Annotated in this window: 55 protein-coding genes and 1 pseudogene (1 of these 56 running past the window's edge); 21 read left to right on the top strand and 35 right to left on the bottom strand. The window is 38.3% G+C overall.

Annotation, left to right across the window (positions count from 1 at the left end):
- Positions 1-69 precede the first annotated feature (69 nt).
- The 3 genes from V7122_RS12215 to V7122_RS12225 form a co-directional block, all read right to left on the bottom strand.
- Positions 70-396 (bottom strand): SCP2 sterol-binding domain-containing protein, encoded by a 327-nt coding sequence (locus V7122_RS12215; RefSeq protein ID WP_335354079.1) that lies wholly within the window; start codon positions 394-396, stop codon positions 70-72.
- Positions 397-544: 148 nt separating this feature from the next.
- Entirely contained in the window at positions 545-2314 is a 1770-nt protein-coding gene (gene ggt / locus V7122_RS12220) for a gamma-glutamyltransferase (protein WP_335354088.1), read from the bottom strand.
- A gap of 184 nt (positions 2315-2498) precedes the next feature.
- Positions 2499-3479 (bottom strand): alpha/beta hydrolase family protein, encoded by a 981-nt coding sequence (locus V7122_RS12225; protein ID WP_335354080.1) that lies wholly within the window; start codon positions 3477-3479, stop codon positions 2499-2501.
- Between the two features lie 271 nt (positions 3480-3750).
- Between V7122_RS12225 and V7122_RS12230 the strand changes: the two genes are divergently transcribed.
- Positions 3751-4260: an acyl-CoA thioesterase gene (locus V7122_RS12230; protein ID WP_335354081.1), complete on the top strand. Its 510-nt coding sequence runs from the start codon at positions 3751-3753 to the stop codon at positions 4258-4260.
- A 43-nt stretch (positions 4261-4303) separates the two neighbouring features.
- Here the strand turns inward: V7122_RS12230 and V7122_RS12235 are convergent, their stop codons facing one another.
- Both V7122_RS12235 and V7122_RS12240 read right to left on the bottom strand, forming a co-directional pair.
- Entirely contained in the window at positions 4304-5626 is a 1323-nt protein-coding gene (locus tag V7122_RS12235; protein ID WP_335526971.1) for a polysaccharide biosynthesis protein, read from the bottom strand.
- 287 nt (positions 5627-5913) lie between these two features.
- Complete coding sequence (locus tag V7122_RS12240; protein ID WP_335354083.1) at positions 5914-7188, bottom strand: L-cysteine desulfidase family protein; 1275 nt, start codon at positions 7186-7188, stop codon at positions 5914-5916.
- 382 nt (positions 7189-7570) lie between these two features.
- On the opposite strand from V7122_RS12240, the gene V7122_RS12245 reads away from it, so the two are divergent.
- A complete protein-coding gene (locus tag V7122_RS12245; protein WP_438824713.1) occupies positions 7571-7696 on the top strand; it encodes a hypothetical protein in 126 nt (41 codons plus the stop codon).
- Between the two features lie 102 nt (positions 7697-7798).
- Here V7122_RS12245 and V7122_RS12250 read toward each other — a convergent pair whose 3' ends face one another.
- The 5 genes from V7122_RS12250 to V7122_RS12270 all read right to left on the bottom strand — a co-directional run bounded on the left by V7122_RS12250 (position 7799) and on the right by V7122_RS12270 (position 11339).
- Positions 7799-8431: a response regulator transcription factor gene (locus V7122_RS12250; RefSeq protein WP_335346749.1), complete on the bottom strand. Its 633-nt coding sequence runs from the start codon at positions 8429-8431 to the stop codon at positions 7799-7801.
- Positions 8424-9470 (bottom strand): sensor histidine kinase, encoded by a 1047-nt coding sequence (locus V7122_RS12255; protein ID WP_335354084.1) that lies wholly within the window; start codon positions 9468-9470, stop codon positions 8424-8426. Before V7122_RS12255 ends, V7122_RS12250 begins: the two co-directional genes overlap by 8 nt.
- Positions 9467-10201 (bottom strand): cell wall-active antibiotics response protein LiaF, encoded by a 735-nt coding sequence (gene liaF / locus V7122_RS12260; RefSeq protein ID WP_335354085.1) that lies wholly within the window; start codon positions 10199-10201, stop codon positions 9467-9469. Before liaF ends, V7122_RS12255 begins: the two co-directional genes overlap by 4 nt.
- Before the next feature lie 124 nt (positions 10202-10325).
- On the bottom strand, positions 10326-10973 hold the full coding sequence (locus V7122_RS12265) for a PspA/IM30 family protein (RefSeq protein WP_335346746.1): 648 nt from the start codon (positions 10971-10973) through the stop codon (positions 10326-10328).
- Between the two features lie 21 nt (positions 10974-10994).
- Positions 10995-11339 carry a flagellar basal body rod protein gene (locus V7122_RS12270; protein WP_335346745.1) on the bottom strand — a complete coding sequence of 115 codons (345 nt, stop codon included), beginning with the start codon at positions 11337-11339 and terminating at the stop codon, positions 10995-10997.
- Positions 11340-11577: 238 nt separating this feature from the next.
- On the opposite strand from V7122_RS12270, the gene V7122_RS12275 reads away from it, so the two are divergent.
- Positions 11578-12498, top strand: coding sequence for a VanW family protein (locus V7122_RS12275; RefSeq protein ID WP_335354086.1), 921 nt, complete (start codon positions 11578-11580; stop codon positions 12496-12498).
- Positions 12499-12589: 91 nt separating this feature from the next.
- On the opposite strand, the gene V7122_RS12280 is transcribed toward V7122_RS12275, so the two are convergent.
- Entirely contained in the window at positions 12590-13753 is a 1164-nt protein-coding gene (locus tag V7122_RS12280; protein WP_335354087.1) for a M20 family metallopeptidase, read from the bottom strand.
- A 438-nt stretch (positions 13754-14191) separates the two neighbouring features.
- Here V7122_RS12280 and V7122_RS12285 point away from each other — a divergent pair, with 438 nt between their 5' ends.
- A complete protein-coding gene (locus tag V7122_RS12285; RefSeq protein WP_335526974.1) occupies positions 14192-15664 on the top strand; it encodes an alanine/glycine:cation symporter family protein in 1473 nt (490 codons plus the stop codon).
- Positions 15665-16582: 918 nt separating this feature from the next.
- On the opposite strand, the pseudogene V7122_RS25755 reads toward V7122_RS12285, so the two are convergent.
- Positions 16583-16682, bottom strand: a pseudogene (locus tag V7122_RS25755) (group II intron maturase-specific domain-containing protein); the annotation flags it as partial.
- Positions 16683-16778: 96 nt separating this feature from the next.
- A complete protein-coding gene (rraA, locus tag V7122_RS12290; RefSeq protein WP_335346662.1) occupies positions 16779-17258 on the bottom strand; it encodes a ribonuclease E activity regulator RraA in 480 nt (159 codons plus the stop codon).
- A 191-nt stretch (positions 17259-17449) separates the two neighbouring features.
- Here rraA and V7122_RS12295 point away from each other — a divergent pair, with 191 nt between their 5' ends.
- Together V7122_RS12295 and V7122_RS12300 are read left to right on the top strand one after the other, a co-directional pair.
- Complete coding sequence (locus tag V7122_RS12295; protein ID WP_335526977.1) at positions 17450-17605, top strand: hypothetical protein; 156 nt, start codon at positions 17450-17452, stop codon at positions 17603-17605.
- Between the two features lie 164 nt (positions 17606-17769).
- On the top strand, positions 17770-19296 hold the full coding sequence (locus tag V7122_RS12300) for an FAD-dependent oxidoreductase (RefSeq protein WP_335353365.1): 1527 nt from the start codon (positions 17770-17772) through the stop codon (positions 19294-19296).
- 211 nt (positions 19297-19507) lie between these two features.
- On the opposite strand, the gene V7122_RS12305 is transcribed toward V7122_RS12300, so the two are convergent.
- Together V7122_RS12305 and V7122_RS12310 are read right to left on the bottom strand one after the other, a co-directional pair.
- The gene (locus V7122_RS12305; RefSeq protein WP_335346665.1) at positions 19508-19642 is read right to left on the bottom strand and encodes a hypothetical protein; all 135 of its coding nucleotides are present in this window, start codon (positions 19640-19642) and stop codon (positions 19508-19510) included.
- Positions 19643-19711: 69 nt separating this feature from the next.
- Complete coding sequence (locus V7122_RS12310) at positions 19712-20854, bottom strand: DEAD/DEAH box helicase (RefSeq protein ID WP_335346666.1); 1143 nt, start codon at positions 20852-20854, stop codon at positions 19712-19714.
- Positions 20855-21007: 153 nt separating this feature from the next.
- Between V7122_RS12310 and V7122_RS12315 the strand changes: the two genes are divergently transcribed.
- Both V7122_RS12315 and V7122_RS12320 read left to right on the top strand, forming a co-directional pair.
- Complete coding sequence (locus V7122_RS12315) at positions 21008-21448, top strand: hypothetical protein (protein WP_335346667.1); 441 nt, start codon at positions 21008-21010, stop codon at positions 21446-21448.
- 158 nt (positions 21449-21606) lie between these two features.
- A complete protein-coding gene (locus tag V7122_RS12320; RefSeq protein WP_335346668.1) occupies positions 21607-22836 on the top strand; it encodes an MFS transporter in 1230 nt (409 codons plus the stop codon).
- A gap of 20 nt (positions 22837-22856) precedes the next feature.
- Here the strand turns inward: V7122_RS12320 and V7122_RS12325 are convergent, their stop codons facing one another.
- The 4 genes from V7122_RS12325 to V7122_RS12340 form a co-directional block, all read right to left on the bottom strand.
- Positions 22857-23888, bottom strand: a complete 1032-nt coding sequence (locus tag V7122_RS12325) for a hypothetical protein (protein ID WP_335346669.1) — start codon at positions 23886-23888, stop codon at positions 22857-22859.
- Complete coding sequence (locus tag V7122_RS12330) at positions 23869-24414, bottom strand: sigma-70 family RNA polymerase sigma factor (RefSeq protein ID WP_438824784.1); 546 nt, start codon at positions 24412-24414, stop codon at positions 23869-23871. The genes V7122_RS12325 and V7122_RS12330 overlap by 20 nt, the downstream gene beginning before the upstream one ends.
- Positions 24415-25029: 615 nt before the next feature.
- Positions 25030-25773, bottom strand: coding sequence for a type I methionyl aminopeptidase (gene map, locus V7122_RS12335; protein ID WP_335346671.1), 744 nt, complete (start codon positions 25771-25773; stop codon positions 25030-25032).
- A 103-nt stretch (positions 25774-25876) separates the two neighbouring features.
- Positions 25877-26869 (bottom strand): zinc-binding dehydrogenase, encoded by a 993-nt coding sequence (locus V7122_RS12340; RefSeq protein ID WP_335526980.1) that lies wholly within the window; start codon positions 26867-26869, stop codon positions 25877-25879.
- Positions 26870-27190: 321 nt separating this feature from the next.
- Between V7122_RS12340 and V7122_RS12345 the strand changes: the two genes are divergently transcribed.
- From V7122_RS12345 to V7122_RS12355, 3 genes are all read left to right on the top strand, one after another.
- On the top strand, positions 27191-27811 hold the full coding sequence (locus tag V7122_RS12345) for a hypothetical protein (protein ID WP_335526982.1): 621 nt from the start codon (positions 27191-27193) through the stop codon (positions 27809-27811).
- A 155-nt stretch (positions 27812-27966) separates the two neighbouring features.
- On the top strand, positions 27967-28734 hold the full coding sequence (gene yunB, locus V7122_RS12350) for a sporulation protein YunB (protein ID WP_335353367.1): 768 nt from the start codon (positions 27967-27969) through the stop codon (positions 28732-28734).
- Between the two features lie 98 nt (positions 28735-28832).
- Complete coding sequence (locus V7122_RS12355) at positions 28833-29747, top strand: ketopantoate reductase family protein (protein ID WP_335526984.1); 915 nt, start codon at positions 28833-28835, stop codon at positions 29745-29747.
- An 81-nt stretch (positions 29748-29828) separates the two neighbouring features.
- Here V7122_RS12355 and V7122_RS12360 read toward each other — a convergent pair whose 3' ends face one another.
- Positions 29829-29969, bottom strand: coding sequence for a hypothetical protein (locus V7122_RS12360; RefSeq protein WP_335526986.1), 141 nt, complete (start codon positions 29967-29969; stop codon positions 29829-29831).
- 269 nt (positions 29970-30238) lie between these two features.
- On the bottom strand, positions 30239-32074 hold the full coding sequence (locus V7122_RS12365; RefSeq protein WP_335526988.1) for a M6 family metalloprotease domain-containing protein: 1836 nt from the start codon (positions 32072-32074) through the stop codon (positions 30239-30241).
- Positions 32075-32283: 209 nt separating this feature from the next.
- On the opposite strand from V7122_RS12365, the gene V7122_RS12370 reads away from it, so the two are divergent.
- Positions 32284-33015: a DUF3784 domain-containing protein gene (locus V7122_RS12370; RefSeq protein WP_335344237.1), complete on the top strand. Its 732-nt coding sequence runs from the start codon at positions 32284-32286 to the stop codon at positions 33013-33015.
- Positions 33016-33127: 112 nt separating this feature from the next.
- On the opposite strand, the gene V7122_RS12375 is transcribed toward V7122_RS12370, so the two are convergent.
- Positions 33128-35557, bottom strand: coding sequence for a S8 family peptidase (locus V7122_RS12375; protein WP_335344238.1), 2430 nt, complete (start codon positions 35555-35557; stop codon positions 33128-33130).
- 307 nt (positions 35558-35864) lie between these two features.
- Between V7122_RS12375 and V7122_RS12380 the strand changes: the two genes are divergently transcribed.
- Complete coding sequence (locus V7122_RS12380) at positions 35865-36314, top strand: CoxG family protein (protein ID WP_335344239.1); 450 nt, start codon at positions 35865-35867, stop codon at positions 36312-36314.
- A 78-nt stretch (positions 36315-36392) separates the two neighbouring features.
- Here V7122_RS12380 and V7122_RS12385 read toward each other — a convergent pair whose 3' ends face one another.
- The 4 genes from V7122_RS12385 to V7122_RS12400 all read right to left on the bottom strand — a co-directional run bounded on the left by V7122_RS12385 (position 36393) and on the right by V7122_RS12400 (position 39823).
- A complete protein-coding gene (locus tag V7122_RS12385) occupies positions 36393-37709 on the bottom strand; it encodes an alpha/beta hydrolase (protein WP_335344240.1) in 1317 nt (438 codons plus the stop codon).
- A 24-nt stretch (positions 37710-37733) separates the two neighbouring features.
- Positions 37734-38828 (bottom strand): DUF1648 domain-containing protein, encoded by a 1095-nt coding sequence (locus V7122_RS12390; protein ID WP_335344241.1) that lies wholly within the window; start codon positions 38826-38828, stop codon positions 37734-37736.
- Between the two features lie 29 nt (positions 38829-38857).
- Positions 38858-39235, bottom strand: coding sequence for a GntR family transcriptional regulator (locus V7122_RS12395; protein ID WP_335344242.1), 378 nt, complete (start codon positions 39233-39235; stop codon positions 38858-38860).
- A gap of 117 nt (positions 39236-39352) precedes the next feature.
- On the bottom strand, positions 39353-39823 hold the full coding sequence (locus V7122_RS12400; protein WP_335344246.1) for a ribonuclease H-like YkuK family protein: 471 nt from the start codon (positions 39821-39823) through the stop codon (positions 39353-39355).
- Positions 39824-40152: 329 nt separating this feature from the next.
- Between V7122_RS12400 and V7122_RS12405 the strand changes: the two genes are divergently transcribed.
- The gene (locus tag V7122_RS12405) at positions 40153-40884 is read left to right on the top strand and encodes a DsbA family oxidoreductase (RefSeq protein ID WP_335344243.1); all 732 of its coding nucleotides are present in this window, start codon (positions 40153-40155) and stop codon (positions 40882-40884) included.
- A gap of 287 nt (positions 40885-41171) precedes the next feature.
- On the opposite strand, the gene V7122_RS12410 is transcribed toward V7122_RS12405, so the two are convergent.
- Positions 41172-42446 carry an MFS transporter gene (locus tag V7122_RS12410; RefSeq protein WP_335344244.1) on the bottom strand — a complete coding sequence of 425 codons (1275 nt, stop codon included), beginning with the start codon at positions 42444-42446 and terminating at the stop codon, positions 41172-41174.
- Positions 42447-42923: an ArsR/SmtB family transcription factor gene (locus V7122_RS12415; protein WP_335344245.1), complete on the bottom strand. Its 477-nt coding sequence runs from the start codon at positions 42921-42923 to the stop codon at positions 42447-42449.
- Positions 42924-43356: 433 nt separating this feature from the next.
- On the opposite strand from V7122_RS12415, the gene V7122_RS12420 reads away from it, so the two are divergent.
- Positions 43357-43959 (top strand): AAA family ATPase, encoded by a 603-nt coding sequence (locus V7122_RS12420; protein ID WP_335346280.1) that lies wholly within the window; start codon positions 43357-43359, stop codon positions 43957-43959.
- A 61-nt stretch (positions 43960-44020) separates the two neighbouring features.
- Here V7122_RS12420 and V7122_RS12425 read toward each other — a convergent pair whose 3' ends face one another.
- The 4 genes from V7122_RS12425 to V7122_RS12440 form a co-directional block, all read right to left on the bottom strand.
- Entirely contained in the window at positions 44021-44938 is a 918-nt protein-coding gene (locus tag V7122_RS12425) for a hypothetical protein (RefSeq protein WP_335526992.1), read from the bottom strand.
- A complete protein-coding gene (locus tag V7122_RS12430; RefSeq protein WP_335346282.1) occupies positions 44922-45449 on the bottom strand; it encodes an RNA polymerase sigma factor in 528 nt (175 codons plus the stop codon). The genes V7122_RS12425 and V7122_RS12430 overlap by 17 nt, the downstream gene beginning before the upstream one ends.
- Positions 45450-46149: 700 nt before the next feature.
- On the bottom strand, positions 46150-46797 hold the full coding sequence (locus V7122_RS12435) for a hypothetical protein (RefSeq protein ID WP_335346283.1): 648 nt from the start codon (positions 46795-46797) through the stop codon (positions 46150-46152).
- Positions 46781-47314, bottom strand: a complete 534-nt coding sequence (locus tag V7122_RS12440) for an RNA polymerase sigma factor (protein WP_335346284.1) — start codon at positions 47312-47314, stop codon at positions 46781-46783. Before V7122_RS12440 ends, V7122_RS12435 begins: the two co-directional genes overlap by 17 nt.
- Positions 47315-47576: 262 nt before the next feature.
- On the opposite strand from V7122_RS12440, the gene V7122_RS12445 reads away from it, so the two are divergent.
- The gene (locus V7122_RS12445; RefSeq protein WP_335346285.1) at positions 47577-49250 is read left to right on the top strand and encodes a hypothetical protein; all 1674 of its coding nucleotides are present in this window, start codon (positions 47577-47579) and stop codon (positions 49248-49250) included.
- A 64-nt stretch (positions 49251-49314) separates the two neighbouring features.
- On the opposite strand, the gene V7122_RS12450 is transcribed toward V7122_RS12445, so the two are convergent.
- Complete coding sequence (locus tag V7122_RS12450) at positions 49315-49851, bottom strand: DinB family protein (protein WP_335346286.1); 537 nt, start codon at positions 49849-49851, stop codon at positions 49315-49317.
- A 21-nt stretch (positions 49852-49872) separates the two neighbouring features.
- Positions 49873-50775, bottom strand: coding sequence for a LysR family transcriptional regulator (locus tag V7122_RS12455; protein WP_335353916.1), 903 nt, complete (start codon positions 50773-50775; stop codon positions 49873-49875).
- 188 nt (positions 50776-50963) lie between these two features.
- Between V7122_RS12455 and gdhA the strand changes: the two genes are divergently transcribed.
- The 4 genes from gdhA (at position 50964) to gltP (ending at position 56145) form a co-directional block, all read left to right on the top strand.
- Entirely contained in the window at positions 50964-52346 is a 1383-nt protein-coding gene (gene gdhA / locus V7122_RS12460; protein WP_335346287.1) for an NADP-specific glutamate dehydrogenase, read from the top strand.
- A 137-nt stretch (positions 52347-52483) separates the two neighbouring features.
- On the top strand, positions 52484-53767 hold the full coding sequence (locus tag V7122_RS12465; RefSeq protein WP_335346288.1) for a sensor histidine kinase: 1284 nt from the start codon (positions 52484-52486) through the stop codon (positions 53765-53767).
- Positions 53764-54657, top strand: a complete 894-nt coding sequence (locus V7122_RS12470) for a response regulator (RefSeq protein WP_335527068.1) — start codon at positions 53764-53766, stop codon at positions 54655-54657. Before V7122_RS12465 ends, V7122_RS12470 begins: the two co-directional genes overlap by 4 nt.
- A gap of 210 nt (positions 54658-54867) precedes the next feature.
- On the top strand, positions 54868-56145 hold the full coding sequence (gltP, locus tag V7122_RS12475) for a glutamate/aspartate:proton symporter GltP (RefSeq protein ID WP_335526994.1): 1278 nt from the start codon (positions 54868-54870) through the stop codon (positions 56143-56145).
- A 47-nt stretch (positions 56146-56192) separates the two neighbouring features.
- On the opposite strand, the gene V7122_RS12480 is transcribed toward gltP, so the two are convergent.
- A complete protein-coding gene (locus tag V7122_RS12480) occupies positions 56193-57389 on the bottom strand; it encodes a class I SAM-dependent rRNA methyltransferase (protein ID WP_335353918.1) in 1197 nt (398 codons plus the stop codon).
- A 192-nt stretch (positions 57390-57581) separates the two neighbouring features.
- On the opposite strand from V7122_RS12480, the gene putP reads away from it, so the two are divergent.
- Positions 57582-57671, top strand: the 5' end (the start) of a protein-coding gene (putP, locus tag V7122_RS12485; protein WP_335526996.1) for a sodium/proline symporter PutP. 1389 nt of this gene lie beyond the right edge of the window; 90 of the gene's 1479 nt are visible here — the first part of the coding sequence; it begins with the start codon at positions 57582-57584; the stop codon falls past the right edge of the window.

The raw sequence follows: 57671 nt of genomic DNA on the forward strand, positions 1-57671 counted from the left end.
CGGGAACCAGATGCAGTGACTGATGACCACTTGTTCCTTATAAAATTTAAATGGCAGCTGCCCATCTTCTCATTTATATTTCTTCACGATTTCCTGCAGCTTTAAAGCCAATCCAAGACTTCCTTCGATCTTTAAGCCGCCCGTCATAAAGGCAACTGCCGTGTTTAAATTATCCTTTAAAAGCTTAGAAAAATTTTTATCGCTCATACTCAATGCCACCTCAGGCTCCAGAGGGGCTCCATCAACGACCTCTACCTTCCCGCCCATTAAAATAATCTGTACAGTTCCGCTTTCATCAAGATTAACTTGAAAAACCCGACCCTTCTCATTCTCAATATGTATTGGATTTGCATTCATTTTTTCTGCTAGTTGAAATAGCTCTGTTTTAACTGACAAACTCTTTCACCTCTTATTGTCATCTTTTCTTATATAATTCTATCTAACTTGCTTATTTCCTTTCACAAAATGAATAATCATTCATTTTTTTTACAAAGCCGCCTAAAACAAACAACGCCCCACTTATAGAGGCGCTGCGTGTTTCGTATTATTTTTTCTTTCCTTTTTCATTTATTCCAATCGCTGCGCCGTTCCTGCTGGAATCAGCAACACCTTTGAACGTACCATTTTTATGATCAATATAGATGCTTTGGACATTTCCGATCGTGACAGGCTCAGAACTAAATTTATGTCCCATACTATTTATGCGATTTAGGATATCCGCAGAAATCCCAGATTCATAACGATATGAATTCAGGTTATTTGTGTAAATTCTTGGCTCCTCCACTGCTGCCTTTAGCTCCATATCATACTCAATGGCATGAAGAATTGTTTGAAGCACAGAGGTAATAATGGTCGGACCACCTGGAGAACCAACTGTTAGCACTGGCTTTCCATCTTTAAATACTATCGTAGGAGTCATGCTGCTTAATGGACGCTTATTAGGCTGCACTTCATTGGCACCGCCAGGAATGGCATCAAAGTCTGTTAGTTCATTATTTAAAAGAATCCCATAACCCGGAACCATAATCCCAGTTCCAAACAGCTGCTCAATGGTCGTAGTATAGGTGACAACATTCCCCCATTTATCTGTTACGGAGAAATGAGTCGTCTCTCCGTATTTACGATCATTTGGCTGCTTTTTCAGCTTATAATTTGCTGCAGTTGTCTCGTATTTCCATGGGTTTCCTGCCGCTGGATTTTGGTTTACCTGATTAAGGTTAATAAGCTTCTGACGCTCCTTAATGTATTCCGGATGCAGGAGCCCTTTTAATGGTACATTTACAAATTCAGGATCTCCAGCGTATGCAGCTCGATCAGCATAAGCGAGATGCATCGTTTCCGCAAGCAAGTGGTATTTCTGCCATGACCTGACATCATATTGGGAAAGATTAAAGCCATCCAAAATTTTTAACATTTGCAGCAGGAACACTCCACCTGAGCTTGGCGGAGGCATGCTCGCAATCTGATACCCCTGGTAGTCTCCCCATATTGGTTTGTCGATTGTTACCTTGTATTTATATAAATCTTCTGATGTCATGGAGCCGCCAAAATCTTGTACCGTTTTAGCTATTGCCTGGGCAACAGGACCTTTATAAAAACCATCGGCGCCCTTTGAACGAATTAGCTTAAAGGTTTGAGCTAAATCCTTTTGAACAAGGACTTCTCCTTCACTCAATGGTTTTCCGTTTGGAAGGAATACACCTTTTGCAGCTGTTTTTGCGAGCATTTCCTTATTATCTTGAATGGCTTCAGCTAAAACGGAATCAATAGGGAAGCCTTTATCCGCTAGGTTAATTGCAGGGTTAATAAGCTGTGGTAATGGGCGAGTCCCCCATATCTCCAATGCTTTTTCTAATCCTTTTAAAGTTCCTGGAACTCCAACAGCTGTACCTCCAGTGGAACGTTCAGCAAAGGGAATAGGGTTGCCGTTTTTATCTAGGAACATATTAGGCGTTGCACCTTGTGGAACTCTTTCCCTGCTATTAATAATCGTTGTTTCCTTCGTTTTGCCATCGTACACCATCATGAAACCGCCGCCGCCAATCCCCGACATCATGGGCTCAACAACATTTAAAGCAAATTGGATGGCCACAGCAGCATCAATGGCATTTCCCCCTTTTTTTAGGATCTCTGCACCAATTTCTGATGCTAAAGGATGAGCAGTAGTCACCATTCCATCCTTCCCTGACGCTACCTGACTATATGTACCATAGTCGACCTTTTTTGCCTTCGCCTGAACATTAAAAGGCAGTGTTCCGATGATTAATAGAACACTGAATAAAAAGACGAAACCTGTTTTCAAAATTCTCCCCATCATTTCTCCCCCTCACATAGACTTGTTCATATCTACTTTATGGAGAAAAGGCAGTAATATGAAGAAATACATGACCCTATTAAATTTTTGAATATAAATTCCTATATGAAGGAGTAAGAAAGACTTAGTTAATAAAATAACGTGAATTTCAATGTTTCCTATTAAATTTAAAGTTGGAAATATATTATTTTTCCACCATTTCAAAATGGGAGGTTTGTGCCTCTCTACTCTTCCAATTTCTTAACCAATCAATCACTTTATCTTTTAATTCAACGTCTACAGGTTGTCTAATTGATTTCTTATTATTATTCATAATCTTGCTCATACTGTATTCAACATCGGTTTTACGGAGCATATGAGTCATGTCTTGAATAATATGTGTTTCGCATTCTCCTTGAACGAGTGCTTTAATTTTTTCTAAATCGCCTACCTTCACATTGACATCCTTTGATCCGGTGATGGCAAGGACAGGACAGGTTACCTTTTGTAACGGTTTGGATACATCAAATTGTACTGTCTCACGATTCCATTTAGCGTTCACTTTTTTTCCTTTATACTTTATGACCGGTTCATCCGAGGCTTGAAGGACTTTTACTAAGTCATCATTCATTTTATTAATTTTCTCATCTACTTTTAGTAATCTAGTTAGCCAACCTTGAAATCCTTTTAAAGATCGAATATTATTCATGATTTCCTGCCTCTGCCATGCCATCGTTTCTGCCAAAGGTTCAGCTGTGCCGGCAAGCAGGATCATTCCGTCTGCTGGTACCCTTTCATTCACAAATGGTGCGATTATAGTCCCTTCACTATGACCGAGTAAAATCACTTTATCGGCTCCAATTTTTGGATGACCTTTAGCAAATTCCATCACAGCCTGTGCGTCATCAATTAAATCGTACACGCCTGTTTCATAATAGTCACCTTTACTCGCGCCAACTCCTCTTTTATCATAACGAATACTTGCAAACCCTTCAGATGAAGCTACATCACTTAATTCTTTAAAAATATTCATAGGCATTCCTTCAGCATTCGAATCGCGATCAATGGGGCCGCTTCCGTGTACCATAACAATTAAAGGGTATTTTTCAAGATTTCCTTCTGGAATGGATAATGTCGCTGCTAACGGATACTGTCCTTTAATCATTACTTCAAACTCTTTACTCATTATTTGCATCCGCCCTTTTTTATTAATTTTCGTATTTACCTTTTATTAAGACGTCCGAGGAAAAAAATCGTTCAAATATTTTTTTCCACCAAACGAACTTTACATTGATAATATGGTGAAAGTAATCAAAATAATGAGCAGCAAAAACGTGCATACTTATATATAAAACAAATTGTATTAACATTTTAAAAAGATAAACTTAAAACAGTATCAAAATTTTGTTGTTATGATTAATCTTGTATATATCAGTTCAGATTTATAGGAGGACAATATGGAAGCGTCAAAAAAATGTAAAGATTCATATGTAGTCAAAACTAGTATCGTTTTGCCGCCTGATACAAATGCTTACGGGACGTTATTTGGGGGAAAATTAATGGCTTACATAGACGATGCAGCCGCGATTTCAGGTATGCGGCATGCAAGGAGAAATGTTGTAACAGCCTCAACGGATTCGGTTGATTTCCTCCATCCCATTCATCAAGGTGATGCAGTTTGCTTAGAAGCCTTTGTAACATATACTGGAAGATCCTCTATGGAAGTATTTGTAAAAGTTATAGCGGAAGATTTATTAACAGGGGAAAGTAATGTTTGTGCCATGTCTTTCTTAACCATGGTGGCGGTTGATAAAAACGGAAAGCCTACACCGGTTCCTGCAGTCATCCCCGAATCAGATGAGGAAAAAAGCTTATTTGAATCAGCAAAAGAACGTGCAGAAATTCGAAAGAAGCGAAAACAAGATAGTGTGGAGAGGGTAAAATCATACAAGATTGACCTTCCCTAAAGAATTTTTTTAGAGCAGCCACAACTAGGCTGCTCTTGCTTTTTCATCTAAATCTGACTGGAGATAGCAGTACACTAACACCAATTTTCTTGCAAATGGTCAGGTAATGCATAAGAAATAACAGAACAGCCCCTGCATTCATCCCGATGATTATGCCATCCATCTGGAAGCTGTGCATGGAACCGAGTACGTACATCACTGAAAAGGATACAATCGTTGACCAAACAAAATGGTAAAAAGCCTCTTTCATAAGTCCCAAGCCTATTAGGAAGGCCTGCATGGGGATGATGAAATAATGCAGCAGGAAAAACGGCCATAGCATTTGTAAATAAATAGCAGCATCAGAGGAATGGAAAAAGTTTAGTGTGATCGGTTCAGCAAAAAAGTAGAAGAAAATAACAGCTGGGATCCCGTAAAGAAATGTGATTATACATACTTGTTGCAGAAGGCTTTGGAGCTTGTCAGTATTTTTTTCAGCATAAGCTTCAGAAACGGTTGGAATGAGCATTATGAGGAAGGAATGGGCAATAAATGCCGGAAAAAAACCTACCGTCATCGCGATTCCAGCCAGCATACCAAAATGCTCAGTTGCTACAATCCCGCTCACTCCGGCTTGTAGTAAAGCTGCCTTAATGAGGAAGGGCTCTACCGCATGTGTCAAGGCATGGAATACTCTCAATGCGGTTGTCGGAATGGAAACTGCCATCAAGCTTCTCCATACTGTCCCCCCGCTCATTCTTTCAATTGGCTCCCTTTTCACGTGCTGAAATTGCAGGATAAACATATGAAGCAAGTAAAAGAAAACAACAATCTCGCTCCCTATAAAAGTACAAAAGGCAATTAAAACAGCCGTTTGTGTATCAAATTGAAATATTTGATATAGGAAGACGAGTAATATCAGCTGTATAAGCTTTCTCATAAAATTATAAGTGGCAATTTTACCCATTTGCTGCTTTCCCATAAAAAACCCTCTTGTAATGGAAGAGAAAGAAACAATCGGGATAAAGGCGATGACAGCCCATCTAAGATAAGGATGATACTGATCAAAAACAGAGATAAACGGGATAATGATAATAGCCAACGGTAATAAAATAGCTGTGAAGATAACGGTTAATTTAATGACATGGTTGAGCATGCTATAATGGTATTTCTTGTCTTTTTCGGCAATAAACTTCGAAATGGAGATGGGAAGTTCAAAGCTCGCCAGCAAGACAATCAAGAAAATCGTTGGAAGAATGGACATATACATGCCGAGTCCTCTCTCCCCAAGTTCACGTGCCAATACCATATTCACTAGAAATTCGATGCATTCTCCCGCAAATGCGGCAACAGCTAACAATAATGTTCCTTTAAAAAATTTATTCATTATGCCTCTCCTTATACATCCGCCAAGTATCACTGGCTGTATTGCCAGAATCGTATTGTATAAGATATGAGACAAGTCTTTGGAATATTATTTATGTTGTTTGTAAAGGTGAATTGTTTTTTTGAGAATCGATTTTGAGTGGAATGTTTTTTAGTGAAGATGCGGGGAATAACTTACATTGAGGTTACCTATGTTTGCGTTTTTAACTAAAGAACGGAAAAACACTTACATTGAATGCAAAAAGAAGAAGGCCAGCAAAATCTCTTGCCTTCTTCTCTCATCCATCCTTATTTCTCAAGCATCAATTTTAAAATAAGCTCATCTGTTTGACGGGTACCTTCATTTCCTAGCTTGCAAAAGCTTTCGATGCTTTTCTCAACGTCATCGTGGATAAAGCCGTCAGTAGATTGAATTTCTTGGTGATTGAGGGCTAATAATGCTGATTGGACAGCTACATTTGAGCAGGTAGATACCTTCATTGCACACCCCGCCTTTGCCCCATCGCATATCATCCCAGATACATTTCCGATTGTATTTTGTACCGCTGCTTTTATTTGCTGAAGATTGCCATCCAGCAGGTAAACAATAGCGGAGCTTGCACCCATTCCCGCAGCTGTTACACCGCATAAGGCAGACAGACGGCCAAATTTTGACTTGATATGGATCGTGATCAGGTGACTTAAAGCAACAGCCCGAATCATTTTATCCTCCGACACGTGCAGTTTTTCGGCTACGGCCACGACAGGAAGAGTAACAGCAATCCCTTGGTTCCCGCTGCCCGTATTGGCCATAACCGGAAGTGTCGAACCTGCCATGCGTGCATCTGAGCCAGCAGCGGCAAGTGACATCGCGGCAGTTGCTAAATCATCGGATAGGAACCCCTTTTTTACATTCTCTTTAATGGTTTTTCCGACATTTAAACCGTAATCTCCAGATAAACCTTCCATCCCGATAACCCGGTTTAATTCTATACTCCGTTTTACTAATGATAAATCCTTTACATCAGCCTGGAGTACCCAATGATAAATTTCATCAATGGTTAAACTTTCTAACTCCTCCTCTTCGGTTTGAATGCCAATATTCTCGCAGCCGCCAAGGAACACAGGCTTGCCATCCACTTCAATCAACGTAATATTGCTATGATTATCCGAAATCACTACTTTTGAAATTTGTTTTTCTGTTTGAACCGTTACTTCAATATAAAGTCTTTTTGGTGTTTCAGCCTGCCCTGCTTTCACTTTACCCTCTTCAATCAGCTGCAAAGCCAAGAGCTCGTCTTCCTTTGTTAATCCATCTAACAATTCCAATTCTTTCTCATGGTTTCCTGCAACCGCTCCGAGTGCTGCTGAGAAGTCCAGCCCTTTTCCAGACATCCCAGGTATTCCAACAGACTTTGCATTTTTGATAATATTCCCGCTTGCCTTTACGCAAATTTCTTGGATCGTTCCTTCAACATAGCTTTTCGCTGTTGCTGCAGCCAAGGCAATAGCAACTGGTTCTGTACATCCTAGTGCTACAACAAGTTCCTTTTCTAAAATTGCTAATATTTTATGTTTGTCCATTTTTTCGCCACCTGTCTAAAATCTTAATTAAATTTTAACATAACATTTGTTTTTATGTTTCACACGTTATTAACATTATCTGGAAAATGCAGTTGTGTACCAATTGCACTCATAACTTCTTAATTTTAGGAAAATAATAGTAATAGGATGATTAAATTCACTTTTAATGAGGGACATTGTATTGAGCCTGTTACATTTAACCATTGACCTAGTTGTTGGTTTCTTCCTTTTGTTTATCATCGTCAAAATTGTCGGTAGAAAGATTATTAAACAAATTTCTCCCTTTTACATTTATTTCTTAGATTGTTTTAAGCGAAATGCTTGGAAATGCTATGTATGAGGAGATCATGAAGACATTGGTTTTAAGGAGGACTGGTTAAAAATGCAGCTATCCTCTCAAGGCATTACTGATTATAAAGATGTTTTTCTAGCTGAATGGCTTGAAGGTGACGGACTTTTCATACAATCCATGATTCCGCCAAACCTGTCCACCCAACAAACTCGATAATGAAAACTGTCCTTTATAGATGCCTAGCACTCTTAGAGTCGAAACCACAATAATAAAAAAAGACCTTCTCGAAAAATAAACTTTGAGCTGGTCTTTTCATAGTTATTCTGTAAGTGAATGCTTAAAGGCATAGATTACAGCCTGAGTCCGGTCCTGAACGTGGAGCTTGCTGAGAATGTTGCTGACGTGAGTCTTGACAGTTTTTAAGGCGATAAACAGTTCATCAGCGATTTCCTGATTGGTCTTTCCTTCTGTCATAAGCAAGAGTATTTCCATTTCTCTGCTTGTCAATTCTTCATGAGGAAGCTGTTGGTTCCTCTGCCTCATTTTCACCATCATTTTTCCCGTTACTTCCGGTTCTAAGACAGATTGTCCCTGATAAGTGGATCTGACAGCTTCAGCAATTTCGCTAGCTTTTGAAGTTTTCAGCATATAGCTTGTTGCTCCCGCTTCCAGAGCAGGATAAACCTTCTCATCATCCAAGAAGCTTGTCACAATAATAATTTTCGCGTCTGGCCATTGTTCAATAATATTTCTCGTTGCTTCAATTCCGTCCATTTCCTTCATGACCAAATCCATTAATATAATATCCGGACGTAAATCTAATGCCATATCAATGGCTGTTCTTCCATTGTCAGCTTCACCAACCACTTCAATATCGGGTTGTGCAGATAAATATGAGGAAACTCCGATTCTCACCATTTCATGATCATCAACAAATAAAACTCTAATCATTGGCCTCACCCTCTTGCTTCATAATAGGAATTTTCACTTCAAGTCGTGTACCGCTATTTTTCAAACTAATGATTTTGAGCGTTCCTCCAACCTCAACCGCTCGTTCATGCATATTCTGCAGACCATAGGAACCAGCTTTTGCTTCCTCAACGTCAAAACCAATCCCATCATCTACCACTCTTAAAATAACAAACTCATCCCTTTGAATTAGCAAAACTTCGAGCTTCGATGATTTCGAATGGCGGAGGGTGTTAGAAACCGATTCTTGAAGAATGCGAAATAAATGATCCTCTATTCCTTTATCAAGAGGGAAGTCCTCGACTTTCCATTTAATATCCATCGTTACTTTTTGTGATAATTCGATGAGTAATTCCTTTATTCCTTCTTGAAGGGATTTTCCTTTTAAAGCAGCAGGTCTTAAATGAAGCAAAAGGGCCCTCATTTCGAGTTGTGACTGGTGAATCATTTCCTCCACCATTTTTAATTGCTTCGTTTCCCTTTCATTTGTCTGAGGCTTTGCCTCATTGATAGCTGACATTAGCATAGAAGCCGCGAATAACTGCTGACTGACAGAATCATGAAGCTCCCTTGCCAAACGATTTCGCTCCTGAGAGATCACTTCCTGCACGCGGCTCTCCATATCCTCCGCTTTTTCTGTTGCCAGCTTTTGTGACAGTTTCGCCTGTTCGGCAATTTGCTTCTGAATTTTGCCTACTCTGTTTACAATTGAGTGCAAATCAGGAGGGGCATTCATTTCTTTCGTTTCTATTTGCCGCCCTTCCTCAATATGATAGAGCCAGTTATCGACTGTTTGAATTTGCTTCTTCCAATTGAATCCTGAAATTAAGCCGAACAAAATACCAATAAAAATACTGACACTCGGAACAAAAATAACATATGGAATATCCATAACATTTGTATCCCATAGCTCTTTCCAATCAATCAGCGGAAAACGAAATAGAAAAGAAAGAATAAAGAAGCTGCAGATGAGAATGGACACAGCTACTCCTATAACGACTTGACGCTGAACAATACTCATACGCGCTTCACCTCTAAGTCACCTACGGGGATCGAGGTAAAAATTTTGACACGTTGTTCAGCTTGATCATACCCTGAAGTTTGAACCTTCAATGTCTGATTAAAAACCTTTGGTTCCTGAGCTCCAAAGATTTCAACCGAACCAGCTAATACAGAGTGATTTACACTTATTTCTATATCATAAGGAACAAGGACTTGAATGTTTCCAATTAAGTTTCTTATATAGATAACCGTTTCCCCTTTTGGGAGAACAGTGTAGCTTAAATCAATAACGGTATCCCCAATTCCTGTCTGAATATTAATATCGCTCCATTCATAGACGTGATCGGGAGTCTTTTGCTGTCCGAATAATTGATTGCCGAAAAGCGGCTTATGCCGAATGAGTGTTTCCATCTCCAGATTTAAACTTGGTTCCTTCAAATCAGGCTTAATATGTGCTGGATTTTTCTTAGCCTGAACGAATTGGATTAAGAAATGGATTAAAATCGCCAACAGAAAAAATTTAAAAGTAATCATACTAAAAATACTAATAATCAAAAAGATAATTCCGAGCCAAAACAGGAGTTTTCCGGATTTACGTGGCATCCATTTCCTCCCGATATAAATCATGCCCACTTCCACAAGGAGGGAGAAAATCAATCCCGAATTAAAAAATGTAAATTCCAAAAAGAGAACAACTGCCCCCAACAATAATATCCAGCTTATATATTCACTCTTAACTCTATTTATCATGGGACTCCTCCCTCCTAATTAAATAAGCACTAGCGCAATGATGATGAATGGTTCTAAAATGTTCACTATGAAACTTCCAAAAAAGGCGCAGATTTCCACGCCTTTTTAGAATACCATGTTTCCCTTATGAAATAGAATGGGTTTCTTCTTTTTTCATATCTTTTTCTATTTGTGCAATGCGTGCGTCAATCGTACTGCGATAATAGGAGCTGTTTACTTGATTTTCTAAACGATCTAAATACGACTCAATTTCTTGAAAACGGGAAGTTGACTTATTAGATGAAATGTCCTGATCCAGCACCTGATTCATTTTCACTTGAGCCCTCGTCATATTTTCACGGCCCATGAGCTCCATGCGGCGAATATGCATATCTTTCAGCTTATGCTTCATTTCTTCATATTTTCTTTCTAATTCAGCAAGCTGCTGGTTTGATTGGTTCAGTGCATCCTTTAGGCGTGCCGCACGTTCCTCATACTGTGCATGCTCCGCGGAAGCAAATAAGTAAAGTTCATTTTCTCCAGCCTGTGAAGCAATTTCAGCCTGACGTTTTCTTTTTGTTGCCAAGTCCTCTGCTTGACGATATTCCCTGCTGAACTCTTCCTTCAATGCATATTGGCGTTCCAGCAGCTTGCGGACTTTTTCCGTTTCCTTTTCGCTATCACGTAAATATTGATTTAAGAGCGTAATCGGATTTTTCTTTTCCTTTTGATCTAGTGCCTCATTGATATCTGCTAAAACAGTGTTTTTTATACGAGTAAATAGATTTGTCATTTGTCTCTCTCCTTAAGATTATTAGTCTTTCTTTAATTCTGACCATTGCTTTTCAAAATTTGTGAATGGGTCGTTGTCTTCTACAATGACTGACTTTTTCTCATTCCATTTTTTATACACAACGTACAAGACATAAGCAGCTGCAATACCAAGGATTGCTGGTATATTGGAGGCAGTGGCCATCAGAGCAATAAAGCCGATGATCCCCCAGCCAATTTTCATTAATGTTGAATCTGTTTTCAGAAATTGTTTAAACACGAAGTACAGAATAACGATGCTGATTCCTAGCGCCACCAATGGTCCCAGATTTGACAATAATACAAATGCAGCAATTCCTCCTGCTAATAGTAAACCGAATTTTTTCATTTTCGTTTCCTCCTTTCTTGATATCATCTTACCTTTATTTCATTCTTCTCATAACGAGCCTGAGCTTTATTTTCAACTAGGTCCAGAGACCGAGCATATGAACGGCCTAAAGGTAGATCGTTGAAAACTAACAGTAAAAGACGACCAATTTTACCTAGCAGGACTTTAAATAATAACAAGGAACCTTACATGAATTCTCAGCACTAAACCATACTAGAATTAGGAGGTGTGCCATAACATGAACCTAGCTTGGCTCTGCGGAATTTTACTATTTATCCAGCCTGCTCAACCGCCTGATAGCTTAACAATTGAAAGCGAGGGAGAATCAGTCCTTACGGTTAACCGAATAGATTACACAACCCCTTTTCCAGATATTCCTTTAATCGATATAGAAAAACTAAATGATCTTCTTGAAGAGGTAGATAAACAAACATATCAAGCACCAAAAAATGCTTATATTAGCCAATCAGGAAATGTAGTAGCTGAAGAAATTGGCAGGAGATTACACCGAAGAGCCTTTACAGATCTGTTTTATACATATTTTTACAATGCGAATACTTCTAAAATAGAAGTGCCAATACTTCCGATTCATCCACGAGTGGATCGGGATTTATTGTTGCATATTCATGTTAAGCGGATTGGAAGATATGTGACTTTTTTTAATCAAGGCAATAAAGCACGCTCTCATAATATTGCTCTTGCGGCAGAAGCCATTAATAATCAAGTTGTTTTTCCTGGTGAGACTTTTTCCTTTAATCGTGTTGTGGGAAAGCGAACGAAGAATAGGGGCTATATGCGTGCGCCTGTTATTGTTCGAGGAGAGTTAGCTGAGGATATTGGCGGGGGAATCTGCCAAGTCTCATCCACCCTTTATAACTCGGCTGACCGGGCTGGCTTAAAAATCATCGAACGCTATTCCCATTCCAAAAGCGTTCCGTATGTACCAAATGGAAGGGATGCTGCGGTCAGCTGGTATGGACCAGACTTCAGCTTTAAAAACGAATATAGCTTACCATTATTAATACGGGCGCGAGCTGCCGGAGGACAAATTGCGATCCACATTTATTCATCTGATGAAATCGAATATGAGCCCCGAATCGTTCCGGGTGCTTCGAAAACTCTGCCTGAAGAAATCCCAAGCACCGGAGAAAAAAGTTGAATATTGTAACAGGAGAGTTTTATTGGGGATGAGAAAAACCGGGCAAAAACTGCCCGGTCCTTTTTTCTAGTGAATATCCGAAATCTTTTCTTTAAACCTCTGTCATCATTCTTTTTTCTCGGAGAAACGTTGTTGCAGTATCTATTAATAAATTTGTATTCATTATGACAGAATCAAAATCAACCCATTCTACTGGTTCATGGAGCCCGAATCCAGAAGCACCAATATTAACAGTGGGAATACCCGCCTGTTGGAATATAGCTGCATCTGTCCAAAATCCCCATCCTACACTTTCAAGCTCCCTTCCTACTAATAATCTGTAGGATTCAGTTAATTTTTGAACAATCAATTCACTGGAATTACATGAAAAAGGATTCCGTTGAAAATACCAATCAATATGAGAACCTTCAGCTACATTCTGTACCACTTTTTCAATCTCTGTTTTTATATTAGATATGTTTTCTGAAGGTAGAGTGCGCCTTTCAATATGAATTTGACATTCTGGTGCATAAGTAGAAATCCCAACACCTCCACTAATTTGACTTACATGCATGGATGCGGGGCCAACGAGATCTTCCCTTCTGTTCCTTAATACATTTTTATCTAAATCATCTAGTCCAACGATGACCTTGCCCATCCTTGAAATGGCACTGTCTCCCAGATCCCATCTGCTGCCATGAGCGCTACGACCCCATGTAGTTACTTTTCCCCACAAGAATCCCCTGTGGGCAATGACCATTTTCAAATCGCTTGGCTCAGTTAGGATACAAGCATCTGCTTTATGATGAAGCACAAAGTGATCCGCTCCGATACTTGAGTATTCCTCATCACAAACAAGGGCCAATATTACTTTCCCCTTAATGGAACCTGAGGCCGCTAATGAAGCTGCAGTACTCATTATGGCAGCTATACCGGCCTTCATATCACAGCTACCTCTTCCATAAACTCTGCTTCCCTCTACTTTTGGATCAAATGGGGCAATTTCCATCCCTTTCGTTCCAACCGTATCCAAGTGTGCACATAAGCAAAGGGTCGGACCGTCCCCGTCTCCAACTTCGGCAAACACATTAGGTCGACCAGGTTCAACAAACTCTAGCCTTGCATCAACCTTATGTTTTTTGAGCCAATTTACCGCAAATTCGGCTATTTGTACTTCATTGTATCCCTCTTCCGGTGCAAGAGTAGGGTTAACTGATGGGATTCTTATTAGATCCCTAAGTAACTCTAGAACTTCTGATTTTGATATAGTTAACAAAGATTATCACTCCAACTTGTATATATTTGCTTTGTATCTTTTCCTATCATTTCTTTTTCCATCTCTCAATGATTTACAATATAAGTATATTTTTATATTAATTTTAGAATTATTCGAATAATACTATTATTGGATAAAAAAATATAAATATATTGAGGTTTAGTTATACAAATGAAAGATTTCATGATAGATGAAACCTGAAAAGACCTTACTGGCAAGCGGAAATTCAAATTATGTTTAGTAATAATTGAGGAATAAAAGAATTTTATTATAGTTCCCTCTACCAAAATAGTGATATTTTGGAAATAATTAGCTACATCTATTGTTTTTTAATTATAAAATTCTGATTATAAAAAAGATATTGAAATTTAATTCTATTGAATTTATACTTAATTCGAAATCTATTATTTTCATAAAAAATATTAAAGGGGGATTTTTGTGTTTGATCAAATTGTAAATACCATTAACGGGTTGCTGTGGAGCCCTGTATTGGTAGGTTTCATTGTTTTAACTGGTTTGTATTTTAGTTTTCGCACCAGATTCCTGCAGATTCGTCACTTCAAAGAAATGGTTAAACTAGTGGTTTCAGGGAAGGGTTCCGATGCGGGGGTTTCTCCGTTTCAGGCATTAGCGATGTCTTTATCAGGCCGTATCGGTGTAGGGAATGTCGCTGGAACCGCAACGGGTATTGCTTTTGGTGGACCAGGTGCTGTCTTTTGGATGTGGGTCATTACCTTTATCGGTGCAGCATCCGCTTATGTAGAGTCGACTCTTGCTCAAATGTATAAAGAAAAGCAAGATGGTGAGTATCGTGGGGGTCCTGCCTACTATATCGAAAAGGGACTTGGCTGGAAATGGTTTGCGGTGGTTTTCGCAGTGGCAACATTGCTTGCAATGGCTTTCTTAATGCCAGGTATACAGGCAAATGCAATTGCAGATAGCGTTCATAACGCTTTTGGTCTTGACAAAACAATCACAGGTCTAATCGTTGTCGCACTTGTTGGTTTTACTATTTTTGGCGGAGTTAAGCGTATTGCTAAAGTTGCAGAATGGGTCGTTCCTTTCATGGCAGCTGCTTATGTTTTAATTGCACTTATAATTATTGGATCTAATTTTGCAGATATTCCAGCAATATTTGGACTTATTTTTAAAAGCGCTTTCGGAGCTGAAGAAATGTTTGGCGGTATTATTGGTTCAGCTATTATGTGGGGAGTAAAACGCGGTCTATATGCGAATGAAGCTGGTCAGGGTACAGGTGCTCACCCAGCAGCAGCAGCAGAGGTTTCCCACCCAGTTAAGCAAGGTCTTGTTCAATCGTTTTCAATTTATTTAGACGTATTCTTAGTTGTTACAGCGACTGCATTTATGATTTTATTTACACAACAATACAATGTTATCGACGAAAAAACTGGAACAGTACTAACTGAAAACCTTCCAGGAGTTGAACCAGGAGCTGGTTACACTCAAGCGGCAGTTGATACGCTCATTCCTGGATACGGTGCAGGATTTGTTGCCATTGCTTTATTCTTCTTTGCCTTTACGACTATCTATGCTTATTACTATATTGCAGAGACAAACTTGGCCTATCTCGTACGGGGTAAATACAGGGGAATTGCTTTTATTGCACTAAAAATCATCCTTTTAGGAGCCATTTTCTTCGGATCCGTAAAAACTGCATCAACAGCATGGGCAATGGGAGATATCGGACTCGGAATTATGGTATGGCTAAACTTAATTGCGATTCTATTGTTATTTAAACCAGCGCTTATTGCTTTACAGGACTACGAAGAGCAACTTAAACAAGGAAAAGATCCAGAATTCAATTCATCTAAATATGGAATTAAGAATGCTGATTTCTGGGCAAATGGATACGAAAGTCCAGAACAGAGAAAGAAAAAGAACGTTTCTTAATGTGAAACTTTCATCCGCTAAAAACTCACGTTAAATAAAAAATTGAAGTCTATAACATTATAATAGAGGTGGGTTGTTTCATAAGGAGCTCAATAACCTTATGAGACAGCCCCTTTTTATATTTATTTTATACGAATTACGTATTTCAAGTGAAAGAACTAACATTTTTCGCTGGGACAATCGGTAATTCAAAGCAGTAATGAATCTCTTGATACCCTGAACACAATCTATAACTTGCTTGAGAATATTATCGCGGTATCTCGATCCTTCAGAGCACTCATGAAATCATCGGCAATGCTCTCCATCTCGGCTCCTTCATTAACAAATACTAGAATTATCCTTTCTCTATCAATCCAAACTGATAGGCACATCAAGGAAGATTTTCTCCCCCACTCACTCACAATATCGGACATTTCCCGTTGTTTTCTGTTTTTCATAGGAATCCGGAATATTTGGAATTATAACGCTCTTTGTTTCCCTTTTTTCTTAGGAATCTAAAAAAATTGGAAACATAGTGCTATTTGTTTCCTTTTTTTCACAGGAGTCTAAAAAATTGGGAAACATTACGCTATATGTTTCCTTTTTTTCTTAGGAATCTAAAAAATTTGGAACATTACGCTATTCGTTTCCTTTTTCCCACAGAAATCTGGAATATTTGGAAACATCACGCTATTTGTTTGGGAATAGAAACAGCATCATGAAAGCTTCAAGATCTATAAGCTTCGGCTTTGATTCATTTATGTATTCTCCAGCTGAATTAAAATTGGTTTCTTTCTATTAGGTCAATTAAACTTAAAACCAATATATCACATATTGATTTGTTAGTCTATATTATTTCCAGTTTATTTTATTTACTCAGATATTTATTTTACAAACAGAAAAAATCGCAAACGCGACTTTAACGCGACCTAAGTGATGAATTCGCCAATAGCCTTTTCGACTATTTCCCCATTCATAGGCTTTCCAGTCTGGAACGCCCTAATCTAATAAGGTTCCGTATCTTTGTCTTTGGTTTCTTTCAGTCTTCCATAAGCCAGTTCGGGACTTTCACCCTAGAGATTACACCCATGCCGGGCGCACTAAAAAAAGCGAAGAGGATTCCCTCTTCGCTTTTTTAAATCAGTTCTTTAGAGCTTAAAACTATACCATCTTCATCCGCATAAATGTAATCGCCGGGATTCCAATCAATCCCTCCAAATGTAACAATAATATTTATTTCTCCCTTCCCATCCTTTTTGCTCCTCAATGGGTTACTTCCAAGCGCGAGAATTCCTATATCCAATTTGGCCAGCTCTGCTGCATCTCTAACACATCCATTAATAATGATACCTGCAAGCTTCCGGGTGACAGCAATTTCACCTAACATATCCCCAACCAACGCACATCTTTTCGAACCGCCTCCGTCCACTACAAGGACATTTCCTTCTGGTATTGTTTCTAATGATTGTCTCACTAACACATTATCTTCAAATACTCTCACTGTTGAAATTGGACCATAGAACTGCTTCTTTTTTCCGAACGAGCGGAATTCTTGCTGGCATACTTCCAATTCCTTTCCGTATTTATCACAAAGATCGGCTGTTTTCTTCATCATCCTTCAACCTCCTAAGCTATTTTTGTTTCTCATCTTCTATTTATTTCATTATAAATAATGATAATCCCTTTATTATCGGAAAAATATGTGTTTACCGAGCATATATCTTAAATGAGTCACCTTTTTTCAATAGTAATACCAGAATAAATGATTCTAGCCTTACAAGGATCGCAAAAAAAGGAGGCATTATGATGATATTAATGATTGTGACAACACTCGGTTTTGTCATTTCCTTAGGTATTGTTGGAATCATTCTGCATTATTTTACGAATAAAGCACTGAATCTGGAAGACGCAAAGACGATAGATCCTATACCAAACGATGAAGCGACTGAAAGCGGAGAATAAAAAAGTGATGACCTTTGATTTATTTCGAATGAATGAGCTGGCTATTTTATCATAGCCGGCTTTTATTCGCTTAATAATATCTTATCGTTATTACTCCTACAGCTTGTATACAAATGACACCTATTGGAAAAATTATGGATGAAGAAACCTATAGGAGGAAAGGTATGTCATCTAATAATAAAATGCCCCAATTTCCTGAGTCTTATTGGAGAGAAGCTCCCCTTCCGTCATTCGGAAAGCTCACTGAACATACTTCTGTTGATATTGCCATTGTTGGAGGCGGGATTACCGGAATTACAGTTGGTTCCCTTCTTGTGAAAGAGGGGTTAAAGGTAGCTATCTTGGAGGCTGGAAACATTCTAACTGGAACAACTGGCCATACTACGGCAAAGCTTACCGCCCAGCATGGATTAATTTACGATGAATTTATTAATCACTTTGGTCTGGAAAAGGCAAAGCTTTATTACGAAGCGGAAATGGGTGCGATTGATTTTGTTCGCAGCCAAGTACAAGATAAACAGATTGATTGCGACTTTAGTGATCAGCGTGCCATTATGTATGCAACTTCAGATCAGTATGAGAAGAAACTTCAAACGGAAATGGAAGCATACGAAAAGCTAGGGATTAATGGCAAGCTAGAGGATACTATTCCTTTTAATATTAATACAAAAGCAGCCCTTGTGATGAATAACCAGGCACAATTCCACCCATTAAAGTATTTAAATACTTTACTTCAGGATTTTCTCGATGCTGGCGGCATTGTTTATGAAAATACAACTGCTGTGGACATTGGGGAAAATGACCATCCTGTAGTGATTACAAGAGATGGACACCGTGTAAAATGTAAACAAGTAATTGTTGCCTCTCACTACCCATTTGTAGACATAATGGGATTTTATTTTGCAAGAATGCATGCCGACCGGTCCTATATACTAGGAATCAAAACAAACACAGATTTCCTAGAAGGTATGTATATAAGCGCTGATGAACCAACCCGTTCGCTCAGATATACGCCATATAATGGGGATAAATTAATCCTTGTTGGAGGCGAGAGCCATAAAACAGGGCAGGGTATTAATACAATGAAGCATTATGAAGCACTTGAAAGCTTCGCAGAAGAGGTTTTTGGGATTACCGAATTCCCTTACCGCTGGTCAGCGCAGGATTTGGTTACATTGGACAAACTCCCTTATATAGGTAGAATTACGGCCACTAAACCAAATATTCTCGTTGCTACTGGTTTCCGAAAATGGGGAATGACGAATGGAACAGCGGCAGCTATGCTTCTAAAGGATATTATTATTGGAAAGGAAAATCCTTATGAAGAGCTTTTCTCTCCTTCTCGATTCCAGGCAGATCCAAGTCTTAAAAAGGTTATTTCTATAAATACAGATGTTGCTGGTCATCTCATTAAAGGAAAGCTTGCCGTTTCGCCAAAAGAGCTCGATGATATCGAGAAGGATGAAGGCGCTGTAGTAATGATTAAAGGAGAAAGAGCTGGAGCATATCGGGACAAAGAAGGAAACATTCATCTCGTTAATACAACCTGCACACATATGGGCTGTGAAACAGAGTGGAATGAGGGAGATAGGACATGGGACTGTCCATGCCATGGATCAAGGTACACGTATGATGGAGAAGTACTAAACGGACCAACCAAATTACCTCTTAAGAAAATCGATTTACAGTAGAAATAGAAAAAATCCTCTTCATGAAAAATATGAGAGGATTTTTTCTATTTTCTTTAAGACTTTGCAAGTGTATTTTATTGGCAGTCAAACCAGCCTTATGCATACCTGCTCACTCTTGTTTTCGTCCCGAATAAAACCTTTTCGCACGTAGGCTGGTAATCAACAATAATCGCTAACATAGCCTACTTTTTAAAATTATAACTGCCCCTTATTACTCTTGTCGGCGGCTTTTTTGCGGATTATCATGGCCTGTTGTAAACTCGACTAACTCTGAGCTCGTCCGATTGCCTTTTTTCGCATTCTTATTGCGTTCCGCATTTGCATTACCCTGTTTTTTTCTGCCCATAGCTTCCTCGACTCCTTTTTACTATTTCAAAAAGTAGTATGGGCGAATATTGAAACTTTATTCTAATGATTATTTTCGTTCATCGAAATCGATTATTTTACCAGCACGCATTACTTTCTTTGAAGCTTGTATGCCAAGCTCCTTCGTAAATTTCCTAAGTTCTCTTTCATCTCTCTCTGTAACTAAGGAAATAACTGTTCCGCTCGCGCCAAATCTCCCAGTTCTTCCTGAACGGTGAACATATTGCTTCAAATCTTTTGGGAAATCGAAATGAACGACATGGGTGACATCTTTAATATCTAACCCTCTAGCCGCTACATCTGTCGCAAGCAGCAAATTCGTCTTTCCTGTCCGAAAATCCTTTAAGGCATTTTGCCGATCGATTTTATTTAAATCACTATGCAGAGTGCTTGTTAAAATATTTTTATAAGATAACTTCTCTGACATGACTGTTAAATTCCCTATATCCTTGACAAAGACAAGTGCTTTAATGGATTCCAGTCTTGAGATTTTTTCAAGCATCATGATTTTGTCTCTTTGTTCCGTAATAAAGTAAATATGATCAACATTGGCAGCGTTGATCGTTTCATCTTTTTCAACTCTGATGATTTCAGGATCTGCTGTTAATTCGCGTGCCAGCTTTTCTGTTCCCTGCGGCAAAGTGGCAGAAAATAATATCGTTTGACGATCACTTAAAGCGGACTTCACGATATTTCGGATCGTTTCTAAATGCTCAGGAACAAGCATTTGATCTCCCTCATCAAGCACGATCGTCTTAACTTCATGCATTTTTAGTTTTTTCTGTTTAATTAACTCCAGCATTCTCCCTGGTGTTCCCAAAGCTATATGAGGATGTTTTTTCAATTTCTCCAGCTGCCTCTTAACATTGGCGCCCCCAATAAAAGAGGCTGCCCGAATTCCGCTGCCCTCAGACCACTTTTGAATTTCTTCAAAAATTTGCATGACAAGTTCTTGGGAAGGAGCAAGAATCACGGCCTGAATGCTCTTTTGATCGCTTTCAATTTTCTCTAAAATCGGCAATAAGTAAGCCAGCGTCTTACCAGTCCCTGTCGGTGATTCAGCAATAAGATCCTTTCCGTCAAGTGCAGCAGGTATTGCCTTTGACTGGATCGTTGTAGGCTGTGAGAAATTCGACTTTTTCCAAACCTCTTGGATAAATGGTTTTAGTTCGCTAATTAAAGTTTGTGTCATAAAGGACTCCTTATATGTAAACATTCATTTTTTGAAAAGTATTTTCGCTACTGATACTAGCGTATCACGCAAAAGATGTCTAGTCTTTGTCAGCTTTTATGAGGAATAGTGAGACACCTGCCCGGTCATATTATTAATGAGGAGGTGAATCCTTTGTACCGTATAGTTTTCAGCATGTTATTTATAGGATTACTTGTTTATACCTCACCTATTCATGCCAGGGAACAAGGGGAGAAGATTGAAGTATATCATATAGATGAAGCAAAGGTTATAAAAGAAATCCCTTCTACTGCTACCATTCATTTAGAAGCAGAAAAATATCTATCTAATATTTCCGGTGTTTATAAAAAAATAAATCCAATTCCGAATAAGGGCTTTATTGTCAGGATTCCTCTTCGCCCTCCTCTTGAAGTTCAAAATCAATGGATTCACACTCTTGTAGACGAAATGAGTATTTTTTATCCAATTGGAGAAGACCCTTACATCATGATTTTTGATGATGAAAATAATGTTTACTTTTTTACAATAGATGGGAATATTTTAGACTTTAGTAAAATGACTAAAGAGTTAGGAATAACCCCTAAAAAAGGGTGAGACCTATCAATAATAGGTTTCACCTTCATTGCTCCTATGGTTTCACATGTACATCTTGCCCATCCCTCCTAATTTGCATATTCCTTCATATTTTTGGAATCTGATGTATACTATATTTAGGGAAACGAAATAAAAAAGGAAAGAAGTGTTAGAAAGGAATGAATCCTGATTCAAAGCGGAATTTATTCATAATGTGGTTCGCCAATTTCTTCGTGGCTGGCAGCATGACGATGGTTTTGCCATTTATCTCTCTGTACATTGAGACGTTTGGGAATTTTTCCTCGGCTTATGTACAGCATTGGTCTGGATGGACGTTTGCCATTACCTTTGTTGCGGCTTTTCTTTTCTCGCCAATCTGGGGAAGAATTGGTGATTTGTACGGGAGAAAGAAAATTCTCATTGTTTCAGGCTTAGGAATGGGCTTATCCATTTTCCTCATGGGATACGTCACTTCTGTCTGGCAGCTTTTTATGCTCAGGCTTTTTATGGGGATCTTTACAGGCTTTATTCCGATGTCGCAAGCATTTATTTCAACTCAAACCCCAAAGAATATTGCAGGAAAGGTAATGGGGACTTTACAGACCGGCAGTATTACAGGTTCGTTGATGGGTCCTATGCTTGGCGGTGCACTTGCAGATATATTCGGTTATGCTGATACATTTAAATGGACTTCGATTTTCATATTTATTTCCGCTCTGCTCGTATTATTAACGAAAGAAATCATTCTGCAGAATAAGGAAGATAAGAAAACAAGTTATTCTAGTAAAGAAGTCATTCTTCATATTATTCGCCACCCTGTTTTGTTAACCGTTTTGCTCATTTCAGCTCTTATTCAAATGGCTCACTTTAGCATCCAGCCCATTCTCTCTTTATATGTCAGTGAGCTTCATGGTACGGAAAACCTTGCATTTTTTGCCGGAATTGCTTTTTCTGCAGGTGGGCTGGGGAATTTGATGATGGCTAGAAGATGGGGAAGAATTGCCGACCGCTACGGCTATATCAAAATTCTAGTTATTTTGCTTTTTCTGGCTGGCCTTTTCTATCTGCCCGGAGGATTTGTCACGAATTATTGGCAGCTGGTGCTCATTCGATTTACTCTTGGCGTGACAATCGGAGGAATTATTCCCGTCCGGATTGCTTATATCCGGCAGGAGGCGCCCATCGCCATGCAGGGGGAAGTTCTTGGCTACAATACAAGTCTGCGCTTTTTCGGAAATATTATTGGTCCCGTAATGGGCGGACTTATTTCAGGATATTTTGGCTTTTCAGCTGTATTTATTACAACAAGTTTGCTCCTAATAGTGAGTGGATTTATTTTACTAATCGCTATGAACCGAAATTCTGAAATGGCTGGAGTAAGCTTGAGTAAAAAAAGAATGCCCTCTTAATCAGTTGGGCATTCTTTGCTTTATTTTACCTCCAAAACAATGCTAGCATAATACTTATTTCCGATATGGGCATCAAGCCTCCATACTCCAGAAGATGGAAAGGTCATCTTTACATGCTGTGAGGCTTGTGCTTTTAGTACATCCTTTAAATCTTCATTTTGCGGAAGGGGAATTTCCCAATTATTTGCCCGAACCATCTCAATCCTCTTACCTGTATCCTTTTGAGTGGCAGTTATTGTAAGAGATTCTCCTGGATTCTCCTTTAAATCCTCTCCCCAAAAAAACCATCTTATTTTGTAAGCTTTACCAGCCTTTATGTCTTCTGAATCCATATAAACTGCCTTCCCTTTTAAGCCTCTTAACATAGATTGATGTCCTCCATCAGATGGTGCAGGAAAGGTTGGAGTTATATTCCAGTTCCTTGTGTTATCTGGGTGCAGGAGGAAGGTTTCCTTTTTCCCATCCCATTCCACTATCACTTCAACCGTTTCATTTTCCTGCATCATTGCACCGCTATTTGGCCCTGAATGATTGGAGAATGACTTCTTATCCATTTCGTCCAATGATCTGCCGCTTCCACCTGCGGTTGTTTGAAAGCTATAGGATAAAGGTTTTCCCTTTATTTCTGCAAATTCGCCTTTATACTCGATATAAAAAAATTCTTCCGATTCACTTTCATAACCAATACGTCCATTCTCTTTTTTTGAAAATACACCTTTTCCAAAAAATTCATGTGTCGCTATCCAATGCTCGCTTTCCCCAGAATATAGGTAATCATGAATAACGATATTCTCGTCTTTGTCTTTTTTCTCTGCAGCGTTTTCAGTGGACAGGAGTGTTTTATCACTTGTTAAAAAATAAATGGCTCCGACAGTAAGGACTATACAAACTGCCCCGCTTAATAAATACTTTATTGGAAGAGTAAAGGATTTTTTCTTTTTCGGCAAATTCGAAAGGGTATGATAGACTCGATCTTTTACTGCAAGAGGTGTTTCAAACTCCTCTTCTTTTATTATCTTTTTGATGCTCGTGTCAAATTTTGAGTGGTCCATCTTCATCTCTCCCTTCATCATTCACCTGATTAAGATAGTTTGCGAGCATCGCCCGTGCGCGGTTTAATCTTGATTTTACTGTGCCTTCCCTAATATTAAGAACTTGTGCTATATCCTTTATGGAACAATCTTCAAAATAAAATAACACGACAACTGTTCGGTAATTTTCATTTAACTTTGATATAGCTGCTCTTAATTCATCAAATTCATTTTCAGCTTTTTGAGGCTCAGCCAAGTTTTCCATATTATTATACGAGAGGCTTTTCTGCTTTTTCTTTAACATATCGTTGCATTCATTTATTAAAATCCGAATTAGCCATGTTTTGAAATAGGCTGGATTTTTCAGCTTAGAAATAGAATGATAACTTTTCAAAATCGTTTCCTGTATTGCATCTGCACAATCCAATTCTTCTTTCAGAATCCCCTTCGCTACCCGATAAAGGGAAGATTCACAATTTCGTATTAATCGTATAAAAGCCTCCTGATTCCCGCTCTGGGCAAGAAGAACATCATTTTCCGAAAGCACCATCATCCCCCCTTGTGCTCATTAGACCTCAATTGGTGCAGAAAGGTTCCAAAAAATTAATAAATCGGTGGATATTTGTATGTTATTTGAATTTCAATTATAAAGGGAGTTTTTGATAGAAGAGTAGTTGCACTTTACTAACTTTAGTCTGTGCTCCAGGCAGAACATTAGCTTTCATATCCTTACAAAGGAGGTTAAAGGACACAAATGCTCCAAATCTCAATTCCATGTCCTTTAAAAGGGGTTTAAAGGACATAAAAACTGGCAAATTCCAACCCCATGTCCTATAAAAGGAGGTTAAAGGACACAATAGCTGACCAATCCCAATTCCATGTCCTTTACAATAAGTTAAAATGAATCAAAAGTTGGCAAATCTAACTTCTATGGGATCCGGGTAAAACAGTATCCATGAGAGGTCATGACAGCGTTCCAAAATTGGCAACTGCATCGAGTCAGCTTCCCTGAGCCAGTTTGTGTTAAATTTTTTTAAGAAAAAACACTTGAACAGCCCTCCATATTTTACGGGAGGGCTGCAGTTTATTTTAAATCAAATTCATATAATGAGGACTTTCATGTATGTTTATTCCTATTTATTCATTCTCATGAAGTTAAATTTTACCTCGTAATTATAATCGGCTCGCCTTTTGTAACGACAATTGTATGCTCACATTGTGCCACCAGGCTCTTGTCCGGTGTCACGAATGTCCAGCCGTCACTAAGCTCCATTACCTCTTCCGCTCCCATTGAAATAAATGGTTCAAATGCGATGACCATTCCGTCTTTAAGCAATTGGGTATCCCAAGGCTCAAAATAGTTTAAAATATGATCTGGCTTCTCATGGAGAGATCTTCCAATTCCATGACCAGTTAGATTTTTTATAACGGTATAACCATTCTGATTGGCTACTCTGTTGACTGTTTTTCCAATCATGCTTAGCCTTGAGCCTGCTTTTATCTTTTTCAACCCTTCTTCAAATGCCTTCTGTGCTGTTTCACAAAGGTGGAGAAGCTTTTCATTTGAATCCCCAACCACAATCGATAATCCAGTATCTGCGAAAAATCCGTTTTTGGATCCAGAAACATCAATATTGACAAGGTCCCCATCGGTAATGATTCGATTTCCCGGGATGCCGTGTGCCACTTCCTCATTTACACTGATGCAAGTAAAACCCGGAAAGTCATATTCTCCTTTTGGACCAGATACCGCACCGTATTTTTCAAAAAGCTCCCCTGCATAATCATCCAGTTCTTTCGTTGTTACGCCAGGCTTCGTCCGTGCAATCAATTCATCGCGGATGACCGCAACAATTTTTCCAATTTCTATTAAAGCCGCTAATTCTTCATCATTTTTGACAATCATATGATTCCTGTCCCTTCAATAATTGGTTTTCTTCTTTATATTATATTCTATTTTTCGAATAACGTAAAAACACCCCAAAAAGATGGAGGTGTTTTAAAAAAGATTAGCTTATTTTAAAACCAATTTTACCAAATTGATTGGCTTGTTCCATCCTGTTAAATGCTTGTTCAAATTTATCAAGGGTAAAAACTTTATCCATAACCGGCCGAATCTGGTGACTCTCTACAAATTGCAGCATTTCTTTATATTCTTCTGCACTCCCTAATGTGGATCCAAGAAGATTTTGCTGAGCATAGAAAAAGGTCCGGAGATTAATATTGACTTCATCTCCCGCTGACGCTCCAAATGTCACAATGGTTCCTCCTGTACGAAGAATCTCTAGTGACTTATTAAAGGTAGCGGCACCGACAGATTCAATCACAAGGTCCATCTTCAGTCCTTCCAATGCTGTATTCCAATCTTCATGACTATCAATCGCTCTGTAGGCTCCAATTTCTAACGCCTTCACACATTTCTCCCTCGAACGTGAACTTACATATACTTCTGCCCCAGCAGCCTTCGCGAATTGCACTAAAAATGTAGCGACCCCGCTCCCTACTCCCGGAATAAACACCTTCATTCCCGGCTGCACTTTTCCTCTTGTAAACAAGGCCCGATAAGCAGTCAGTCCTGCTAATGACAGTACACCTGCTTCTTCCCAAGATAAATATTCTGGTTTTCGCTCCACATTTTCCTCTGGCAAAATAATATATTCACCAAAGGTGCCATGGAAAGGAAGACCGACAATCTCAAATCCTGCAGGTGGTGCATCACTCTTTTCCTTCCAGCCAAGACCAGGATTTATCATAACCTCATCCCTAACTTGTACAAGAGTCACGCCTTCTCCAATTGCCTCCACGATTCCAGCCCCATCAGAACCAATGACTAAAGGAGGCTCTGTAGACTTGTGGCGCTCAAGAACAAATAGGTCACGATGATTTAATCCTGCTGTTTTAAGCTTTACCTTAATTTCTCCCGCCTTTGGCTCCATTTCCGCTATTTCTCCATATGTAAGTCCCTCTAAACCAGTCTTTTCCGCATGAATTACTGCCTTCATCATGATCACTCCAATATCTAAAATGTCTTTATAACCTTTATATTACTTGTAATTGGATTGAATTTGAAATATTTCAACTTTTATAATCACTTTTTACTTCAGCTTTATGGATGGTTGGTGTTTTTTATAGGATTGAAACAAAACACTTACATTGGGCACCTCTATGTTAGTGGTTTTCGCGATACTTCAACAAAACCCTTACATTGAACAACTCTATGTTAGTGTTTTTTCCCTGATACAACAAAATGCTTACATCGATTAATTGGTTTAATTAACCAATTTTGTTAAACTAATTTAAAATGAATCTACGGAGGTTATCAATTGGGCTGGTCTGAATTTGAACAAGTAAAAAGGGAATACACCGATTTTTATAAAAAAATTGACGAAGAAATCATTAAACTTTTATGTGAAAGAAAAGCTGCTGCAAAAGGAAAGCGTTATTCTCCTCCTGCTGAAATATTGGAGGAGTGGTCACAAAAATATAAGATGAAGGTTTCAGAGATCGGCTGGCTTATGCATGAATTAAATGATGGAAGCGGGCCATTTTACATGCCAGAGGGGCCCGGTGAGCTACTAGGTGTTATTCAAATTATGAAAAAATCAACTGTCGGAGATTTTGAATATATTTTAACTCATGCGATGCAGCATGAGAACGGAAGCATCGTGACGTTAGAAATCAATTATAAAAATAAAGAAAACGAAAACATAGGACATATTATTCCACATTTAATGCTTGAGGTAACAGACACTATCGACTATAAGGTAGCAAAAAAGGGATCTCGCGGCGGCGGCGGGAATACACAAATGAGCTTTCTCATCTCCCCTCCTCTGCCATCTGATCTTAATGAGATCCATTTTGCATTAATTCCATATGCTCCACCTATGGAGTTCCCTCCAAAAGAAGTCGTGCTTGATCAGGAAGTTATTTTCCGAAAAAGCTGACCAAATTAACCATTCTACAAAACCCTTTCAAAACAGACAAATTGTGCATGTTTATTTTCTTGTTATGGTCATATATTTGTACAAAGCCCGAATCAGTTTTTTCGTGGAACTTAAGGAACGACTAAACAAGAACAGCTCAGTTGGGAGGGTTTTGAATGCTCATAAAAAGAAGAAGGAGATGGACTGTTAAAAAGGGGCCGCTCCCCTTTAAATATGTTTTTCTGATTACGTTTGTTATTTTTATCCTAATAACCATTTTCAGTGTTATTATCATAAACAAAAAGCTTGAGCCAACATTAATAGGGATTGCCGAAACTAGAGCCCGCCAATTCGCAGTTCAGGCAATAAATGATGCGATTGCAAAAAAGGCTACAGAAAGCATTGATATTAATGAATTAATCGTGAAGCATGAAAATGCGGGTGAAGCCAGCTACAGTTTTAACCCCCAGTACAATAAAGTCATTTCGGAATTAACGATTAGAGTACAGGAATATTTAGATTTGGTTGAAGCTGGAGATTTAGATCAGCTGGAAAATTTCAAGAATGATATTAATATTGATAAAGAAAAAACAAAAAGCTCGAAAGGCATTGTTTATCATATCCCATTAGGTATGGCCACACAGATGACGTTACTTTCCAATCTTGGACCAGAAATCCCTGTCAGGCTAGAAATCCTTGGAGATGTCACTTCAGATTTAGAAACAAAGATTGTGGAAACAGGCATTAATAATACGTATCTCGAAGTCTATATAAATGTAAGAGTGCATATGAACGTCATTATCCCTTTAATCGAAGAACCGATTGAGGTGTCCAACCAGATCAAAATCGGCGACTGGTTTCATCCTGGTAAAGTGCCTCAATATTATAATGGTGGTGGAACTGGCAGTCCTAATCCAGTCATCATACCGCCGGCAAATAATTAATGGTACTTTTCATTTCATAGAAACTTCAAAATCAATTATTATAATATTAAGACAATCAAGAAGATGCAGAAGCAGATCTACTTAGGAGGTTTAAAAATATGAAAATATTAGTCGTAGGAGCAGGTGCAGTTGGCGGTTATTTTGGCGGACGCCTTGTTGAAAAAGGGGAGGATGTTACATTTCTTGTTAGAGAGAAAAGAAAACAGCAGCTTGACCGTGATGGATTGATGATCGAGAGTATTCATGGGGATCTGAGTCTAAAACCTAAAACATTATTATCAGGAGAAAAGGCTGAACCGTTCGATGTCATTATCCTTTCAACGAAGGCTTATCATTTGGATGGCGGCATTGAAAGTATCCAGCCTTATGCCGGAGATCAAACAATGGTCCTCCCATTGCTTAATGGGATTGCCCATATTGAAAAGCTTGTTGAGGTGTTCGGGGAGGATCGGGTTATTGGAGGTTTATGCTTTATTGAAACTACCCTTGACAACTCCGGAAAAGTTTTGCAAAAAAGTCAAGCCCATGACCTTGTATTCGGGGAAAGAAATGGCGAGAAAACAGAACGTATTTTAAAACTGCAGGATGCCTTATCTGAAACTCAAGCAAACTTTCGATTATCCGAAAATATCATGCAGGAAATGTGGCATAAATATTTATTTATTACAACTGCATCAGGAGTTACTTCCCTATTCCGTTCGCCAAGCGGCCCCATTTGCGAACAGGAGCTTGGTCTTAACACAATCGAAAAGGTTCTTAAGGAGACAGTCAGCATCATGAGAGCCATTGACGCACCTGTCGCTGAGAAGATTGAAGAAGTTCAATTATCTCAACTACAGAGACTTAGCTATGAATTTAAGTCATCCTTACAAAGAGATATGGAAAAGGGGCTCCCAATTGAAGCAGATCATTTTTTCGGTTACTTATTAAAACGTGCACAAGCCACAAATATTCAAGCACCAACATTAGAAATCATTTATGCAAATCTGAAAATCTATGAATCTAGCATTTAGTAAGGTGATGCCGCCCTTTGGAGGGGTGGCATCTTTTCGTTTATATAATAACTGCTTGGACTTTTCAACGCCTTTTCCACTCTAAATGTCCATCCGGCTTCTCTGCTTGGACTTTTCAAGAGCCTCTTTCACTCTAAATGTCCGTCCTGCATTTCTGCTTGGACTTTTCAAGAACCACTCCATCTCAAAATGTCCATCCAGCATTACTGCTTGGACTTTCAAGAACCACTCCTACTCAAAATGTCCATCCAGCATTACCACTTGGACTTTCAAGAACCACTCCCTCTCAAAATGTTCTTCCAGCAATTACTGCTTGGACTTTTAAGAACTACTCCCTCTCAAAATGTCCGTCCAGCATTTCTGCTTGGACTTTTCAAGAGCCTCTCCCTCTCAAAATGTCCGTCCAGCATTTTTGGCTAGAATGAAATCATCCTAAAATGCTTAAAAAAAACCTGAATCCCTAAAAAAAATTAAGGGATCAGGTTTTTTAATTATTTATTTCCTTGGTTCGAATTGTAGAAAAATTTAGCCGTAATGGAGCCATCGTTATTTTCAACAATATCGGTTACATGGATTCCGGAATCACCAGGTGTTGAGTTTTGGCCCTTCCAGAAGTAATAGGATCCTGTATGAACCTTACCTGAAACAGGTGTTAGCTTACTTCCCGTTTTGAAGAAGTCGCCCACATCTCCGCGATTTACATTTTTCTCGAGATCATATTTTCCGTCAGCTTGAAGGACAGAGAGACCATAATGTGTCACAACTGTTCCATCACTTGCCGTTTCAGACTGATTGTACTGGAAGCGCTTGTTCATCCAGTTTTCCACATTGTTCGGCCGAAAGCCTGCAGTTTGATAAAGGTTAATGATATTTTCATCCACATGCCATGCAACTAATCCGTGAGCTTCTTGGCCTTGGCGAATTAACCCTTTATTAAACCCGTCTTGCTGGACATTTTCAAATAGGAAGTATTCTGTTTCATTTGAGCCTGGGACTGCCATTTTTACAATTCCATTATTAGCAGAAGCTTGGCTGATCGGAGGAAGAGTAATTTCCTGAATTCCATCTTCTGGTGAAACTTCAATTGGATTTGCCCAGCCTAAGAAAATTTTTGAGAATGGGTCAAAATGCGTTGGAGAGTTCCCAGAATAAGCAGCATTTTCTGGATAGCGCATCCATGAGCCGCCTGCCATCATGGAGTAGTTTCCAACTCCCTCAGATGAATAAACCGTGTCATAGAAATCAGGCAATCCTAAAGCATGACCGAATTCATGTGCATACACCCCTGTTTGTGCTGGGAATGGGCCTGTTATCTTAGATTCATCATATTTACCAGTAGCTGTATCAAATCCGGAAACATTTCCGCCAATGGCTGGCTGAATATTATAGTTGTTTACGACTACGCCATCATAAGTCATGTCTTCAGCTATTGTTTTATTAATCCACTCACCTTGGCTCAGCCCTGCGTGAACATCTGCAGGTTTACCAGTTTCATAGTACTTTCCATAATACATAGCACTTAATAGGTTCCATTTATGAGACCAGATTTGTGCAGGATCCCTGCTGAATTCAGCCCCAGTTCCTTCATGGACGATAAAAATATTAGGCACCTCTCCATTTTCCGCATATTGGGAGAAATCTATTTGCTCATCTGCTGCCTTCAATAAATCACGAACAAATTCACCCATATGGGCATCCCCATTTTCATTCCCAAGGACATATTTCCCACTTTCGGCATAATTCCCCTCTTGGTCTAAATAGTAGGAAGCTCCCTTCGGCATTTCAACCCACACAAATTCCGTATTTTCTTTACGGACAAGATTTACTTTTCCATTACTTGATTCTTTGTAAACATTTTGCATCGTTCGATTTGTTGGAGCCTTCTCTCCATTAAACTCAGCATACTGTTTAAACTGTTCAAGCTCATATGGATTATATTCCGTTCCGAAAATTAAATCTTCATAATAATGGGCCGGAACTTGTCCAGGCATATCCCCGACAGGCTCATCACCATCTTTATATTTTGCTAGAATGACTAGAACAGGAATATCCCCCTCTGCATTTCTATAAGCAACATGATTATTCCCAGCTTGCTGAAACTTCGTCCCATGCTTAGCTGCTTTTTCAGCAGGGTCGACTTTTGAAAGATCGAGTCCAAATCTTTTTGCCTGCTTTGCAAGTTCAGGTGAAGCTCCTACATAATGAGCTAAATTAAGATTATATGTACTCTTCTCTTTCGCGGTTACATCTTTATTGACCCCCGCTGAAAAAACAGTACTTCCAATTAATGTTAGTGCTAATGCAGAACTAGATAAGACCTTTAACAAATACACCACTCCTTTAAAATATTTCTATTTCCTAAATAAATCATATGAAATAGTCTATATTTTCTGAATAAGGATTTGGTACCTTTTATTAGGAAAATAAATAGTTAATAATACTTATTTCGATTGGCTTAATAAAATAATATAAGTGCCTCCTATTTTTACCAATGTTTGTATATAATTAATAGAGTTTTCAAAAGGAGGCAGATTTTATGTGGGGACTTATCATTTCACAACTCATCCTCATAATCATTTTCAGTTTAATAGGCTGGGCCATTCGCTATAAGAAAGCTTACTATCTTATTTCTGGATTCTCCTCTCGTACAGAAGAAGAAAAGCAGCAGCTAATTGCAAATCGTTTACCACAGAAAACCGGGAGCCTATTATTGATTACTGCCGTTGTCATGGTTCTTCTACTTCCGCTTTCCTTTACTTCCTTTAAATATGCAATGGAAGCTCAATTTGGAAGCATGCTAATTTTATTAATGGGCGGACTCATTTATTTATCAAAGTATGAAACACTAAGTAAGAGAAAGCGAAGCTATATCATTAGCACTGTGCTTTTTGTCGCCGTAATTGGCTCTATAATTGCTCTCACCGTTTATAGCTATCAAGGCTATGAACTTAAGGTTCATGATAATCGTTTTGAAATTACGGGCATGTATGGGGATGAATGGAGAACGACTGATATTAAACGGATTGAATTAATGGATAGTATGCCTGAAGTTACATTAAGGACGAACGGTGTTGGGCTGCCAACACTATCAAAAGGCCATTTTAAAATTAAGGACTACGGCAGCAGCCTTCTCTTTATTCAAAAAGGCTCTTCGCCATATATCTATATTGAAATGGAGAAAAAGAAAATCTTCATCAATGATAAAGATCCTGACAAAACGAAATTATGGTATGAGGAATTGAAGGAAAAGTCAGGCTCACCTCTTTAGAGTTTTATTGTTTGCATGATTTTTTATGTAAGTTGCTGTATTATGCACAGCAAATCCTTCAAGGTAAAAGGGTCATCATTCCAAATGGGAACGATGACCTTTTTTCAATCATTTATTTGATTAAAATATTTGTGCCTGCTAAATCTGATTGACCTAGGTAGGTTGCGTAGGCATAAATATTGTAATACCCAGCTGGAAGTTTAGTTCCATCTGCAAGTATTCCATCCCATTTGAAGGTTGTGTAGCCTGCCTTTACATCCTTATAAAGAGCAATATCTCCTAAATAACCTAACGGTTGGCCATCTTTGTTGGATAGATAGACAAATAATTCAACTTCCTCTGCTCCACCTGGGAAGTATCCTTCAATTTCAATTTGCCCATCGCCATTTTGACCGGCTCCAAGGTATTGCACACGAGGATAGTCTGGCTCTTTTACGAAAAGAATCGTTGGTAAATCGAGCGTTTCAGAGCCATTGCTAATCGTGATTGTGCCCTCATAATAGCCTTGTTCTAGGGATCCCGCATCAACTTGTACGTTTAAGTTAACATTTTGGGATTGTCCAGGATTTACTTTTAAATTATTGCTCGTCGAAACTTTAATTGCATCAGTGTTCATTTTCACTTCGAAGCTATAAGTCTGGCGCTCAGAAGATAGGTTTTTAATTGTAAAATGCTGCTTTTCTACTTGCTTCCCTTTATCTTTATAGAAAGTTCCAAAAGAGTGGCTTCCAGGAGTCACAAGTGTTTTTGTTTGAATCGCATCTAAAACCTGAATGCTTCCAGCCCCCTGCGTATTATGCGGATAAGCTTGGCCAGTAGCAGGATTGATAAGATTCTGAGCCGTATTCATTAGAGCTGCCTTCACATCAGCAACACTCCAATTCGGGTTTGCCTGCAGAATAAGAGCAGCAGCACCCGCAACATGTGGAGATGCCATACTCGTTCCCTGCTTAGCTCCATATCCATGTGGGTTAGATGGATCATGAGTCGGAACCGTACTTACGATATTTACGCCAGGTGCTGAAACATCCGGCTTAATCATCCATGTAGAAATGACTGGACCACGCGAAGAAAAATCAGCTACTGTTTCCCCAACACGATTGGCGAAATTAATGTTAAATGTCACTTTATTATTGCCTTTTTCTAATTCGGCTAATAATTTATTACCATCTTCTAAAGTTGTTCTAATAGTTGGAACATCAGTGCCAGGCACTTGTACAATTTCTCCAGCAACATTATTATAAATAATCGCTGCGACGGCCCCAGCTTCTTTAGCGGCAGTAGCTTTATCAACAAATGCAATTCCTGCACCGCGGCTAATTAAAGCTACTTTTCCATCAAAGTCTTTTCCAACAAATTCTTCAGGAGAACCAAATCCGGCATGAACAAATTCTAAAGTTTGTCCATTAAGATCTGTAAGAGCTTGGTCATTTGGAAAGCCCATTACTTTTGCTGAAGGATAATCTACACCCTCAGATGTGAAGATAGAAGAATTATATACATTATATGGAAGCTGTGTTGCCCCTACAGAAATGGCATCTCGGGCCCCTCCTGGTGAACCGACTGTCCAGTTATTCGGACCGCTGTTTCCGTTGGATGTAACAGCAACAACGCCTTCAGCCATTGCCCAGTCTAATGCAATGCTTGTTGCATAATCTGGATCATTTAAAGAGTTTCCTAGAGATAGGTTCATAACGTCTGCGCCATCTTGAACTGCTTTTTCAATTCCTGCGATTACGTTAGCCGTTGTCCCGCGGCCGCCAGGACCTAAAACACGGTAAGCAAGTAAATTTGCTTCAGGAGCTACCCCTTTAATAAGGCCATTAGCCGCAACTGTACCTGCAACATGCGAACCATGAGTGGTTGCATCACCTCTAGGATCGCCAGCTGGTGTTTCTTGTGGATCATTATCATTATCGACTAGATCCCAGCCTTTATAGCTGCCAAAAGCATTTGCTAAATCCGGATGGGTATAATCAACCCCTGTATCGATAACCGCAACCGTGACACCTTTTCCTGTATATCCTGATTCCCAAGCCTCGTTGGCGCCAATATGCGGTGCACTATTGAGCATATTTGGGCTGTACTCCTCAGAGGAAATCATTTCCCCTTCTCCTAAGCTAGTTGCCTGATATTCGACATCCGGGTAAACTGCTTTTACTCCAGGCACAGATAATAAAGCAGGAATTTCATTTTCTGTAAGTTCGACAGAGAAGCCAGAGAATACATAATCATATTCACGAATAACTTGAGAGCTTTTTGCTACATTGCTAACATCTGATTTTACTTGATTACGAGTGTTAGCAAGATTTGCCTTGGATTGGCTCTTTCCTTTATGCTTTGCTTCCACTATGGATGGCTCTGTTAATTCAACAATTACACTTGTTCTGTTCGATGACGAAAAATCAAACTCTCCGACTAATTGTGCCAGTTGAGCAGCTGATTTGCTTTCCGCTTTATTAGCAGCACCTGCACCCATTGGCGAAAATGCTAATAATAGTACTAGTGCCAATAGAAAAACTTTCATATTCTTCTTTAACATTGATCCTTTCATCTCCTTTGATGTTGGTTGTGTTGCCTCTTTACAAGACACACCTCCAGTACCCTATTATGTATAACATTGGAAATATTCTGTATCCCTCACTGATAACCCTTGAGTCCTTCCTCCTAACTTCGATAGGTCATTAGAATTATTTTTCAAAAAAAACGGTGCCAGGCACCCTTGGTGGACAGTTTATGAAAAAGTGTCTATTTGGGGTGCATTGCACTCTTAAGGGAATACCTTTTGTTTAATCTGAATACATTTTCATGTAAGGCAACGATGAATAATTTCTAAAGGGGCGGAAAACATGCCGATTTATAATCATCAAATTGAAGTAAATGCACCTATTCGGACTGTATGGGATTTTGTGAGTCATATTAATAACTGGGCTCCACTTGTACCCGGATATATTGAACATCAGATTCTCAGTGATAAAGAGTCCACATGGTGCTTTAAAAGTGATATTGGTTTCATGAAGAAGAAAATTGAGTTAAAGGTTGATATTACAGGCTGGGAAGAGCCTTCTAAAGTGACATTTAACTTAAAGGGGCTAAATGAAAAATTTACGGGCCACGGATATTTTTTAGCGGAGCAAAAAGGAAACTCGAAGGTACTTATGACAGGCTGCCTTGATATTACAGCCGAAGGAATGCTGGCAAAGGTCGCAAACTCGATATTAACAACCTCGCTTCCTGAAACAACTTCAGAACTGACTGAAGCTGTAGCTGCCAAAATTGAGGAACATGCTTACAATTAGAGAACAACCCGAAAATACGTAAATAATCAAGCACAAACAAAAGCAGGAGCACTCTCACAAAGAGAATGCCCCTGTCTTTTATTTTTCCAATACATTATTTTTTTCTAAGAACTCCATCAGACGCTCCACTAGGCCATCAGCCAATGGCAAATCAGGATTTGTGTATGTTGCGCTATTACCTTCTGGGTCCTTAGGCGAATCCTTAAGAACATGGTTCATTCCTTCTATGATAAATAGCTCGGAATCTGGTTTGGCTGCATGCAATGCCTCAGCTTCCTTAACAGGAACTTGAAGATCGTGTGTACCGTTTATGATGAAAACAGGGCACTCCAATTTTTTCAATTGTTCCTGAGGATTATACTGGAGCCATGAAATGATGTATGGCTGAATAGATGGACGGAATAAGAATTGCAATTCTGTACTGACAGATTTAACTATTTCACCATGCTTTAATTTATCCAAAATGTCCTTTGACTCTTGTAGCTGGTTTGCCGGAAGCTGAGCTTCTAGCTGTTCAATCAGTACTTGATCGGCCGGTCTGCCTGCACCTGAAACTGAAATATACGTATCCGCATTCGTTTTACTAGCTGCAGTCATTCCGATTAAAGAGCCTTCGCTATGACCAATAATGCCGACCTTTGAGAAACGATTATCCCCTCTTGCGAACTGAACCCAAGATTCTACATCTTGTATAAAATGATCAAAACGCACATCTTCTTCTTTTCCTCCTAGGCTTACATTTTGACCTATTCCTCTTTTATCATAGCGAATACTCGCAACTCCATTTGCCGCTAAGTCTTCAGCCAACATTTTTAAACTATTATTTTTTCCTGGTAATATTGTTGTGTTTCCATCCTTATCAGTCGGACCTGAGCCTGCAATAATAATCATAATAGGAAATGGCCCCTCACCTTGAGGAGTGGTCAATAATCCATTCATCGTTCCATCCTTTACTTCCATCTGTACAGGATCGCCAACTTCTTTAGATTCTTCAGCCGTTCCCTTCGTTAGTTCAAAAGGAAAAGACTGACCCTGCTGCTTAAATGTACCTGCAATCTTCTCATTCTCTACTTTACCATCAAATGTTATATGCTGCCCTTGAAGCTCCATAGCCAATGACAAGCTTGAATCAGTTAATTTCACTTTTGCAAATGGGTATTTGTCCAACCCTTGAGCTGGAATGCTTAAAGTGCCGCCATCCGTTGAAAACTCTAATTGAATAGGCAGCGGCTGATTCGGAATTTGTATAACACCTTCCCATACTCCCTCAATGCTTTCCAATGAACTTCCCCCTTTTTCACTTGCAACTTCCTCTTTTTTATTTCCCTTGCTGCAGCCCAACAATAATAAGCTAACACTTAACATCACAAATAGAAGATATGATAATTTCTTCAAAGTTAACCCTCCTACATTTATTAGCTAACCGAAAAAGGAAATGAACAAAATGATAGCAAGCGGTCCAAATAAGATGATATAACCAATCGGATTAGCAAAATTTAAAGTCCAGCCAATCCCAAAACGCTTTTCAATAAAGATGGAAGGGTCATTTTTATTAAAATAAATGAGCCCCCCCTTCCAATATCGATCTTCATCAAAATCGGAAATACCATCCCAAGACTTGATATCAGTCTTTTCGCCTGCTGTTCCAACTTTAAGTGCAAAAAGGACAGAGCTGATCAGGATGACAAATACGAATATGAGGGGAATTGCCATTAATAAAGTGCCATCGGCTAAATTAGGATGAATCATTTGTAATTGCAAAAAGGAAAAAAGCAACGTAATAAGAATATTGGTCAAAAACATAAACCAGCTCGAATATTTTCTAAGTGTGAGCTGACGAATTCTGGAGGCTTCAGTCCTTGTGGCACTTAATTTAATGCCAGACCGCTTTGTCATTTCATTAATACTTAAAAACATCACTTGCATGGTTAACATGATTAGCGGCAATGAGATGGAGGAAAAAGGATTTTTTCCTGTAAACGCATCAGGCTTGCCATTTGGTCCCCAGTGAGTAGGGATTTGCTCAGGAAGCAAACTGTACTTTAAAATTGAATAACCAATAATCCCAATAGTAACAACCATTGGCAGTAAGTATAGATACCAAGGAAGCATTTCATCTTTTGAGCGGACAGATAAATCCGTCACTTTTAATTGTTTTAAGTTTTCTCCCCACCCCATCTGTTTCTTACACTGGATGGTTTTTGCATGAAAGTAAAAATAAAGCGCAATACTTACAAAAATGAGACTAAATTGAATGACTAGTGGCAGCAATAATAAATTGGAATGGACTGAATCCCCATTCGGCACCAATACAAGATAAATGGCTACTCCAATTAGACCAAAGATCAAAATGAGCCATGCATATATTTTTTTATAAGAAATTAACTTGGCATCCCGATCATATTCATCCGGAATGAAAACACCAAATACAATATTTCGTTTAACTAAAAATGGAGTTGCCATTTGGATAGCTACTAAAAAAACAATAATGATTAAAAAAAGTAAGAAATCCATTTGATCCTCTTCCTTTCTGTATCAATGGGTCATGACTCCCCTCTTAAATCCGAAACAATGGTTTCCACAAGTTTTTGAATTTGTTCTTTTTCTAGACCCAAAACTAATGCTTCTGCTATTAACGGTTTAAAACCTTTTAAGAGCTGATCGGTCACTTCAATTGTTACGACCGGAGAATTAATAACGGCACCTGATTTAGGGATAATGTGAATGATGCCCTTCTTCTCTAATTCATGGTAGCTTTTGTTCACTGTATGCATATTAACGCCCAAATCAGCGGCAAAGGCACGCACAGAAGGCAATGAATCACCAGGATTCAAATATCCCCTCGCTATTCCCTCCATAATTTGGTTCGTTAACTGGGTATAGATCGGAACATCAGATTGGGGCTCAATAACAATGATCAACCCTATCTCCTCCATTCTGTTCTATACTCAATATAACAAACTTGTTATAGTTTGTATAGAACAAAAAAATAAAAACCCCATTTCTGGAGTTTATTAATATAGCTAATTTCTTTTGGGTTACTTTGTATAACGATTGGCATAACTAGAGGCTACGAAAGCGTCAGGCTTTATTTTTGGCTCTACTCCCATTGATTCCATTCTTGAAACCATCTCTTTTACAAATTCCCGTGTTTTATTTCTTTGTCCAATCCCAATATCAAGATGACCTTCCATTGTAAATGTTGCTCCGTGGTAAAGATAAGGAAGGACTAGATCAATGATTTCATTCTTCTTCTCATGTGTAAAAAGGGCTACTACCTGTTCCGTCAGTGAGGTTTCATACGAGATTCTTTCATGCAAATGAAGCATTTTTCTAGGAATAATTTGTTTCCTAATACAGGCCCAAGCCCCTTTTCCTTCATTTTGGATCACAATTCCCGTAATAAAAATCGTCCGATCACAATGAACCTGTGAATCCGTCCCGACCATTAATCGGTAATGACCACATGGACTCCTATTAATGAACTTAAGAATTCTTGTAAAAACCATATCAAATGTTAAATTTCGTTCTTGTAAATTTTGAAACGTGAAGTTTTCACCCTGATCATATATCACCTTTTATCACCACATTATGTTAGGAGTGAAGTTAGATTACAAATGGCTTTGTCTCTGTTCCAAAACGAATGGCTAACAACTACTGTACAACCCGCGTATATTATCATTATATTTAAATCGTTTATCCAGGTTTCCCCATTTTTTAAGTTTTCCCACAATAAATTCAAATTAAACCTTAACTGCTTGGAACGATGAGCATCTTTTTATTGGTTTCATTAATGAGTATGCTAATATGAGGGAAAATATCATTGAGGTGGTCATTTATGAGAATTCAAGTTTGGTCAGATTTTGTTTGTCCGTTTTGTTATATTGGGAAACGCAGATTGGAACAGGCACTTGACCAATTTCCCCATAAGGATCAAGTCGAGGTTGAATTCAAAAGCTTTGAGTTAGATCCAAACTCTCCTAAATATAACGGCAAAAGCATTCACGAAATCCTTGCCGGGAAATATGGAATGAGTATTGAACAAGCTAAACAGGCAAATGAAGGAGTCGGACAACAAGCAGCGAGCGTAGGATTGGATTTTCGTTTTGATGAAATGAAGCATGGCAATACGTTTGATGCCCATCGACTGGCAAAGTTTGCAAAGGAGAATGGAAAAGAACCAGAACTAACTGAAAAGCTCCTTCACGCTTATTTTACAGATTCAAAGAACATAGGCGATGAAGAGGTACTGGCTGACATTGCTGAATCAGCCGGACTCGAGCGTGATCAAGCTTTGAAAATTGTTCAGGATAAAACTGCCTTTGCTAATGATGTACGGATTGATGAGGCAATTGCCCAGCAGTATGGCATTAAAGGAGTACCATATTTTATCATTAATAATAAATATGCAATTTCAGGTGCCCAAGCCCCTGAAACGTTTGCGGGTGCCCTTCAAAAGGTTTGGGAAGAAGAATCTGCTGCTCCTGCTTTCCAGGACCTTTCTGCAGAAGGCATGGAAGATGCTAGCTGTACGGACGAGAGCTGCGGAATTCCGGAAAAAAAAGAATAATTACTTTAAGAAAACTTTATCAAGGTGTTTTCTGCTCTCCATTCAAAACACTTACATTAAACTCCCTATGTTGGGGTTTTCCAACTCTTGATAAAAAAATCAGGCACCTCCTTGGGGTGCCTGACTTCCTTTTATGTTACAGGGTCCTAATAATAGTCTGCGGTGTTTTTTCCAACAATCCGTAAACCAGAAAAGGATTGAACAGTCATAATAATCGTTGCCAAAACAACAAATAAAGTAGAAATAAAAAAATGTTTGTTTTTTTGTCTAATTGTAAAACTTGCCTCTTACCCTTCCAATGCAACTTCTTTAGGTTTGTTATCCTCGCGTAAATAAGGTGTAATGGTTTTCTTTTTTATATGATAGAGGATTAGAGCTATGATGCTAAGCCCGCAGACTGCCAGTAATATCCAAACAGGCATCTTTTCAAGAGCGAAACCAAAGATGATAAAGCCAAGCGGTGTCATGGCGCTTGCACCTGTTTCAAGGAGAGACATGACTCGTCCTCGGTATTCATCTGGTGTGCTCTTTTGGAGTAGAACCATAATGGGCATATTGATCAGCATAATAAAAGTAGACAGCAGGAAAACCATGATGACTAAATAAGGAAAGAAAAGTGTATTTGAGATATGCGTCATACCTGGAACGTTCGGCAATCCCAATAAAATTAGAACGGTCGACATAGCGATCAACCCGCCAAAAATGCTAAGTTCCTTTCTTTTGATCTCTGGCCGGGTTGATAGAATAATAGCCATCACCATCATGCCGACTGAGAAGGTTCCTTCAATAATGCCAAGCTGAATGGACTCCATCTTTCGAATGGTTAGAACTAGATACGGGATGGCAACTGGAAACACCGCAAACCAGAAATTAAGCCAAATACAAATCAAAATTAAATTCTTAATAAAAGGTTGATTCTTAACGTAGATAAATCCTAATTTCAAATCTGTTAACACAGAGTTGCCATTAGTTTTCTCCTTTTTTTCTGCAAATAAATCATATTGAATGAAAACACTTGCCAATCCTGAAATCGTAAAAGTAATAATATTAATTATCATGAAAGTAGTAATGTTAAAGAGTCCGAAGAATATACCACCAAGGACAGGTCCTAGGATAGCGGAAAGGGAAGCGGCTGCCTGATTTAAGGACATCGCCTTTTGCAAATAATCTGGGCCAACCATGTTGTAGATCGCTGATGTGACAGCATTGGAGTAAAATGTGTTGAGGATACTAAGGACAGCTGTTGCTAAATATAGGACCCAAATTTCCGGATAAAGAAAGGTAAATATGAAAAAGACAATTACGAGCCAAATTGCACAGGCAAAATCAGATGTTATAATCATCATCTTCCTATTCAAGCGATCGCTCAATGTACCAGCAATCGGGGAGAGCACTATTCTTGGCAAAGCACTTAAAAGCAGCGTAATAGCAAAGTTAAGGCTTGAACCTGTTTTTGCTAAAATATACAATCCGATTGCAAAGCCATAAATCGATGAGCCTAGAACCGCCGTCATTTTACCGATTAGAAACAGGATAAGATTCTTTTGTATCGATCCTGCCATTTAATTCTCCTCCTCATCCATTAGCTTTTCAAACTGACAGGAAATTTGATAAGGTGTGCGCTCTTTATCACTTTTAACTGTTTTCTTTAAATATTTTAATATGAGTTGGTCCCAATCTGCTTCAAATTCTTTCAACTCTTCGTCTGTAAGTGATAAACTTGATCCCCTCTTACGTGTCTTTTTTTCCTGAATAGGAGCATTCTCGTCAATTAACTTAAAATGGGTTGCTTTTGAGCGGTAATATTTCTCGATAATTCCCCTATTCTCCTTCGTTTCCGCAATTTCAAGGATTCCGCCATGATAAAGCTGCTGAATGTGATAATGAATACTGCCGGCTGTTTTTCCCATTTCATCTGCCACCTGCTTTGCCGTCATTGGACGTTCGTCAAGCAAGTAAATAATTTTCACTCTTAATGGACTTGAAATTAATTTTTGCTGTTCTAGATTGATTTCCATCATATTTTGTTGAGAATCCAATTTTCCTTACCACCCTAATTTTTTTGGTCGATTTAAATTTATTATATGTTCTAACTTTTTAGAATGCAACAAAAAATTAGAATAAGTTTCCATTTCCTTAAATTCTGATTGGATTTAGAGATAGCTTTAAATAATGAACTCAATCTCTCTTGAACCATTCTATTAATAACTAAAACCTTTAGAAATTGTACATAATTCAAATATTCTATTTACACAAATTAAAAGACTTGTTCACAAACTAACAGTGAACTAAGTCTTTTTTGTTTTTCGCGAACAAAAGGGATGGTTAACCTTAAGCTATATCTATACAAGCATATCCTTTGTGTCATGAACTTCTACTAATCGAAAGAATCCTGACTAATATCCCCTCAACTGCATGTTAAATGTTATATTTTACATAGATTAGTGATGACGGCTCATTAGGAGTGGAGAAATGGAAATAGAAAAAATCCTCAAGACTAAAGAAAAGAATCGTATTTTTATATTAGGAATTGATGGTTTAGGCGGATCAGGGAAAACAACCTTTACGAGTTTTCTAGAAAAAGACCTTCGGAACAAAGGTATGAAAATTTTTGTATTGCACATAGATGATTTTATTCACCCCAAATCCGTTCGCTACAACGATGCAATTAGTGATTGGGAATGTTATTACCATATACAGTGGAGATATGGTTACCTTATAAGCGAAATTTTGTCCCCCATTCAAATGGGGCATCCGATTAATAAACAAATTGAGTTATATGACAAAGAAAAGGATGAATATTTGCTGAACCATTTAAAAATAGATTTGGACACCATTTTGTTTATTGAAGGGGTTTTTTTACAGCGAGAGGAAGTAAGGCCTTTTCTGGATTATGTTATATATATCGATGTTCCTAAGGAGGAAAGATTAAAAAGGGTTCTAAAAAGGGACCTATATATCGGAGATGAGACTGCTATCTTAAAAAAATATGAAAAACGCTATTTTCCTGCAGAAGACCAATATGTTTCAGTGTGTGATCCAGCAAAAAATGCTGACTGGACCATCACTCTTTAAAAGCCATTTCCTAAAAAAAGAGACCAATTTTCAAAAATGGATTGGTCTCTAAGTACTGATTTCATTGTTCTTCGTCATGAAGATAAGTAAATTCGTATATTAAGTTTTTATCTTTTAAAGTGATTGACACTATCTCCATTCCATTGCCAGAAACAAATGTGGTTGTTTCCCCCTTAGACGATTCCCTTTTCCAATGCCCTTCTGAAATTTTGTCTAAATATTGATGATACGCGCTAAAAGAAGCTTCTTCCCAATAATATAATTCTTCGCTCGGTGAAAGGGAAATGGGTTCCAGCCCGACTGGAAATATCATTGCTCCATAGCCATGTTTCACATATATTGGTTGTTCAGACTGTTTGGGAGATTTTCCTTCAATTTTCAACGTAGCCATCGCTTGGAAAATTTCAGCATGTTCAAGCTTCGGATAATCAAAACTAAAATGAACAAAGTTCTGATTTTCCATTGGAACAAAGAAGTGATATCTAATCGCTGTATCCATCATTTTTACATGCTCAATATTCAAGGTTGTTGGGTATGGGAAATTCTCTAGTTCTTCTTTGACAAACATCGGTAAAGAAGCAGTTATCCTTTTCATTTCCTCCTCATCTACAATTGAAGCCTCTCCCACTTTAGCAGAAGAATCTTTTGAATAGAAATCCCAAGTATTGGATGACTGCACGATGTAAACGTCTTTAAGCCCCCAGCTGAATGGATTTTCCATCTGTTCTTTAGCATTTCTAGGCTCAGCAGTATGCGGTCCTGTCCCATCTGATATTACTTTCCAAATAACCCCTCCACAAATAAGCATAAACACACATGATGCTAAAATGGCTGTCCATTGGTAATTTTTCTTTGGGAAACGGTTAACAGATGGATTCTTTATTGATTGCCTAAGTCTAACTCTTAAAGCATCCTTCTCCATTTGGGTTGGCATTAGATTTTTCAATTGCTTCCATTGATCGTCATACTGATTGCTCAACATGCTCACCACCTTCATTCATTTTTTTAAGATCCTGCAATGCCCTCGACAATGTTTTCCGCACCTTAGCCTCAGACCAATTTAATATTTCCGCAGTTTCGATTGTTGAAAAGCCTTCTATCTTCCTTAATATAATGACAAGCCGATAATTTGACTTTAAACGATAGATTGCCTCCATCAGGTTCAGCACGGTTTCTTTATTTTCCACATATTGCTCAACATTAAAGGCAGAAGGCACCTCTCTTCCTTGAGAAATAGAATTAAAAAGCCTCCTGCGCTGCCGTTTGCGAATTTCATCGATGACAATATGCTTGGCAATACTAAGCAGCCATGTTTTAATGCTGGAACGGTTGTCAAAACGTTCAAAGGCCGTATACGCCCGAACGAATGTATCATGAACAAAATCCTCACAGCTTTGCTTATCTTGAATCATATACAATATAAATCGGTAAACATCTTCATAATATAATTCATACCACTCCATTACGAGTTCTTCCCGATTCTTATTCAAGTTCTTCCTCACCCGCCTTTTTCACTTGACTATATATCAGTCGTATTAGGTAAAGAAATGTGACAGTATTTATCTATATTTTCTAATAAAGGTAATTTTCCCTCTTAAGATTGCTGAATGAACGAAAAAGACAAAGGGCATTTTATTTCATCCCTTTGTCTTATCTTCTATATGATTGTTTTCGTTAACGCAAATTTTAAGATAAGCATCAAAATAACAACAATGCTTGTATTTATCCAGTGAATGCGTATTCTATCATTTATAATTTCCAACATTCCCATTGAAAGCAATTTCCAAAACCTTGGAGATTGGATCCGCTTTTTTCTTGAAATTTGTGCCTATTCTGCTGCAGCTCTCTTTTTATTCTCATGCCTTGCCCAAAGCAAAATGATGATAATATCTAAAACGGGTACCAAAGGAGGATAGATTAAAAAGAGTTCTAAAGAGGGATACCTATATAGTTGACCAATAAAATATATTAGCAAAATATTAAAAACGTTTTTTTCGGCAGAGAAAGGATATGTGACGGAGTATGATCCTGCAATGAAAGCCGTTTTGATAATTGTTCCCTATGAGTAAAAAAAAGGCATTCCTCCTTTACGAGGAACATCTTAAAATATAAACTTCCATATTAGAATAATCGAAATCGCTTCATGGCTGGCAGGATAGAGTACAATACTATAGCATGTTTAACAAATATTTATTCTTTACTCTTAGCAGGCTCTACATCTTCGATTTTCAGAGTTTTCATTGCTTGAAAAATTTTCTCATGTTCAATCTTGGGATAATCAAATGTAAAGTGAGCAAATTCCTCATTTTCAATTGGAATGAAGAAATGAAACCGCTGAATTGTATCCCTTATTTTCAAATGCTCAATAATCATGTGGGTTGGGTATGGAAACCTTTGTAATTCTACAATTTCTTCAATTGTTATAGCAGAAGTAATTTGATTCATCTCCTCTTCTGTTACAACATCAATGTTCCCAACTTTACTGGAAGTAATTTCCGAATAGATTTCCCAGCCATTTGATAACTTCTCTATATAAACATCCTGTAGCTCCCATGTAAATTTATTGTTCATCCCAATCGGCTGCTCCTCAGCATTTCTACGCTCAGCAGTACGAGGTTGAGTACTTTCGGAAATTACTTTCCAAATAAACCCGCTGCAAATTAGGACGAACAGGCAAGTGGAAATGAGTGCTTTCCATTTGTAACTTCTTTTTGGAGAACGAATAATTGGTTGATTATATAGTGTTTGTAAAAGCCTCTCTCTTAAAGCATTTTTCTCATTGTGTGTTGGTCGAAAATGTTTCAATTGCTTCCATTGGTCATTAGATTGATTGTTCAAATTGTTCACCACCTTCTTTGTCATGCATTTTTTTTAGTAACTTCAATGCCCTAGACAGTGTTTTTCGGACTTTAACCTCAGACCAATTTAGTATTTCCGCCGTTTCAATTGTTGAAAAGCCTTCTATCTTTCTTAGAATAATGACAAGCCGATAATTTGACTTTAAACGATTGATGGCCTCCATCAGGTTCAGTACTATTTCTTTATTTTCCACATATTGCTCAACATTAAAAGCAGATGGTATTTCACTCCCTTTAGAAATGGAATTAAAAAGCCTCCAGCGCTGCCGTTTGCGTATTTCATCGATGACAACATGTTTGGCAATACTAAACAGCCATGTTTTAATGCTCGAACGGTTGTCAAAATGTTCAAAGGCCGTATACGCCCGAACGAATGTATCATGAACAAAATCCTCACAGCTTTGTTTATCTTGGATCATAAACAATATAAATCGATAGACATCTTCATAATATATTTCATACCACTCCATCACGAGCTCTTCCCGATTTCTGTTCAATTTCTTCCTCACCCGCCTTTTTTTTATCAGTATATTAATCTGTCGTTCTAATAAGATAAACGTGACAGTGTTTTTTTATGATGTTGTAATGGGATACACTATACATGAAACTTAATGGCTTGAGTTTTTGATGGATAACTTGAAAAACGCGTTCCATGAACGTTCATGATGCCTAATTAAGGGGTTTTACAATTCAAATTGAAACCTTTCCATATGACCAATCGTAAATAAACATAATAACTCCTATGAAAGAAGTGATTGTGTGAGCAATGTCATTCTCTTTTCACTTATTGCAGGATTAGCTTCTGCACTAGTGCTGATCCCTTTCTCAAAAAACAAAAAAATAGATGGTAAAAAGTCAAACTCAGCAGCACTTATTACAGCCATTGTTCTTATCATTATAATTGTCTTTTCCTTCTATTATATTACCAATCTCGATCGCAACCTGACGTCCTTCTGGTTTTTTGCCATTATCGTTACTCTTTGTGGAGCGTTGTTTGCTTCGGGCAAGGAAAGAATGATCAAAGGCCTGCTATTTCTAGCTAGTCTAATAGTCGGAGGGTTTTTCTTAACTGCCTTCCTCTTCAATGCTGATGAAAAATATGAAATTGCCAAAATGAAGGAAAAAATGGAGATTGAGACATTTGATGAAAATGAAACTCCAGCAAGTGTACCGCCTCAATTTGCAAGAAATAAAATGAAGAAAGCTTTCGGACAAGTGCCTAATACGAGCTATTATGAGCTTGGAAACTTGCAAATTCAAAAGGTGAATGGGAATTATGTGTATATTGCTCCGGTTGAGTTTTCGGGATTGTTCAAATGGATTAATGGGAAACAAACTCCAGGGTATTTTACCATTAGTGCTACTGACTCTTCTGCAAATCCTAAATTTATTCAGACTGAAATGATTTACACTCCTTCTTCATATTTTAATAAAAATCTTGAACGCCATATTCGGATGCAGTACCCGAAGCATATTTTTTACGGCGAAGCCCAATTAGAGATTGATGATGAGGGAAAACCACATTATATCCGCACATTTGGTGAATTTGTTTCAGCCCGTAATGGTTTTGATGTTAAAGGAATTATCATTGTGGATCCTAAAAATGGCGATACGGAGGAATATCGCTTAGCGAACGTGCCGGCATTTATTGATGGTGCGGTTTCTCCAGAGGCCGTCAGCTTACAAAATAGCTATTTCGGAAATTATGTTCACGGATTCTGGAATAGTGTATTTGGCAAAAGGGATGTAAAGCTTCCTTCAGATGAAGGCACTGAAGCAAATGTTAGTCCCATCTTTGATGAAAAAGGCGATATGTATTACTTTACCGATTTTACGAGTCCGAAAGAAGGTGTGGATTCGATGCTTGGGTATTCCCTGACCAACTCAAGAACCGGTGAAGCGACTTATTATACTGGTAATCTTGAAGAATCCTACATGGACTCCCAAGGTGCTTTACAAATCATTGAGAAGAAATTTATAGAAAAGAAATGGGATGGTGAGATGCCTGTCCTGTATAACTTCTATGGAGAAGCAAGCTGGCTTACGCCAGTGCTCGATTCTAACGGATTTTTACAAAATTACTTTATTGTTTCAGCAGCTAATCCGGAAATTTCCGTGTATGGAAATACGCCAAACGAAGCCTTAAAGCTGTACAAAACAGCTCTCCAGAGAGGCGGCGGCACTGTAGACGGAAGCTCTAAGGCCGAGGAAAAACAAGTAAACGGAACCGTAGTACGGGTTTATAAAGAGAAGACTGGAGATTTCACGATTGTGTCATTCCTCCTAGATAACAGAAAAAACTACGTAATTTCTTCAGAGAGCAGCCCAATGGCTATTTATCTCCAGGAAGGTGACATAGTAAGGGTAATTTACTTGGATACGGGTGAAGACTTCTCCCCTGCAAAGGAAATATTAATTGAAGGGTTAGAGTAAAAAGTTTAAAAAACACGATGGAGATCTAATATAGAGCTTCATCGTGTTTTTTTATAGTAATAGTTTAATTAGATGGAAATTCACTGGACATGAAATAGCGCTCATGCAAAATATTTCGATGATGAAGCTCATGTCCTGCTATAACACTTGCAATCGCACGGACTGTAATCTCAGAGCCATTAGCATTTCCTTTCCTCAGCCATGCAGCAGGATCTAAACTTTTCAGCAAAACGATTGTGGATTGGCGTACAATTGAAAAATTGTCTAGAAGTTCCTGCATAGACAATTGATTAAATGAGCCATTTTGGACATAAAGATTATCGTCAAATCCCGGAAGCGGAGACGTTTCGCCTCTTGCAATGCAAAGAATCCGATAACCCATAATACGTTCCGTGTCTGCCATATGTCCAATCACTTCTTTTACCGTCCATTTATTAGACTCATATTGAAATTGACCCTGTCTTTCTGTCACATCTTTAATCGCATTCACCGTTTCCTTCAACTGCTCATTTAATAAAAGAATCATTTCTCCCTCTGGCACTAAATTAACATAAGCTGAAAAATAAGCAGGATATTCATTTGCATATGGTTTTTGATACATATACCTTCACCCTTTATTATTTTATTTTTGAAAACTTCCCAGCATGTTGAAAAATTCATTCAGGAACTCATGAAATAGCTTCGCAGTTGGGAGCATTTCACGATCAGTCGGTATAATCACCCCTACCGTCCTTGTGACTTGAGGTTCGATATGGATTTTTACTGTTTGACGGGGCAAACTGTCAATCAATGTGATTTCGGGAATTAGCGTTACACCGAGACCGGCTGAAACTAAGCCTTTTATCGCATCTATATCCTCTCCCTCAAATGTCACATTCGGCTGAAAACCTTGCTGCTGACAGGCATTTACAGTAATTTCACGCAAAATATAGCCGTTTGGAAATAAGACGAAGGAGTCATCCCTTAATTGGCTTAATTTGATTGACTTCCGATCCGCTAGAGGATGCCTAACTGGCAATAGAGCGACTATTTTTTCTGTGAATAAAATATTTCCCAGCACTTTTTTATCATCTTTCGGAACTGGACCAAGGAGTGCCATATCGATATCTCCCTTTTTTACCCCATCTATTAAACTTTGATAAGAGCCTTGACGCAGCTGATATTTCACTTCCGGATGCTTCCTGCTAAAGGCAGAAATAGCAGTCGGCAGTGTATATGCAGCAAGACTGCTTGGGAATCCAATCCGAATCGTCCCCTTCTCCGGGTCCAAATATTCATCTACTTCACGTCTCGCACTTTCTATCACATGCATCGCTTCCTCCATGTGCTCGAGAAATATTTTTCCTATTGGTGTTAACCGAACATTTCTGCCCTCGCGAATAAATAAATCGACTCCGAGCTCTGCTTCTAAATTAAAGATCTGCCTGCTAACCGCTGATTGTGCTACATGGAGCGCATCTGCAGCTTCAGTCACGTGCTCCCTTTTTGCAACCTCCATAAAATACTGTATTTGTCTTAATTCCATATATACCCATCTCCCCCGATTCATCTCACAGCGGCATTGTTCTTATCTAAAATTCATATTGTTTAGATTATTTTTTCATTATAAAATTTCTTTAATAGAAAATCCATTTATTTGGTTATAAATTCTAAAAATATCCAAATATTGTTATCTAATAAACAATTAATTTATACAGAGGGGAAATGATCATTATGCAAACTATAGAGGAAGTGAAAAAAAACGAATCCAAAGTAGCCGTTAATTATGTAAATGAAGTATTTGAAAAGGTGAAAATCAGAAATCCGTTTGAATCAGAATTTCATCAAGCTGTTGAAGAAATCTTTGATTCACTTTTACCTGTATTCTCTAAACACCCGAAATATATGGATCAAAACATTCTCGAAAGAATTGTTGAACCTGAAAGGGTCATTACTTTCCGTGTTCCATGGACTGATGATAAAGGAAAGGTACAAGTAAATCGCGGATTTCGCGTCCAGTACAGCAGTACCCTCGGCCCCTATAAAGGCGGCATTCGTTTTCATCCTACCGTAAATTCCAGCATCATTAAATTCCTCGGTTTTGAACAAATCTTCAAAAATTCCTTAACTGGTCTCCCAATTGGAGGAGCAAAAGGCGGGGCAGATTTTGATCCGAAGGAAAAATCAGATGGAGAAATCATGCGTTTTACGCAAAGCTTTATGACTGAACTATATAAGCATATTGGTCCTGATACTGATGTGCCAGCAGGAGATATTGGAGTTGGCGCAAGAGAAATTGGCTATATGTTCGGTCAATATAAGCGACTTTGCGGAGCCTATGAAGCTGGTGTATTAACTGGCAAAGGGCTTGAATATGGAGGAAGTTTAGGACGTAAAGAAGCAACTGGATATGGACTTGTCTATTTCGTTGAAGAAATGTTAAGAGATAAAGGCCATAGCTTTAACGGAAGCACCGTGATTGTCTCTGGATCAGGGAATGTTTCAATTTATGCGATTGAAAAAGCCATGCAATTAGGCGCTAAAGTAGTAGCATGCAGTGATTCTAATGGATATATTTATGATGAAAATGGGTTAAATCTTGAAACTGTTAAACGCATAAAAGAGGTTGAGGGCAAGCGAATCTATGAATATGTTTATGAACACCCTCATGCACAATATGTTGAAGGCTGTTCTGGCATCTGGTCGATCCCATGTGATATCGCTCTTCCATGTGCAACTCAAAACGAAATAGATGAGTGCTCTGCAAAAATTCTTGTAGCCAATGGTGTCAAAGCTGTCGGTGAAGGAGCCAATATGCCGTCTAACCTAGAGGCGATCGATGTGTTTCTAAAGGATGACATCCTCTTTGCACCAGGAAAAGCGGCAAATGCCGGTGGAGTATCTGTTTCAGCACTCGAAATGTCTCAGAATAGCGCAAGAATTGCATGGACATTTGAAGAAGTAGATGAAAAACTTCATCAAATCATGAAAAATATTTACCGCAACACAGTCAATGCGGCTGAAGAATATGGCTATCCAGGTAATCTAGTTATCGGCTCAAACATCGCAGGCTTTATTCGTGTCGCTAATGCTATGATTGTACAGGGCGTTGTTTAATAGAAAAAAGGTGGACGCATTAGGGGAATTCTAATGTATCCACCTTTTTTCATTGTGAATTCCTTTTGATATAGGATTAGATTATAATAAAATGAAACTTTAATCAGTTGGGGCACTACCCCTATTAGGAGAATTCAATGCTTTCCACATACATATTCAATAGAAATATTATCAGAATTAAATGGGTTCCATTATTTCTTACTGCAATCTTAACTGCTCTCTTAAGTGAGGTCAAAGTGGTCCCTTTTTATGGGGAGGATTTTCGATTCGGATTAGGCAGTATTGCTTTTTTTTTGCTGATTCTTATTTTTCCTCCAGTATCTTTAATTCGTACAGGGGTCATTACAGGAATGACTGTTATTAGTTTGCGTACCTGTGAGGATTTGGTGTTCAACCATGTTTCTTTTGGGCTAAGCTTTGAGAGTCATTTCCCAGCTTTTCTGTATTATTTCTTGTTTGCTTTAGGATTTAGCATTATTAATATTAATAATTACAAATCCTCTCCTCTTCTCCTTGGAGTTTTCGCTGCCTGCTTCGAATTCATTGGAAACAGCGCCGAGCATCTTATGCGCTATTTGCTTATCCATCATTCGAACATTAATCTGCAAGAATGGTTAATGCTTAGCGGTGTAGCTTTACTCCGAAGCTATTTTGTAGTAGGAATATATAGTTCCATTACGATTTCTGAGCAAAAAAAACAGATGCAAGAAATGCTCGAGGTTGGATCAGAATTATATGCAGAAACTCTTTATTTACAAAAGTCGATCGATCATATTGAACAGATTACAGGATCGAGCCATGATTTATATCGAAAATTAAAAAGGCACAATCTTTCAGAGTTGAGTAAGCAAGCATTGCTCATCGCACAAGAAATACATGAAGTGAAAAAAGATTCGCAGCGAATTCTTTCTGGACTAGCAAAAATTTCATCGCAAAAGAAAACAGATGCGGTCTATCTTTCTGATGTTCTCGGTATCGTAGCAATATCAAATGAAAAATATAGTGATTTGTTAGGGAAAGAAATCACCTTTCAGCTAAAGACATCCATTGATTTTGAGACAGCTCAGCAAATTCCCCTCCTTGCGATATTAAATAATCTCACTGCAAATGCAGTCGAAGCCATCGAGGGCATAGGGGCAATTGATATTCAAGCCATTAATGAGTCTGCAAATACTGTATTCATTGTAGAGGATACAGGAAAAGGAATCGCAGATGAGAACTTGTCTCTTATTTTTGAACCAGGTTATACGACTAAATATAATGATCACGGTGTGGCCGCAACTGGCATTGGCCTTTCCCATGTACAAGACATTGTACATTCGCTAGAAGGCCAAATTAAAATAGAATCCTCTGCAAATAGAACCATTTTCCGAATACATATTCCAACTAGTAACATAAGAAAGCGGGTTGAATTAAACTGAGATATTTTATTATAGATGATGATGCAGCAAGCCGAAGTATGCTAAAAAAAATCATTGTCGATGGAGAACTTGGCCATTTTATTGGTGAGGCTGAGAGTGGACATGAGTCGCTTCAGCTTATTCTTTCAACTCGTCCTGATTTTGTCTTAGTTGACTTTTTGATGCCAGAGCTGGATGGGATTGAAACGATCGAACAGTTAAGAGAACAAGGGTTTCAAGGCCAGTTTATTATGATTTCTCAAATAGTAAATAAAGAAATGGTCGGGGAGGCTTATGAAAAAGGGGTTGAATTCTTTATCCACAAACCAATCAATCGGGTTGAAGTATTCAGCATCCTAAAAAGAACAGCTGACCAATTTCATCTCAAGCAGTCTCTATTATCTATCCGAGAATCACTCGCCCACATTGAAACAACTAAAAACACGAAAAAACAACAAAGCGTGAAAGAAATCGTTTTATCGATATTAAATGATATGGGGATTATCGGTGAAGCAGGCAGCGAAGATATGGTGTTGATGATGGAATACTTAATGAATCAAAAAAATGGGAGCACTCTGCTGCCTCCTTTAAAAGAATTATACGAGGCAGTAGCCATTTCGAATCAAACAGACTCTCCCCAAATGAAAAAAGAAATTAAATCCATTGAACAGCGGATCCGCAGGGCCATTATAGCGGCGCTAAATAACTTAGCTTCACTAGGAAGTTTCGATTACACGAACCCTACATTTGAATATTATGCTCCTCGCTACTTTGATTTTCATGAAATCAGGATGCGAATGAAAGAAATGGATACAGACACCCATGAAACAATGAAAGTAAAAATTAATATAAAAAAGTTCCTGCAAGTTTTGTATATTGATACAATGGAGAAATTCAGTCAAGGTTCATAAATAGGACCTTCATCAAATGACACAATTAATAATTGAATTTAGCTTTTTCTGTTAATAGCCCATCACTTAAAGGTTTTTAGGTGGGGGCTTTTTATTTTTTAATAAAATATTGTCGGATTTTGTAGGATTCAGTAACTTCTCCATATAATTAGTTTATTATTTTCCCTATCGCATAGTAAGCGTTTTCATTATATAAGGAGAGGTGATTTGATGAAAAAGAAAAAGTTCAAATTTAGCTTAGCTTATCAAATTCTTGTTGGATTAACTCTAGGGATTATTGTCGGAGCGATATTTTACGGAAACCCTGCCGTTTCAACTTATTTACAGCCAATCGGGGATATCTTTATCCGACTAATTAAAATGATTGTTGTCCCAATTGTTATTTCTACATTAATTCTTGGCGTTGCTGGAACCGGGGATATGAAGAAATTAGGAAGACTTGGCGGAAAAACCCTTCTTTACTTTGAAATTGTCACAACCATTGCCATTATCATCGGCTTGCTTGCTGCTAACATTGCTAAACCGGGTGCTGGCCTTGATATGTCGAAACTGGCAAAAGGTGATATTCAAAAATATGTTGATACAACAAACGAAGTTACAAGTCATAGCTTTGCCGATACGTTTGTAAACATTGTCCCATCAAACATTATTCAATCTTTAGCGAATGGGGATATGCTAGCGATTATTTTCTTTGCAGTTATGTTTGGTTTAGGAATTGCCGCAATCGGGGAGCGCGGAAAACCAGTCCTTGCTTTCTTCCAAGGAACAGCTGACGCCATGTTCTGGGTAACGAATCAAATCATGAAATTTGCTCCATTTGGTGTATTTGCCTTAATCGGAGTTACTGTTTCAAAATTCGGGGTTGAATCATTAATTCCACTTGGAAAGTTACTCATTTGTGTCTATCTAACAATGATCTTTTTTGTCGTTGTCGTACTTGGTGTTATTGCGAAAATGTGTGGCACAAGCTTACTGCATCTCATCAAGATTTTAAAAGACGAGCTTATTTTAGCCTATTCAACGGCAAGCTCTGAAACTGTTCTTCCAAAAGTGATGGAAAAGATGGAGAAATACGGCTGTCCAAAAGACGTTGTTTCGTTTGTCATTCCGACAGGCTATTCATTTAATCTGGATGGCTCTACTCTCTATCAGGCATTAGCAGCAATCTTTATTGCTCAAATGTATGGGATTGATTTAAGTATTACCCAACAAATTACGTTAATGCTTGTATTAATGGTTACATCAAAAGGAATTGCTGGTGTCCCAGGAGTTTCCTTCGTCGTTCTTTTAGCAACATTAGGCTCTGTAGGCATTCCACTTGAAGGCCTTGCCTTTATTGCTGGGATCGACCGTATTCTAGATATGGCCCGTACGGCTGTCAACGTTATCGGTAATTCACTTGCAGCAGTTATTATGTCTAAGTGGGAAGGCCGTTTTGATACGAAAAAAGGAAAAGAATACATCACTGCTATTCAAAAATCAGCTTAATAAAAAAAGTGGATGCATCAGAGTTTTCTAATGCATCCACTTTCTTTTTACGCCAACTTTTTGATTATCGCCACTTTTAGATAATTGCCTTCTTTAAATTCCTTCAGTGTCTTAAAATCCTCAGGGAGACTAAATTCCTCTAGAATTGTATATTTATCTCCTGTTTGCTTAAATGCCTTTTCAATAAATCCCTTAAATTTTTTCATATCAAATGTACTGCAATTTGTTGAGGCAACGATAATTCCATTCTTTTCTGTTATTTGAATCGCTTCCTCAAGTAAAGCCGGATAATCCTTCCCTGCACTAAAGGTATGTTTCTTAGATCGTGCAAAGCTCGGAGGATCAAGAATGACCATTTCAAATTTTAAATGCTTTCTAACAGCATACTTAAAATAATGAAATACATCCTCTACAATAATATCATGAGCTTCATAATCAATATCGTTTACACTGAACTGCTCAATCGTTTTACTCTTACTTCGATTGGCAAGGTCCACACTTGTTGTTTTCAAAGCCCCGCCTAAAGCGGCTGCTACAGAAAAAGCTCCTGTATAGGAAAAAGTATTTAATACGGTTCTGCCTTTAGCATACTTATCACGTATTGCCTTGCGGACATTTCTTTGGTCTAAAAAAACGCCTACCATTGCTCCATCATTCAAATAAACTGCAAAGTTAATGCCATTTTCTTTAACGATAAGTGGAAAACTGGCACGCTCCCCTGCCACAAAATCATCATCTTCTATATAGGTTCCTTTTATATTGAAGCGTTTCTTTTCATAAATCCCCTTCGCATCTGCCACTTCGAAAAGAGCTTTGATAATTTCATTTTTAAAATAATAAATCCCTTCACTGTACCAAGTAGCTAAATAATATCCAGCAAAAAAGTCAATCGTCAACCCGCCAATTCCGTCACCTTCCCCGTTGAAAACACGAAAGGCGGTAGTATCTGGATCATCAAAAAACTTTTTGCGACTTTCCAATGCTTTTTTAAGCTTTTTTTCAAAAAAGGATTGATCAATTAATTCCTGCTGATTTCTTGTTAATATCCAACCTCTGCCCTTATTTTGCTTCCCATAATAGCCTGTAGCCAAATACCGATTTTGGCCATCCACTAAATTTATTATGCTTCCTTCGGCTATGCCACTCGGTATATTAATAATTGCCTCTTCCGGAATAAGAGGATATCCTGATTGAAAATTTTTTATAAATACTGATTTCACCTTAAATGCGACTTCTTTATTCATTTGTTCACCCAATCATCTGTTTTCCTTATTTTACACTTTTCATGTTGATATTAACATTCATCAGAATTTCCACCAAATTAATATTATATTAGGAAAATTTTATATTGACGCATATTGTCGAATAATGTTATATTTCGAATAGTATTCCTTATATGTTTTTTAATTTTATTTCAAAGAATTGGAGGGGTAAAAATGTCAGATATTGGTCTTCAGCTTGTTTCGATAGGCGTATACATGGCACTAATGCTTATCATCGGCTGGTACTCCTATCGGAAAACAAGT

The sequence above is a fragment of the Bacillus sp. JJ1532 genome, from assembly GCF_036965085.1.
Taxonomy (GTDB): domain Bacteria; phylum Bacillota; class Bacilli; order Bacillales; family Cytobacillaceae; genus Cytobacillus.

Excerpts from the sequence above, each read along its gene's own strand:
- gltP (WP_335526994.1), top strand. The coding sequence starts at position 54,868 with ATGAAAAAGAAAAAGTTCAAATTTAGCTTAGCTTATCAAATTCTTGTT.
- V7122_RS12235 (WP_335526971.1), bottom strand. The coding sequence starts at position 5,626 with ATGAATAAATTTTTTAAAGGAACATTATTGTTAGCTGTTGCCGCATTT.
- V7122_RS12275 (WP_335354086.1), top strand. The coding sequence starts at position 11,578 with ATGAACCTAGCTTGGCTCTGCGGAATTTTACTATTTATCCAGCCTGCT.
- gdhA (WP_335346287.1), top strand. The coding sequence starts at position 50,964 with ATGCAAACTATAGAGGAAGTGAAAAAAAACGAATCCAAAGTAGCCGTT.
- V7122_RS12340 (WP_335526980.1), bottom strand. The coding sequence starts at position 26,869 with ATGAAGGCAGTAATTCATGCGGAAAAGACTGGTTTAGAGGGACTTACA.
- V7122_RS12400 (WP_335344246.1), bottom strand. The coding sequence starts at position 39,823 with ATGGTTTTTACAAGAATTCTTAAGTTCATTAATAGGAGTCCATGTGGT.
- V7122_RS12310 (WP_335346666.1), bottom strand. The coding sequence starts at position 20,854 with ATGACACAAACTTTAATTAGCGAACTAAAACCATTTATCCAAGAGGTT.
- V7122_RS12355 (WP_335526984.1), top strand. The coding sequence starts at position 28,833 with ATGAAAATATTAGTCGTAGGAGCAGGTGCAGTTGGCGGTTATTTTGGC.
- V7122_RS12225 (WP_335354080.1), bottom strand. The coding sequence starts at position 3,479 with ATGAGTAAAGAGTTTGAAGTAATGATTAAAGGACAGTATCCGTTAGCA.
- yunB (WP_335353367.1), top strand. The coding sequence starts at position 27,967 with ATGCTCATAAAAAGAAGAAGGAGATGGACTGTTAAAAAGGGGCCGCTC.
- V7122_RS12230 (WP_335354081.1), top strand. The coding sequence starts at position 3,751 with ATGGAAGCGTCAAAAAAATGTAAAGATTCATATGTAGTCAAAACTAGT.
- V7122_RS12265 (WP_335346746.1), bottom strand. The coding sequence starts at position 10,973 with ATGACAAATCTATTTACTCGTATAAAAAACACTGTTTTAGCAGATATC.
- V7122_RS12405 (WP_335344243.1), top strand. The coding sequence starts at position 40,153 with ATGAGAATTCAAGTTTGGTCAGATTTTGTTTGTCCGTTTTGTTATATT.
- map (WP_335346671.1), bottom strand. The coding sequence starts at position 25,773 with ATGATTGTCAAAAATGATGAAGAATTAGCGGCTTTAATAGAAATTGGA.
- V7122_RS12480 (WP_335353918.1), bottom strand. The coding sequence starts at position 57,389 with ATGAATAAAGAAGTCGCATTTAAGGTGAAATCAGTATTTATAAAAAAT.
- V7122_RS12320 (WP_335346668.1), top strand. The coding sequence starts at position 21,607 with ATGAATCCTGATTCAAAGCGGAATTTATTCATAATGTGGTTCGCCAAT.
- V7122_RS12410 (WP_335344244.1), bottom strand. The coding sequence starts at position 42,446 with ATGGCAGGATCGATACAAAAGAATCTTATCCTGTTTCTAATCGGTAAA.
- V7122_RS12370 (WP_335344237.1), top strand. The coding sequence starts at position 32,284 with ATGTGGGGACTTATCATTTCACAACTCATCCTCATAATCATTTTCAGT.
- V7122_RS12270 (WP_335346745.1), bottom strand. The coding sequence starts at position 11,339 with ATGAAAAAATTCGGTTTACTATTAGCAGGAGGAATTGCTGCATTTGTA.
- V7122_RS12455 (WP_335353916.1), bottom strand. The coding sequence starts at position 50,775 with ATGGAATTAAGACAAATACAGTATTTTATGGAGGTTGCAAAAAGGGAG.
- V7122_RS12240 (WP_335354083.1), bottom strand. The coding sequence starts at position 7,188 with ATGGACAAACATAAAATATTAGCAATTTTAGAAAAGGAACTTGTTGTA.
- V7122_RS12450 (WP_335346286.1), bottom strand. The coding sequence starts at position 49,851 with ATGTATCAAAAACCATATGCAAATGAATATCCTGCTTATTTTTCAGCT.
- V7122_RS12245 (WP_438824713.1), top strand. The coding sequence starts at position 7,571 with ATGCAGCTATCCTCTCAAGGCATTACTGATTATAAAGATGTTTTTCTA.
- ggt (WP_335354088.1), bottom strand. The coding sequence starts at position 2,314 with ATGGGGAGAATTTTGAAAACAGGTTTCGTCTTTTTATTCAGTGTTCTA.
- rraA (WP_335346662.1), bottom strand. The coding sequence starts at position 17,258 with ATGATGAAGAAAACAGCCGATCTTTGTGATAAATACGGAAAGGAATTG.
- V7122_RS12420 (WP_335346280.1), top strand. The coding sequence starts at position 43,357 with ATGGAAATAGAAAAAATCCTCAAGACTAAAGAAAAGAATCGTATTTTT.
- V7122_RS12305 (WP_335346665.1), bottom strand. The coding sequence starts at position 19,642 with ATGGGCAGAAAAAAACAGGGTAATGCAAATGCGGAACGCAATAAGAAT.
- V7122_RS12465 (WP_335346288.1), top strand. The coding sequence starts at position 52,484 with ATGCTTTCCACATACATATTCAATAGAAATATTATCAGAATTAAATGG.
- V7122_RS12390 (WP_335344241.1), bottom strand. The coding sequence starts at position 38,828 with ATGGATTTCTTACTTTTTTTAATCATTATTGTTTTTTTAGTAGCTATC.
- V7122_RS12300 (WP_335353365.1), top strand. The coding sequence starts at position 17,770 with ATGTCATCTAATAATAAAATGCCCCAATTTCCTGAGTCTTATTGGAGA.
- V7122_RS12380 (WP_335344239.1), top strand. The coding sequence starts at position 35,865 with ATGCCGATTTATAATCATCAAATTGAAGTAAATGCACCTATTCGGACT.
- V7122_RS12250 (WP_335346749.1), bottom strand. The coding sequence starts at position 8,431 with ATGATTAGAGTTTTATTTGTTGATGATCATGAAATGGTGAGAATCGGA.
- V7122_RS12255 (WP_335354084.1), bottom strand. The coding sequence starts at position 9,470 with ATGAGTATTGTTCAGCGTCAAGTCGTTATAGGAGTAGCTGTGTCCATT.
- V7122_RS12375 (WP_335344238.1), bottom strand. The coding sequence starts at position 35,557 with ATGTTAAAGAAGAATATGAAAGTTTTTCTATTGGCACTAGTACTATTA.
- V7122_RS12295 (WP_335526977.1), top strand. The coding sequence starts at position 17,450 with ATGATATTAATGATTGTGACAACACTCGGTTTTGTCATTTCCTTAGGT.
- V7122_RS12325 (WP_335346669.1), bottom strand. The coding sequence starts at position 23,888 with ATGGACCACTCAAAATTTGACACGAGCATCAAAAAGATAATAAAAGAA.
- liaF (WP_335354085.1), bottom strand. The coding sequence starts at position 10,201 with ATGATAAATAGAGTTAAGAGTGAATATATAAGCTGGATATTATTGTTG.